The 56,983-nt window shown below is 70.0% G+C and carries 57 protein-coding genes (2 of these 57 cut by a window edge); 46 read left to right on the plus strand and 11 right to left on the minus strand.

Annotation, left to right across the window (positions count from 1 at the left end):
* A protein-coding gene (locus GFD30_RS14740) for a TetR/AcrR family transcriptional regulator (protein ID WP_322633256.1) crosses the window boundary here: on the minus strand, positions 1-488 show its 5' portion. 85 nt of this gene lie to the left of the window's left edge; only the first 488 of its 573 coding nucleotides appear in the window; the start codon lies at positions 486-488; its stop codon lies beyond the left edge, outside the window.
* 91 nt (positions 489-579) lie between these two features.
* On the opposite strand from GFD30_RS14740, the gene GFD30_RS14745 reads away from it, so the two are divergent.
* From GFD30_RS14745 to GFD30_RS14780, 8 genes are all read left to right on the plus strand, one after another.
* Positions 580-783 (plus strand): DUF3046 domain-containing protein, encoded by a 204-nt coding sequence (locus tag GFD30_RS14745; protein ID WP_153025962.1) that lies wholly within the window; start codon positions 580-582, stop codon positions 781-783.
* A 121-nt stretch (positions 784-904) separates the two neighbouring features.
* Positions 905-1,963 carry a recombinase RecA gene (gene recA, locus GFD30_RS14750; RefSeq protein ID WP_153026018.1) on the plus strand — a complete coding sequence of 353 codons (1,059 nt, stop codon included), beginning with the start codon at positions 905-907 and terminating at the stop codon, positions 1,961-1,963.
* Positions 1,938-2,474, plus strand: a complete 537-nt coding sequence (locus GFD30_RS14755; RefSeq protein ID WP_322633258.1) for a regulatory protein RecX — start codon at positions 1,938-1,940, stop codon at positions 2,472-2,474. Before recA ends, GFD30_RS14755 begins: the two co-directional genes overlap by 26 nt.
* Before the next feature lie 217 nt (positions 2,475-2,691).
* On the plus strand, positions 2,692-4,290 hold the full coding sequence (gene serA / locus GFD30_RS14760) for a phosphoglycerate dehydrogenase (protein WP_153025963.1): 1,599 nt from the start codon (positions 2,692-2,694) through the stop codon (positions 4,288-4,290).
* A 191-nt stretch (positions 4,291-4,481) separates the two neighbouring features.
* A complete protein-coding gene (locus GFD30_RS14765) occupies positions 4,482-5,519 on the plus strand; it encodes a 3-isopropylmalate dehydrogenase (protein WP_153025964.1) in 1,038 nt (345 codons plus the stop codon).
* Positions 5,520-5,696: 177 nt separating this feature from the next.
* Positions 5,697-6,794, plus strand: a complete 1,098-nt coding sequence (locus GFD30_RS14770) for a branched-chain amino acid aminotransferase (RefSeq protein ID WP_153025965.1) — start codon at positions 5,697-5,699, stop codon at positions 6,792-6,794.
* A 124-nt stretch (positions 6,795-6,918) separates the two neighbouring features.
* A complete protein-coding gene (locus tag GFD30_RS14775; protein WP_153025966.1) occupies positions 6,919-7,512 on the plus strand; it encodes a hypothetical protein in 594 nt (197 codons plus the stop codon).
* Entirely contained in the window at positions 7,509-8,699 is a 1,191-nt protein-coding gene (locus GFD30_RS14780; protein WP_153025967.1) for a PrsW family intramembrane metalloprotease, read from the plus strand. Before GFD30_RS14775 ends, GFD30_RS14780 begins: the two co-directional genes overlap by 4 nt.
* Before the next feature lie 13 nt (positions 8,700-8,712).
* On the opposite strand, the gene GFD30_RS14785 is transcribed toward GFD30_RS14780, so the two are convergent.
* Both GFD30_RS14785 and GFD30_RS14790 read right to left on the minus strand, forming a co-directional pair.
* Entirely contained in the window at positions 8,713-9,351 is a 639-nt protein-coding gene (locus GFD30_RS14785) for a hypothetical protein (protein ID WP_153025968.1), read from the minus strand.
* 104 nt (positions 9,352-9,455) lie between these two features.
* Positions 9,456-10,508 (minus strand): polyprenyl synthetase family protein, encoded by a 1,053-nt coding sequence (locus GFD30_RS14790; protein ID WP_322633259.1) that lies wholly within the window; start codon positions 10,506-10,508, stop codon positions 9,456-9,458.
* A gap of 95 nt (positions 10,509-10,603) precedes the next feature.
* Between GFD30_RS14790 and metF the strand changes: the two genes are divergently transcribed.
* The 6 genes from metF to GFD30_RS14820 all read left to right on the plus strand — a co-directional run bounded on the left by metF (position 10,604) and on the right by GFD30_RS14820 (position 17,114).
* Positions 10,604-11,509: a methylenetetrahydrofolate reductase [NAD(P)H] gene (metF, locus tag GFD30_RS14795; protein ID WP_153025970.1), complete on the plus strand. Its 906-nt coding sequence runs from the start codon at positions 10,604-10,606 to the stop codon at positions 11,507-11,509.
* Between the two features lie 121 nt (positions 11,510-11,630).
* Positions 11,631-12,239, plus strand: a complete 609-nt coding sequence (locus tag GFD30_RS14800; RefSeq protein WP_153025971.1) for a hypothetical protein — start codon at positions 11,631-11,633, stop codon at positions 12,237-12,239.
* A gap of 41 nt (positions 12,240-12,280) precedes the next feature.
* Positions 12,281-12,661, plus strand: coding sequence for a tetratricopeptide repeat protein (locus GFD30_RS14805; RefSeq protein WP_153025972.1), 381 nt, complete (start codon positions 12,281-12,283; stop codon positions 12,659-12,661).
* A gap of 253 nt (positions 12,662-12,914) precedes the next feature.
* The gene (locus GFD30_RS14810; RefSeq protein ID WP_194201977.1) at positions 12,915-13,433 is read left to right on the plus strand and encodes an SAV_6107 family HEPN domain-containing protein; all 519 of its coding nucleotides are present in this window, start codon (positions 12,915-12,917) and stop codon (positions 13,431-13,433) included.
* Between the two features lie 343 nt (positions 13,434-13,776).
* Positions 13,777-15,564, plus strand: coding sequence for an aspartate--tRNA ligase (gene aspS, locus GFD30_RS14815; RefSeq protein ID WP_322633260.1), 1,788 nt, complete (start codon positions 13,777-13,779; stop codon positions 15,562-15,564).
* A gap of 194 nt (positions 15,565-15,758) precedes the next feature.
* Positions 15,759-17,114, plus strand: a complete 1,356-nt coding sequence (locus GFD30_RS14820) for a serine/threonine-protein kinase (RefSeq protein ID WP_322633266.1) — start codon at positions 15,759-15,761, stop codon at positions 17,112-17,114.
* Positions 17,115-17,167: 53 nt separating this feature from the next.
* Here GFD30_RS14820 and GFD30_RS14825 read toward each other — a convergent pair whose 3' ends face one another.
* Complete coding sequence (locus tag GFD30_RS14825) at positions 17,168-18,232, minus strand: PQQ-dependent sugar dehydrogenase (RefSeq protein ID WP_153025974.1); 1,065 nt, start codon at positions 18,230-18,232, stop codon at positions 17,168-17,170.
* 255 nt (positions 18,233-18,487) lie between these two features.
* On the opposite strand from GFD30_RS14825, the gene GFD30_RS14830 reads away from it, so the two are divergent.
* Both GFD30_RS14830 and GFD30_RS14835 read left to right on the plus strand, forming a co-directional pair.
* Positions 18,488-20,692, plus strand: a complete 2,205-nt coding sequence (locus GFD30_RS14830; RefSeq protein ID WP_153025975.1) for an immunoglobulin-like domain-containing protein — start codon at positions 18,488-18,490, stop codon at positions 20,690-20,692.
* Positions 20,693-20,789: 97 nt separating this feature from the next.
* Positions 20,790-21,647, plus strand: a complete 858-nt coding sequence (locus tag GFD30_RS14835) for a hypothetical protein (protein ID WP_153025976.1) — start codon at positions 20,790-20,792, stop codon at positions 21,645-21,647.
* A 53-nt stretch (positions 21,648-21,700) separates the two neighbouring features.
* Here GFD30_RS14835 and GFD30_RS14840 read toward each other — a convergent pair whose 3' ends face one another.
* Complete coding sequence (locus tag GFD30_RS14840) at positions 21,701-23,434, minus strand: carbon starvation CstA family protein (protein ID WP_153025977.1); 1,734 nt, start codon at positions 23,432-23,434, stop codon at positions 21,701-21,703.
* Between the two features lie 164 nt (positions 23,435-23,598).
* Here GFD30_RS14840 and GFD30_RS14845 point away from each other — a divergent pair, with 164 nt between their 5' ends.
* From GFD30_RS14845 to secG, 27 genes are all read left to right on the plus strand, one after another.
* Positions 23,599-24,984, plus strand: a complete 1,386-nt coding sequence (locus GFD30_RS14845; RefSeq protein WP_153025978.1) for a replication-associated recombination protein A — start codon at positions 23,599-23,601, stop codon at positions 24,982-24,984.
* Entirely contained in the window at positions 24,974-25,564 is a 591-nt protein-coding gene (locus GFD30_RS26305; protein WP_194201978.1) for a hypothetical protein, read from the plus strand. The genes GFD30_RS14845 and GFD30_RS26305 overlap by 11 nt, the downstream gene beginning before the upstream one ends.
* Before the next feature lie 134 nt (positions 25,565-25,698).
* A complete protein-coding gene (locus GFD30_RS26310) occupies positions 25,699-26,211 on the plus strand; it encodes a DUF948 domain-containing protein (RefSeq protein WP_194201979.1) in 513 nt (170 codons plus the stop codon).
* 28 nt (positions 26,212-26,239) lie between these two features.
* Positions 26,240-26,527: a hypothetical protein gene (locus GFD30_RS14855; RefSeq protein ID WP_153025980.1), complete on the plus strand. Its 288-nt coding sequence runs from the start codon at positions 26,240-26,242 to the stop codon at positions 26,525-26,527.
* 27 nt (positions 26,528-26,554) lie between these two features.
* A complete protein-coding gene (alaS, locus tag GFD30_RS14860) occupies positions 26,555-29,236 on the plus strand; it encodes an alanine--tRNA ligase (protein ID WP_153025981.1) in 2,682 nt (893 codons plus the stop codon).
* Positions 29,236-29,730: a Holliday junction resolvase RuvX gene (ruvX, locus tag GFD30_RS14865; protein ID WP_153025982.1), complete on the plus strand. Its 495-nt coding sequence runs from the start codon at positions 29,236-29,238 to the stop codon at positions 29,728-29,730. Before alaS ends, ruvX begins: the two co-directional genes overlap by 1 nt.
* A gap of 8 nt (positions 29,731-29,738) precedes the next feature.
* On the plus strand, positions 29,739-31,007 hold the full coding sequence (locus GFD30_RS14870; protein ID WP_153025983.1) for an endolytic transglycosylase MltG: 1,269 nt from the start codon (positions 29,739-29,741) through the stop codon (positions 31,005-31,007).
* Positions 31,004-31,822, plus strand: a complete 819-nt coding sequence (locus GFD30_RS14875) for a shikimate dehydrogenase (protein WP_153025984.1) — start codon at positions 31,004-31,006, stop codon at positions 31,820-31,822. The genes GFD30_RS14870 and GFD30_RS14875 overlap by 4 nt, the downstream gene beginning before the upstream one ends.
* 9 nt (positions 31,823-31,831) lie before the next feature.
* Entirely contained in the window at positions 31,832-32,230 is a 399-nt protein-coding gene (locus tag GFD30_RS14880) for a thiol-disulfide oxidoreductase DCC family protein (protein ID WP_153025985.1), read from the plus strand.
* 30 nt (positions 32,231-32,260) lie between these two features.
* The gene (locus GFD30_RS14885; protein ID WP_153025986.1) at positions 32,261-32,725 is read left to right on the plus strand and encodes a hypothetical protein; all 465 of its coding nucleotides are present in this window, start codon (positions 32,261-32,263) and stop codon (positions 32,723-32,725) included.
* A complete protein-coding gene (locus GFD30_RS14890; protein WP_153025987.1) occupies positions 32,722-33,639 on the plus strand; it encodes an MFS transporter permease in 918 nt (305 codons plus the stop codon). Before GFD30_RS14885 ends, GFD30_RS14890 begins: the two co-directional genes overlap by 4 nt.
* A gap of 43 nt (positions 33,640-33,682) precedes the next feature.
* Positions 33,683-34,150, plus strand: a complete 468-nt coding sequence (locus GFD30_RS14895) for a hypothetical protein (RefSeq protein WP_153025988.1) — start codon at positions 33,683-33,685, stop codon at positions 34,148-34,150.
* Positions 34,147-35,100 (plus strand): MFS transporter permease, encoded by a 954-nt coding sequence (locus GFD30_RS14900; RefSeq protein ID WP_153025989.1) that lies wholly within the window; start codon positions 34,147-34,149, stop codon positions 35,098-35,100. Before GFD30_RS14895 ends, GFD30_RS14900 begins: the two co-directional genes overlap by 4 nt.
* 51 nt (positions 35,101-35,151) lie before the next feature.
* Positions 35,152-36,150, plus strand: coding sequence for an ABC transporter ATP-binding protein (locus GFD30_RS14905; RefSeq protein WP_153025990.1), 999 nt, complete (start codon positions 35,152-35,154; stop codon positions 36,148-36,150).
* Positions 36,151-36,199: 49 nt separating this feature from the next.
* Entirely contained in the window at positions 36,200-36,997 is a 798-nt protein-coding gene (locus tag GFD30_RS14910; protein ID WP_153025991.1) for an ABC transporter permease, read from the plus strand.
* Positions 36,990-37,811 carry an ABC transporter permease gene (locus GFD30_RS14915; RefSeq protein WP_153025992.1) on the plus strand — a complete coding sequence of 274 codons (822 nt, stop codon included), beginning with the start codon at positions 36,990-36,992 and terminating at the stop codon, positions 37,809-37,811. The genes GFD30_RS14910 and GFD30_RS14915 overlap by 8 nt, the downstream gene beginning before the upstream one ends.
* Positions 37,811-38,599: an ABC transporter permease gene (locus tag GFD30_RS14920; RefSeq protein WP_153025993.1), complete on the plus strand. Its 789-nt coding sequence runs from the start codon at positions 37,811-37,813 to the stop codon at positions 38,597-38,599. The genes GFD30_RS14915 and GFD30_RS14920 overlap by 1 nt, the downstream gene beginning before the upstream one ends.
* Positions 38,589-39,410, plus strand: coding sequence for an ABC transporter permease (locus tag GFD30_RS14925; RefSeq protein ID WP_153025994.1), 822 nt, complete (start codon positions 38,589-38,591; stop codon positions 39,408-39,410). The genes GFD30_RS14920 and GFD30_RS14925 overlap by 11 nt, the downstream gene beginning before the upstream one ends.
* Before the next feature lie 209 nt (positions 39,411-39,619).
* Complete coding sequence (locus GFD30_RS14930) at positions 39,620-40,549, plus strand: serine protein kinase RIO (protein WP_153025995.1); 930 nt, start codon at positions 39,620-39,622, stop codon at positions 40,547-40,549.
* Between the two features lie 426 nt (positions 40,550-40,975).
* A complete protein-coding gene (gene uvrC, locus GFD30_RS14935) occupies positions 40,976-42,859 on the plus strand; it encodes an excinuclease ABC subunit UvrC (protein WP_322633261.1) in 1,884 nt (627 codons plus the stop codon).
* An 87-nt stretch (positions 42,860-42,946) separates the two neighbouring features.
* Positions 42,947-43,846: an RNase adapter RapZ gene (rapZ, locus tag GFD30_RS14940; protein ID WP_153025996.1), complete on the plus strand. Its 900-nt coding sequence runs from the start codon at positions 42,947-42,949 to the stop codon at positions 43,844-43,846.
* 42 nt (positions 43,847-43,888) lie between these two features.
* Positions 43,889-44,806, plus strand: a complete 918-nt coding sequence (locus GFD30_RS14945) for a gluconeogenesis factor YvcK family protein (protein ID WP_153025997.1) — start codon at positions 43,889-43,891, stop codon at positions 44,804-44,806.
* 3 nt (positions 44,807-44,809) lie between these two features.
* Complete coding sequence (whiA, locus tag GFD30_RS14950) at positions 44,810-45,796, plus strand: DNA-binding protein WhiA (RefSeq protein ID WP_153025998.1); 987 nt, start codon at positions 44,810-44,812, stop codon at positions 45,794-45,796.
* 281 nt (positions 45,797-46,077) lie between these two features.
* On the plus strand, positions 46,078-47,073 hold the full coding sequence (gene gap / locus GFD30_RS14955) for a type I glyceraldehyde-3-phosphate dehydrogenase (RefSeq protein ID WP_322633262.1): 996 nt from the start codon (positions 46,078-46,080) through the stop codon (positions 47,071-47,073).
* 7 nt (positions 47,074-47,080) lie between these two features.
* Positions 47,081-48,277, plus strand: coding sequence for a phosphoglycerate kinase (locus GFD30_RS14960; protein WP_153025999.1), 1,197 nt, complete (start codon positions 47,081-47,083; stop codon positions 48,275-48,277).
* Positions 48,278-48,279: 2 nt separating this feature from the next.
* A complete protein-coding gene (gene tpiA, locus GFD30_RS14965; protein WP_153026000.1) occupies positions 48,280-49,065 on the plus strand; it encodes a triose-phosphate isomerase in 786 nt (261 codons plus the stop codon).
* Positions 49,066-49,442: 377 nt separating this feature from the next.
* Entirely contained in the window at positions 49,443-49,688 is a 246-nt protein-coding gene (gene secG, locus GFD30_RS14970; RefSeq protein WP_227996341.1) for a preprotein translocase subunit SecG, read from the plus strand.
* A 66-nt stretch (positions 49,689-49,754) separates the two neighbouring features.
* Here secG and GFD30_RS14975 read toward each other — a convergent pair whose 3' ends face one another.
* A complete protein-coding gene (locus tag GFD30_RS14975; RefSeq protein ID WP_153026022.1) occupies positions 49,755-50,006 on the minus strand; it encodes a MerR family transcriptional regulator in 252 nt (83 codons plus the stop codon).
* Between the two features lie 209 nt (positions 50,007-50,215).
* On the opposite strand from GFD30_RS14975, the gene GFD30_RS14980 reads away from it, so the two are divergent.
* From GFD30_RS14980 to GFD30_RS14990, 3 genes are all read left to right on the plus strand, one after another.
* Positions 50,216-50,632 (plus strand): Hsp20/alpha crystallin family protein, encoded by a 417-nt coding sequence (locus GFD30_RS14980; protein WP_153026002.1) that lies wholly within the window; start codon positions 50,216-50,218, stop codon positions 50,630-50,632.
* A gap of 112 nt (positions 50,633-50,744) precedes the next feature.
* A complete protein-coding gene (locus GFD30_RS14985; protein WP_153026003.1) occupies positions 50,745-50,984 on the plus strand; it encodes a hypothetical protein in 240 nt (79 codons plus the stop codon).
* Positions 50,985-51,319: 335 nt separating this feature from the next.
* Positions 51,320-51,673 (plus strand): RNA polymerase-binding protein RbpA, encoded by a 354-nt coding sequence (locus GFD30_RS14990; RefSeq protein WP_153026004.1) that lies wholly within the window; start codon positions 51,320-51,322, stop codon positions 51,671-51,673.
* 170 nt (positions 51,674-51,843) lie between these two features.
* On the opposite strand, the gene pgl is transcribed toward GFD30_RS14990, so the two are convergent.
* The 5 genes in view from pgl to tal are tightly spaced (at most 15 nt apart) and all read right to left on the minus strand, a layout consistent with a single transcriptional unit that may run on beyond the window.
* Complete coding sequence (gene pgl, locus GFD30_RS14995; RefSeq protein ID WP_153026005.1) at positions 51,844-52,587, minus strand: 6-phosphogluconolactonase; 744 nt, start codon at positions 52,585-52,587, stop codon at positions 51,844-51,846.
* A complete protein-coding gene (locus GFD30_RS15000) occupies positions 52,584-53,525 on the minus strand; it encodes a glucose-6-phosphate dehydrogenase assembly protein OpcA (RefSeq protein WP_153026006.1) in 942 nt (313 codons plus the stop codon). The genes pgl and GFD30_RS15000 overlap by 4 nt, the downstream gene beginning before the upstream one ends.
* Positions 53,526-53,540: 15 nt before the next feature.
* Positions 53,541-55,070: a glucose-6-phosphate dehydrogenase gene (zwf, locus tag GFD30_RS15005; RefSeq protein WP_153026007.1), complete on the minus strand. Its 1,530-nt coding sequence runs from the start codon at positions 55,068-55,070 to the stop codon at positions 53,541-53,543.
* Positions 55,071-56,687, minus strand: a complete 1,617-nt coding sequence (locus GFD30_RS15010; protein ID WP_322633264.1) for a glucose-6-phosphate isomerase — start codon at positions 56,685-56,687, stop codon at positions 55,071-55,073.
* A protein-coding gene (gene tal, locus GFD30_RS15015; RefSeq protein ID WP_153026008.1) for a transaldolase crosses the window boundary here: on the minus strand, positions 56,684-56,983 show its end. The gene runs 822 nt beyond the window's last position; 300 of the gene's 1,122 nt are visible here — the last part of the coding sequence; its start codon lies off the right edge, out of view; it ends in the stop codon at positions 56,684-56,686. The genes GFD30_RS15010 and tal overlap by 4 nt, the downstream gene beginning before the upstream one ends.

Below are 56,983 nucleotides of genomic sequence, written 5' to 3' on the forward strand. Positions count from 1 at the left end.
AGGCCGTCGTACATGAGCTGGAGGAACCCGGCGAGCACGTCGATGTCGAGGTCGGTGCGGAGCACGCCGATCTCGCGCTGGTGCTCGAGCCGCTCGCGGCTGGCCTCGGCGATGGCCTCCCGGCGCCGGCCCCACGCGTCGGCGAACTCGGGGTCGGTGCGCAGGCGCCGGGCCACTTCGAGCTGCGTGCCGAGCCAGCCGGAGATCTCGGGCTTGTCCGCGCCGGCCGTCAGGTCCTGCATGACGCCGACGAGCCCGCGCTCGGCCACGGTCGCGGCCATCTCCGCGGCGTCGACCGAGGCGACCGCCAGGAACAGGGCGTCCTTGTCCCTGAAGTGGTGGAAGATCGCGCCGCGGGAGAGCCCGGTTGCCTCCTCGAGCCGCCGGACCGTCGCGCCCTCGTAGCCGAATCTCGCAAAGCACGAGCGGGCGCCGTCCAGGATCTGCTGGCGGCGCGAGTCGAGGTGTTCTTGGCTGACGCGAGGCACTCGGCAATCTTGCCACCTGGGATTGGCCGCGGCCCCGGCAGTCGCCTACCGTTGTCCCCATGGACAGGCGGGGACGGCGGAGGAGCGGCGCATGAAGCTCAGCGATTTCTGGGACCGGATGAACGAGACCTTCGGGCAGGCGTACGCCAGGTCCGTCGCCGCCGACCACTCCCTGGGGCAGCTCGGCGGGCGCACCATCGACCAGGCGCTCGCCGACGGCGAGAACGCCAAGGCCGTCTGGATGGCGGTGTGCCGGGCCTGGCCCGAGCGGGTCCCCTCCCGGCTGGTGCGCTGATCGGCGGTTCCCTCACCTTGCGGTTTTCGGCCCTGTTCGAACAAGCCGTGGTCCTAGGTTGTCGGATGGGGCGACTACCGTAATCGGCATGGCTAAGCAGACAGGATCAAGGGGAGGCGGGATGAACTCCGCTCAGGACAAGGCCAAGGCGCTGGATCTCGCGCTGGCCCAGATCGACAAGCAGTTCGGCAAGGGTTCGGTCATGCGGCTGGGCGAGAAGCCGAAGCAGAACGTCAAGACCATCTCGACCGGCTCGATCGCGCTCGACGTGGCGCTCGGCGTCGGCGGCCTCCCGCAGGGCCGCATCATCGAGATCTACGGTCCGGAGTCGAGCGGTAAGACCACGATCGCGCTCCACGCGATGGCGAACGTGCAGGCCGAAGGCGGTGTCGCGGCCATGATCGACGCCGAGCACGCGCTCGACCCGATCTACGCCGAGAAGCTGGGCGTGAACGTCGACGACCTCCTGGTCAGCCAGCCGGACACCGGCGAGCAGGCGCTGGAGATCGCCGACATGCTGGTCCGCTCCGGTGCCGTCGACCTCATCGTCATCGACTCGGTGGCCGCGCTCGTGCCGCGCGCCGAGATCGAGGGCGAGATGGGCGACTCGCACGTGGGCCTCCAGGCCCGGCTCATGAGCCAGGCGCTGCGGAAGATCACGGGCGGTCTGAACACCACCGGCACCACGATGATCTTCATCAACCAGCTGCGCGAGAAGATCGGCGTCATGTTCGGCTCGCCCGAGACCACCGCGGGCGGCAAGGCGCTGAAGTTCTACGCCTCGGTGCGCCTGGACATCCGCCGGATCGAGACGCTCAAGGACGGCGGCGAGGCCGTCGGCAACCGCACCCGCGTCAAGGTCGTCAAGAACAAGGTCGGGTCGCCGTTCCGGCAGGCCGAGTTCGACATCCTCTACGGCATCGGCGTGTCCAAGGAGGGCTCGCTGATCGACATGGGCGTCGAGCACGGCATCGTCAAGAAGTCGGGCGCCTGGTACACCTACGAGGGCGACCAGCTCGGCCAGGGCAAGGAGAAGGCCCGGGCCAACCTCAAGGAGAACCCGGACCTGGCCCTGGAGATCGAGAAGAAGATCAAGGAGAAGCTCGGCGTCGACGCCGCAGCCGCCGACGCGCCGGCCTCGATCGAGGACGAGAGTGAAGAAGCCCCGGTCGACTTCTAAGCCGAACGACCCGGAAGCGGCCCGGCAGTACTGTCTCCAACTGCTGTCGGGCCGGCCCCGCACGCGCACCGAACTCGGCGATTCGATGCGCCGCAAGGGCTTCGAGGAGCACATCGTCGCCGAGATCCTCGAACGCTACTCCGAGGTCGGGCTCATCGACGACGCGCTCTTCGCCCGCGCCTGGGTCGAATCGCGCCACCGCTCCCGCGGCCTGTCCAAGCGCGCCCTCGTGGGGGAGCTGCGCCGCAAGGGCGTCGACCCCGACTTCGTCGACGCCGCCGTCGAGCAGGTCAGCGACGACGACGAACGCGAGGCCGCCCTCGACCTGGCCCGCCGCCGCTACCGCTCCCTCGCCGGGCAGAGCGACGACGCCGTGCTGCGCAAGCTCGTCGGCATGCTCGCCCGCAAGGGCTACGGGTCCGGAGTCGCCATCCCGGTCGTCAAGCAGGTCCTCGCGGAAGCGGAGAGCGACGCCGCCGAACTCCTGGACGAGGACGCCCACTACGAGTGAGGTCACCTGTGACGGCGCACACCTCGCGAATCGCCCCGCGGCCCGCGGGCCACGCCCGCCAGGGCTGTGACCTGTGGGGCGCGACGTGCGAGGGGAGTTCCAGGATTCGGAATCTGCGAGGTCGGTAAGGAGTCGTTAACGCGATGGACATACCATTGCCGCGACGACGCAGCGCCGCGCCCGGTCCTCCGTCTCTCCTTACCTTTGCGAGGTATCCATGACCGAACCGAAACCCGTCGTGGTCATTGCCGACCCGCTCGCGCCCGCCGCGGTCGAGGTCCTCTCCGGGGACTTCGACGTCCGGGAGATCGACGGTACGAACGTGGACTCCCTCCACGCCGCACTGGTCGAGGCCGACGCCGTCATCGTCCGCTCCGCGACCACCATCGACGCCGCCGCGCTCGAACACGCGCCGAAGCTCAAGGTCGTCGCCCGCGCGGGCGTGGGCCTCGACAACGTCGACCTGCCCGCCGCCACCGAGCGCGGCGTCATGGTCGTCAACGCGCCCACCTCGAACATCGTCTCCGCCGCCGAGCAGGCCATCACGCTGCTGCTCGCCAGCGCCCGCCACATCGCGCGCGCCGACGCGTCGCTGCGCGCCGGCCGGTGGGACCGCAAGAAGTTCACCGGCGTCGAGATCCAGGGCAAGACCCTCGGCGTGATCGGCTTCGGCAAGATCGGCCAGCTCGTCACCACCCGCATGCAGTCGTTCGACATGGACGTGGTCGCGTACGACCCGTACGCCCAGCCCGCGCTCGCCGCGAAGCTCGGCGTCCGCCTCGTCGACCTCGACACGCTCCTGTCGGTCGCCGACTTCATCACCATCCACCTGCCGAAGACCCCCGAGACCGTCGGGATCATCGGCGAGGACGCCCTGAACAAGGTCAAGCCCGGGGTGCGGATCGTCAACGCCGCCCGCGGCGGCCTGATCGACGAGGACGCGCTCGCCGCGGCGCTCCAGGACGGCCGCGTCGCCGCCGCCGGCCTCGACGTGTTCGCGAAGGAGCCGTGCACCGACTCGCCGCTGTTCGCGCTCGACAACGTCGTCGCCGCCCCGCACCTGGGCGCCTCCACCCGCGAGGCCCAGGACAACGCCGGGCTCGCGGTCGCCAAGAGCGTCAAGCTCGCCCTGTCGGGCGAGTTCGTGCCGGACGCGGCGAACGTGCAGGCCGGCGGGGTCGTCCACGAAGAGGTCCGTCCGCTGCTGCCGCTCGCCGAGCGCCTGGGCCGCACCTTCAACGCGCTGGCCGGCTCGGCCGTCCAGTCGGTGACGGTGGAGGTCCGCGGCGACGTGGTCGCGCACGACGTGACGGTGCTCCAGCTCGCCGCCTCGAAGGGCCTGTTCGTCGACGTGGCCGACTCGGTCACGTACGTGAACGCGCCGCTCGTCGCCGAGCAGCGCGGGGTCGAGGTCGGGCTGTTCACCTCGCAGGAGTCGCCGGAGTACCAGACGCTCCTGACGCTGCGCGGCGCGATGGTCGACGGCCGGGGCCTGACGGTCTCGGGCACGATCAGCCCCGGTCCGCACGGCGGCCCGCGGCTGACCGACATCGACGGCTTCGAGCTCGACATCGACCTGGACGGGTCGCTGCTGTTCCTGCGCTACACCGACCGGCCCGGCGTGGTCGGCCTCATCGGCGGCGCGATCGGCGACCTGAACATCAACATCGCCGCGATGCAGGTGGCCCGCAAGGCCGCCGGCGGCGAGGCCGTCATGGCGATGGCCCTCGATGCGCCGGTGCCCGCCGAGGTGCTGGGCCGCGTCAAGGACTCGGTCGGCGCGACCGGCGCCAAGGCCGTGACCCTGAAGGACTGAGCCGCCTCGCAGCGGATTCGGGCCGGTTCCATCTGCTGAGAGTCGTTCGTCGGAATGCGGGACGGGTGCGTTATGGTGAACGCACCCGCCCGCATTCCCCGTTTCCGGCGGCGCCCCGGAGGCATCCGAGCGCCACTGCCGGACGGGTCCGAGTGCGCGGGGCAGCGAGGAAACGAAACCAGAGAGGCACCATGAGCAGGATCGCGGTCATCGCAGGCGACGGCATCGGGCAAGAGGTCATCGCCGAGGCGCAGAAGGCGCTCTCCGTGGCCCTCCCCGGCTACGAGTCCACCGAGTACGACCTCGGTGCGCGCCTGTACAACCGCACCGGCGAGGTCCTCCCCGAGTCCGTGCTGTCCGAGCTGGACGGCCACGACGCGATCCTCCTGGGCGCCATCGGCGACCCGTCGGTCCCGCCGGGCGTCCTGGAGCGCGGCCTGCTGCTGAGGCTCCGCTTCGAGTTCGACCAGTACGTGAACCTGCGGCCGAGCCGCCTGTACCCGGGCGCGACCTCGCCGCTGGCCGACGTCAAGCCCGGCGACATCGACTTCGTGGTGGTCCGCGAGGGCACCGAGGGCCTGTACACCGGCGCCGGCGGGAACCTCCACACCGGATCCCCGGCCGAGATCGCCACCGAGGAGTCCCTGAACACGCGCTACGGCACCGAGCGGGTCATCCGCGACGCGTTCGAGCGCGCCCGCCGCCGCCGCGGCCACCTCACGCTCGTCCACAAGACGAACGTGCTCGTGCACGCCGGCGGCCTGTGGAAGCGGACCTTCGACGACGTCGCCGCCGAGTACCAGGACGTGACCACGGAGTACCAGCACGTGGACGCCGCCGCCATGTTCCTGGTGAACCGGCCCCACACGTTCGACGTGATCGTCACCGACAACCTGTTCGGCGACATCCTCACCGACATCGCCGCGGCCGTGACCGGCGGCATCGGCCTGGCCGCGACGGGTTCGATCAACCCCGACCACACGCACCCGTCGACGTTCGAGCCCGTGCACGGCTCGGCCCCGGACATCGCCGGGCAGGGGATCGCCGACCCGGTCGCCGCGATCTCCTCCACCGCGCTCCTGCTCGAGCACCTCGGCCGCGCCGACGCGGCCGCCGCGGTGAACGCCGCCGTGGAGCGCGAGCTCGCCTCCCGCGACAGCGGGACCACGATCCGCACCGGCGAGGTAGGCGACCGAGTAGCCGCCGACGTCGCCGGACAGCTCAGCTAGACCAGCACCAGTCTCAGCGCCCGGCGGGCCCGCGCTCAACAGAGCGTCTCGCCGGGCGCTTTTCACATGCCGTCCACGTGATGCAAGCCTGCTGCCCGACCACCTGAACGAGCGGTAAGTTAAGCATCAGGACCAGACGCCCAAGCACACGATCTTGTGAACCCGAAGGACAGATCCATGACCACCGACGGTCTTCCCGACCTCCGGCGCGAGCCGCACCCGAGCCCGACCCCGCCCGAGACGCGCGAACGCATCCTCGCCGACCCCGTCTTCGGCACCGTGTTCACCGACCACATGTTCCAGATGACCTGGACCGAGGGCCGCGGCTGGCACGACGCCGTGGTCAAGCCCTACGGCCCGCTGACCCTCTCCCCGGCGGCGGCGGTCCTGCACTACGCCCAGGAGATCTTCGAGGGCCTCAAGGCGTACCGGCACCAGGACGGCGGCATCGGCCTGTTCCGCGCCGAGGCCAACGCGCACCGCCTCAACCTGTCGGCGGACCGCATGGCCATGCCGCACCTCCCCGAGGAGTGGTTCCTCGAGTCGATCCGCGAACTCCTCGCCGCGGACGGCGACTGGGTCCCGAGCCAGGACGAGGCCACCCTGTACCTGCGGCCCTACATGATCGCCTCCGAGGCGTTCCTGGGCGTGCGCCCCGCCAAGGAGTACACGTACCTGCTCATCGCCTCCCCGGCCGCCGCCTACTTCAAGGGCGGTCCCAAGCCCCTGACCCTGTGGGTCTCGGAGGAGTACAACCGGGCCGGACCGGGCGGCACCGGCGCCGCCAAGGCCGGCGGCAACTACGCCGCGAGCCTCCTGCCCCAGTCCGAGGCCATCGAGCACGGCTGCGACCAGGTGATCTTCCTCGACGCCGTGGAGTACAAGTACGTCGACGAACTCGGCGGCATGAACCTGTTCTTCGTCTACGAGAACGAGCAGGTCCTCTACACCCCCGAGCTGGGCACCATCCTGGCCGGGATCACCCGCGACGCCATCATGACGCTCGCCGCCGAGGCCGGCTGGGAGGTCCGCGAGACCAAGTACTCGATCGACCGGTGGCGCGACGACGCCGAGGCCGGCGTCCTCACCGAGGCGTTCGCGTGCGGCACCGCCGCCGTCATCACCCCGGTCGGCACCGTGAAGCGCCGCGACGGCGCGTTCACCATCGGCGGCGGTGAAGCCGGCAAGTTCACCATGCAGCTGCGCCAGACCCTCCTCGACCTCCAGTACGGCCGCACCGAGGACACCCACGGCTGGGTCACCAAGCTCGCCTGACCGGCCCGAACGCGGCCGTCGCCCACCCGACGGCAGCCGCGCCTCGGCAGAAAAACCGGACAAACGATGGTCCCCTTCCCGTACCTTTGAACCACGTGTGTGGCGGGCTCGGGAAGGGGACGCGTTGAGCGAGGTCACCATTCGGTTGAACCGGCTGGGGCTGGAACAGGGCCGCATGTGGCAGGCCGTCGTCGCAGCCCTCGCCATCGCACTCCCGGTCGGGCTGTGGCTCGGCCTCGAACGCGCCCTCGGCGACTCGGTCCTCAGCATCGGCGACGGCGACACCCTCTACCTGCAGTCCTACCCCGTCCCCGGCGCCCGCCTCGAGTACGAGCTGCCGGGCAGCGGCTGGACCAGCCCCGGCGTCCACTTCGCCGACCAGCGCCAGAACTTCGTGCTCGACCACCTGCGCGCCTCCGTCGAGGTCGACTCCGGCGTCGACAGCCTCGAGCGGCTCCTCGACCGCCGCGTCCAGCCCGTCATCGGCCAGAACGGCTACGTGTACAACAACGTCCGCGAATACGCCCACGACGGCGCCGGGCTCTCCGGCTACCGCGCCGACATCATCGGCATCGACAGCGCCGGCTCGATCACCGTCGTCGGCAACGGCAAGGGCGCCGCCGCCATCCTCATCCTCATCGCCCCCGGCTCCGACCCCGCCGCCCCCGAAGTCGACCCCGACCCGTACGTGGCCGCGTTCGTCCTGGAGGGCAAGTGACCGTCCGCACCGAGCGCATCGTGGTCGAGAGCCAGGGCGCGTTCATCCGCATCCGCCGGCCCGCCTACTGGCTGTTCGTCGCCTGCCTCGTCTTCGGCCTGCTCGAACTCGGCTCGGTCCTCGCGCCCGACCGCGCCGACATCGCCACCGCCCTGTGGGCCTCCATCGCCGTCAACGCGGTCCTCGCGATCGTCTTCCTCCAGATCCTGTCCCGCCTGGACCTGTTCGAGCGCGAACCGCCCACCGTCCGCGCCGCCGCGATGGCCTGGGGCGGCATCGTCTGCGTCGCCCTCGCCATGGTCGCCAACAACGCCGCGCTCGTCGTCCTCGCCGAACTGACCGACACCAAATGGGCCCGCACCTGGGGCCCGGCCCTCGTCGGCCCCATCAACGAGGAATGGCTCAAAGCCCTCGGCGTGATCATGCTCGTCCTCATCGTCCGCGAGCACTTCGACCGCTCCATCGACGGCCTCATCTACGGCGCGCTGGTCGGCCTCGGCTTCCAAGTCGTCGAGAACCTCACCTATGCGGTCCACTTCGCGGCGCTGAACCCCAACTCCGACATGACCGGGGCCCTCACCGTCACGTTCACGCGGGTCCTCGTCGCCGGGCCGTTCTCGCACCCGCTCTACACCGGCGCCGCCGGGCTCGGCATCGCGTTCTTCGTGACCCAGACCCGCCGCCGCTTCTCCACCCGCCTCGGCGTCATGATCGGCCTGTTCGCGCTCGCACTGGGCATGCACGGCCTGTGGAACCTGCCGATGCCCGACGCCTTCCCGAACGGGCTCGCGATCCCGCTCACCTACGGCAAGGGCCTGATCATCCTCGGCCTGTTCTTCATGCTCTACCACTTCGCGGCCCGCGCCGAATGGCGCTGGTTCGTCACCACCATGTCCGATGAGGACGAATCGGTGATCACGACCGAGGACCTCACCGAGATGCGGTCGCTGCGCTCGCGCCGCAAGGCCCGCCAGCGGGCCGCCAGACGCTGGGGCAAGGACGCCTCCTCGCTCCTGGGGCAGCTTCAGCGCGAACTGGTCAACCTCGCCACCCTCGTCGCCCGCGACCAGCGCCGCGGCGACGAGAACCCCGACAGCCCCGACGTCGCCGCCGTCAAGCGCAACATCTCCGCGATCAGAACCGAACTGGCCCAGACCAAAGGCGAACCCCCGCCCGAGCAGGACTGAGGCGCCCCGCCCCCTATCCGCCGATCGGGCTCTTCCGCGGCACCGGCACTGACGAGGACCGCGGCATCTGCTCGGCGACCGGCCCGCTCGGCGAACCGCTCGGGCTCGCCGACTCGCTCGGCTCCTGCGTCGTGGGCGCCTCGGTGGTCGGCTCCTCCGTCGGCCCGGTCGACGTCGGCTCCTCCGCGGGCTCGGTGGTCGGCTCGGCCGTCGGCGAGCTCTCCTCGCCGCCCGGCCCCGTCGGCTCGTCGCCGCCGATCGGCACCAGGTCCGGCGAATGCCCGCCCGTGCCCGACCCCGTTCCGCGCTCCTGCGAGTTCGACCCCGCGGGCGACTCGCTCGCGCTCGGCTCGCCGCTCGGCGAGGCCGACTCGGCCTGGGACGACTCCGCGTCCTGACCGGTCGTGTCCGCGCCGCCGAACCAGCCCTTGACGATGTCCGAGTCGTCCGCGTCGCCCATGCCCGGCAGCCCCGGGACCGGTTCCCCGCGCACCAGCGCCCCCGTCGCGATGACCCCGCCCGCGACCGTGGCCACCGCGATCACCCCGATCCGCCGGAACCGCTTCGAGCGGCGCAGATCGTAGCCGAGCGAGCGGATCGCCCCCCTGGTCTCGCGCCCGATGGCGCCGAAGAGTCCCACCTGTGCTCCCACCGTCCTTCCTGTCCGTCACCCGGATTAACGAAGGACGACACGCCGGGTTACCGTCAGGTCACCCGTGCGTGGGTCATGCGAACGAACGAAAAAACGCGGGTCCCTCAGAAATCGCGCTTCACGGCCTTCACCAGCAGCCCCGCGAAGACCTCCAGCGCCGCCGGGTCCACGTCCGCGCGCGAGGACTCCAGCGCCGCCTCCGCCTCGGACGCCAGCGCCTCGATCCGCTGCTCCGTGTCGGCCAGCGCGCCGGTGTCCATCAGGATCGCCCGCAGCCGCGCCACGCCGGCGGCGTCCAGGTCCGGGTCGCCGAGGCTCGCGTCGAGCACCGCGCGCTGGCCCGGGTCGGCGGCCGCCGAGGCCCGGGCGACGAGGAACGTGTGCTTGCCTTCACGCAGGTCGTCGCCGGCGGGCTTGCCGGTCTGGGCCGGGTCGCCGAACACGCCGAGGACGTCGTCGCGAAGCTGGAACGCCTCCCCGAGCGGCAGCCCGATCGCCGAGTAGTGGCCGCGGACGCGGTCGTCCGCACCCGCGAGCGACGCGCCGATGAGCAGCGGCCGCTCGATCGTGTACTTCGCGGACTTGTACCGGGCGACCTTCGCGGCCGTCGCCTCGGACACGTCCCGGCGCACTTCGGAGAGCACGTCCAGGTACTGGCCGGCGCTCACTTCGGTGCGCATGAGGTCGAAGTCGCTCCGGGCGGCCGCGACCTTCGCGAACGGCATCCCGGCCGAGCAGAACAGCTCGTCCGACCAGGCCAGGCACAGGTCGCCGAGGAGGATCGCGGCCGCGGCCCCGAACTCCTCGGGCCGACCCGACCAGCCCTCGGACTCGTGGAGGGCCGCGAACCGGCGGTGCACCGAGGGCGCGCCGCGGCGGGTGTCCGAGCCGTCGATGAGGTCGTCGTGCATGAGCGCGGACGCCTGGAGCAGCTCCAGCGACGACACGCAAGCCACCAGGGCGTCGGAGTCCTCGAGGCCCGCGCCGCGGGCGCCCCAGTACGCGAACGCGGGGCGGAGCCGCTTCCCGCCGCCGAGCACGAAGTCCCGGACCGCGTCCGCGTAGACGCCGAGCCGTTCGTCGATGCCGCAGATGACCGCGGCCTGCCGGTCCAGGAAGGCCGCGAGGGCCGCGTCGATGCGCTCGTTGAGCTCCACGGTTCGAACGCTAGACGAGCTCGGGCGCGTCTCACCTGTTGGGTGGCCTGGAATGCAGGTCAGGACACGTGTATCAGAGCCGTTACCGTTGGGTCATGACTCTCGGAACGCCCAGTGTGATGCCGCAGCAGGTCGCGAAGGTCGGCGACCTGCTCCGTTCCGGCACGCCCCGGTTCTCCTTCGAGATGTTCCCGCCCCGCTCCGAGAAGGACGAGGGGATCCTCTGGCGCACGCTCCGCAACCTGGAGCAGCTCGGCCCCGACTTCGTGTCGGTGACGTACGGCCAGGGCGGCAAGACACGCGACAAGACGATCGAGACGACCGACCGGATCATCTCCGACACGACGCTGCTGACGATGGCGCACCTCACCGCGGTCGGCCACACGGTCGCCGAGCTGCGCAACCTCATCGGCCACTTCGCGAACGTCGGGGTGCGCAGCATCCTGGCCCTGCGCGGCGACCCGCCGGGCGACCCGCGCGGCGAGTGGGTCAAGCACCCCGGTGGCATCGAGTACGCCCGCGAGCTCGTCGAGCTCATCAAGGAGTCCGGCGACTTCAGCGTCGGGGTCGCGGCGTTCCCGGAGGGCCACCCGCGCGACGTCGACTGGGAGACGGGGGTGCGCCACTTCGTGGACAAGTGCCGCGCCGGCGCCGACTTCGCGATCACGCAGATCTTCTTCGCCGTCGAGGACTACCTGCGGCTGCGCGACGCGGTCGCCGCCGCCGGGTGCGACGTCCCGATCGTCCCGGGGATCATGCCGATCACGAACATCAAGCAGATCGAGCGGTTCGCCGTCCTCACCGGGATGGCGTTCCCCGAGGACCTGGCCGAGCGGCTGCGCGCGGTCGAGGACGACCGCGACGCGATCCGCGACATCGGCGTGGAGACCGCCACCGTGATGGGCGACCGGCTCCTCGCCGAGGGCGCGCCGGGGCTGCACTTCACCACCTTGAACCACTCCCGCTCCACGCGCCGCGTGTGGAGGAACCTCCGCGGCTAGCGCCGGTCCCGCTGTCGGTTACCCGATCGAGGGATTGCGGTCACCGGGTCAACACGTAGAGTCCTCTTCTATGCTCGATGCTGCGAATGCGCGCGTGACACCGTCTGCTAGAACAACACTCATGGTCTCCCGCGTGCCCGCCGACTCCCTTGTAGGCAGGGTCATCCTCTCCACCCGGCTCAAGCCCGGCGCGGTCGTCGGCGTCGGCCTCGCCGCCAGCCTCGTCATCCCCTTCTGCGTGGTCGTCGGCGGCCCGGTCGTCCTCGTCGCGCTGCCGCTGATCGCGGTCACCGCGCTGTGCGACGCCTCCTACACCCTCATCGCCGCCCGCTCGACGAGCCTCTCCCGGCGCGTCCTCGTGCTCGAACCGCTCGCGGCCCGCCTCTCGGAGGCGTGCTGGCTCCTGGCCCTGTGGTTCCTCGGCGCCCCGGGCTGGGCCGTCGCGGTCACCGGCGCCCTGTGCTGGATGTACGTCCTCACCCGGCTGCGCGCCCGCCAGGTCGGCCTGAACGAGCTTGGCATGGTCACGTTCGGGGAGCGCTCGGTCCGCGAGGTGGTCGTGGCCCTCGGCCTGGGCGCGTGCGGTGTCATCGCCGTCGCCGGCGGCGGCCAGTACTCGGAGTGGACCGAAGGGGTCGTGACGATCACCATCACCGGCTGGATGCTCCTGGCAGCCCTGGGCCTGCTCCAGCTCGTCATCGTCGTGTCGGCGGCGCTGCGCAACGACTGAATCCGGGGAATGTTCCGGTTTCGGGGTGCGTTGAGGATCCAATGCGCTCCGACGACATCACCGACGACCAGATCGCCGCCTTCATCGACTCCGCCTCCCGCGAGCGCCGGGTCCCCGAGGAGACCCAGCGCCTGCGCGACGCCGAGGAGATGCTCGCCAGGAAGGACCCGCACGCGGCCCTCCAGTTCCTGGAGCCGCTGCTGCGGGACCACCCCGAGCACCCCGGCGTCATGCTCGCGGCCGCCCGCGCCTATTTCAAGTCGGCGCAGCTCAACAAGGCCCTGGCGCTGAGCGAGAAGATGGTCGAGGCCAACCCGGCGGACTTCTACGCCCGCCTGCTCCTGGGCCGCACCCTCCAGCGCCTGGGGCGCGTCGACGAGGCCCGCGGACACCTGCGCCTGATCGACGAGGTCGCAGAGTAAGCGAAGGCACAGGGCGCAGGAGCGGGGTGCCGCGGGGCTCTTTCGAACACCCGGTGTCCGAGGAACGAATTCGAAGGGTCGCGAACCGTGAGGTTCGCGACGCTTTCTCATTGCCGCGCAAGGCTTTCCCTGTCGGATGGGCGACAATGCGTAGCCGATCGCTGATTTTGTGCGAAGTTGGGGGTTGGAAATGTCGTACCCCTGTGGTTCCATATTTCTCGAACGCAAGTTCGAACAGGTTTAGGAGGCCACCATGGCTGCTTCCCGACCCGGAGCCACCCGATCCGCTTCGACCGTGTCGACCGCCGGCACCGGCTCGCCCCGACTCGTGCAGGCCGGCACCGTCTCGAACTCACGCCTGCGCATCCCCGCCGACCAGCTCCCCAACCGATCACCGCTGCAGCTCCTCGCCACCGCCCGCACCGATCTCGACGACGCCGCCGAGCGCGTCAGGCCCGGCGAGCGCTACGCCGAGGCCCACATGGCGGCCCTGCGCGTCGCGGTCGCGGTGCTCGCCGTCCGCGCCGGCGACGCCACCGGCAGGCGCCGCCCCGGCCGCCCGTCCAGCACCTGGGAGCTCCTGCGCAACGTCGCGCCGGAACTGGAGGAGTGGGCCTCCCACTTCGCCCGCACGGCCCGCAAGCGGGTGCTCGCCCAAGCGGGCATCCCCGACATCGTCACGCCGGAAGAGGCCGACGCGATCGTCTCCGACGCCCGACGCTTCCTCGACGTGGTGGTCCGGCTGCTCGGCTTCAGCACGCTCGCGCGCTGAAGTAGGAGTTCAGTAGCACGCTCGCGCGCTGAAGAGGAAGCTCAGTAGCACGCCCGCGCGCTGAAGAAGGGGCTCAGATGCACGCGTCGCGCTGAAGAGGGAGTTCAGCAGCACGGCTCGCGCTGCAACGGGGAGCCCGGCAGCACGCTCGCGCGCCGAAGCGGCCACCCGACCGGGAACGGGCCCGCTGACGGCCCGGTCCCCGGGTGACTCCGGCCGTGCCCGGCGGCACGCATGCTCAGCGCGAACTCCAGCGGTTATACGATTGCTGGCGGGCGCCGTCCGCTGCGAGAATCGGACGAGCAGCCAGCCGATCCAAACACACCCGAGGAGTATTGAGCCCGTGTATCGGACACACCTCGCCGGCACGCTGAGTGCCGCGGACGTCGACCAGCAAGTCACCCTCGCCGGATGGGTGGCGCGTCGCCGCGATCACGGTGGGGTGGAGTTCGTGGATCTGCGCGACGCCTCGGGCGTCGTCCAGGTCGTCTTCCGCGACTCGGAGGCCGCCAAGGCCGCCCACGAGCTGCGCAACGAGTTCTGCGTCGCCGTCACCGGCACCGTCACGCGTCGGCCCGAGGGCAACGAGAACCCCGACCTGCCGACCGGCGAGATCGAGGTCAACGCGACCGCGCTCGAGGTCCTCTCCGAGGCCGCGCCGCTGCCGTTCCAGATCGACGAGCACGTCGACGTCTCCGAGGACGTGCGCCTGCGCCACCGCTACCTCGACCTGCGCCGCTCCGGCCCCAGCCACGCGATCCGGTTGCGCTCCAAGGCCAACCACATCGCCCGCAACCTCCTCGTCGAGGACGGCTACGTCGAGATCGAGACCCCGACGCTGACGCGCTCGACCCCCGAGGGCGCCCGCGACTTCCTCGTGCCCGTGCGCCTGCAGCCCGGCACCTGGTACGCGCTGCCGCAGTCCCCGCAGCTGTTCAAGCAGCTCCTCATGGTCGGCGGCTTCGAGAAGTACTTCCAGATCGCCCGCTGCTACCGCGACGAGGACTTCCGCGCCGACCGCCAGCCCGAGTTCACCCAGCTCGACATCGAGGCCTCGTTCGTCGACCAGGACGACATCATCGACCTCGGCGAGCGCATCGTCGCCGCCTTGTGGGCCGAGCTCGCCGACTACGAGGTTCCGCTGCCGATTCCGCGCCTGCAGTGGCACGACGCCATGGACCGCTACGGCTCCGACAAGCCCGACCTGCGCTTCGGCCAGGAGCTCGTCGAACTCACCGACTACCTGCGCGGCACCGAGTTCCGCGTCTTCGCCGGCGCGATCGAGGCCGGCGGCTACGTCGGCGCGGTCGTCATGCCCGGCGGCGCCGCCCAGACCCGCAAGGAGCTCGACGGCTGGCAGGACTGGGCCAAGGCGCGCGGCGCCAAGGGCCTCGCCTACATCACCTTCAACGCCGAGACCGGCGAGCCGAAGGGCCCGGTCGCGAAGAACCTGTCCGAGGAGCACCTCGCCGGGCTCGCCGACGCCGTCGGGGCCAAGGCCGGCGACGCGGTCTTCTTCGCCGCCGGCGCCGACCGGCGCGACGCCCAGGAGCTGCTCGGCGCGGCCCGCCTCGAGATCGGCAAGCGTGTGGGCCTCATCGACCCCGACGCGTGGGCGTTCTGCTGGGTCGTCGACGCCCCGATGTTCGAGCCCACCGACGACGGCGGCTGGACCGCGATCCACCACCCGTTCACCTCCCCGAACCCGGAGTGGGTCGACAAGTTCGAGACCGACCCCGCCAACGCGCTCACCTACGCGTACGACATCGTCCTCAACGGCAACGAGCTCGGCGGCGGGTCGATCCGTATCCACGACGCCAAGGTCCAGAGCCGCGTCTTCGACGTGCTCGGCCTCACCCACGAGGACGCCCAGGAGAAGTTCGGCTTCCTCCTCGAGGGCCTCAAGTACGGCGCCCCGCCGCACGGCGGCATCGCGCTCGGCTGGGACCGCGTCTGCATGCTGCTCGCCAAGACCGACTCGATCCGCGACGTGATCGCGTTCCCGAAGGCCGGCGGCGGCGTCGACCCGCTGACCTCGGCACCGACGCCGATCACGCCTGAGCAGCGCGCCGAGGCCGGGATCGACTTCGTGCCCGAGGTGGAAGCGGGTACCGACCCGGTTGCCCCTTAGCCCTACGATGACGTAGTGCGCGGCCCGAGCCAGCGGCTCGGGCCGTCACTCGTTCGAGTGCCCGGTTGCCCCTCAGCATCTTCGACGGCAGGAGTTCGCGGGCGGTGGCCGCAGCCCGGCAGGGGCTGATATATGTAGCATCCGGCCGATGCAGGAGTAAGAGGAGCGGGTTCGACGTGCAGAGCGGGACCTCGGTGGCGGGTCGCTATCGATTGGACGAACGGCTGGCCGCTGGCGGCATGGGGGAGGTCTGGAAGGGCACCGACACCCGCCTCGGCCGCACGGTGGCGATCAAGATCCTGCACGCCGGCCTCTCGAACAGCGACAAGTTCCGCGCCCGCTTCCAGCTCGAGGCCCGCGCCGTGGCCGCACTCCAGTCGCCCGGCATCGTCGCGCTCTACGACTACGGCGAAGAGGACGGCGAGGACGGCCTCATCTCCTACCTGGTCATGGAACTCGTGCGGGGCCGCTCCCTCGCCGAGATCCTCAAGGACCGCGGCACGCTCCCGCCCGCCGAAGTCATGCAGATCGTCGCGGCCGCCGCCGACGCGCTCGAGACGGCCCACCGCCACGACATCATCCACCGCGACATCAAGCCCGCGAACCTCCTCGTCGACGAGGAGACCGGCGCGGCCAAGATCGTCGACTTCGGCATCTCCGCCGCTCGCGGCGCCTCCGGCCTCACCGAGACCGGCACGGTCATGGGAACGCTCGCCTACGCCTCGCCCGAGCAGCTCAACGGCGCCGAGCTGACCGGCGCGAGCGACCTCTACTCGCTCGGCATCGTCGCGTACGAAGCCCTCATGGGCCGCCCGCCGTTCGTCTCCGACACGCCCGTCGCGGTCATGAACGGCCATATGACCCAGGCCCCGCCGCCGCTGTCCCGCGACATCCCGCCCGGCGTCGCCCAGGTCGTGCTCCAGTCGCTCCAGAAGGACCCGCGCGCCCGCTACGCCTCGGCCGCCGACATGGCCCGCTCCGCCCGGGAAGGCCGCGTCGTCACCGGCAGCATCCCCCTCGCCTCGACCCCGCCCGACGGCCAGTCCACTCAGCTCCTCGGCGCCGACCAGACCGCCCTCATCGGCGGCATGGCCGCCGGCGCGGGCGCTGGCGGCAACACGGCCGCGCACCCCACCGGCCAGATGCCGCAGGAGCACGAGAAGAGCCGCACGGCACTGTGGCTCACCATCGGGGCGATCGTCCTGGCACTGTTGCTCCTCGGCGGCCTGATCTGGTGGATCAACGAGAACCAGAACCGCGGCAACATCGAGGACAGTGAGACCTCGAGTCCTACAGAGAAGGTCACCGAGACCGAGGAGACGTCGGAAGAAGAGGCACCGACAACTGAAGAGGAAACCGACGAGGATTGGGACCGAACCACCGAGGAGGAGACTTCCGAGTCTCCGAGCGAGTCGCCTTCGGAGACCGCTTCCGAGACGCCGAGCGAGACTCAGTCGGAAACCGAGTCCCCGTCCCCGTCTGACGGCGAGCCTTCCAGCCCGGCCTCCGAGTCGCCCAGCGAGGAGAACTCTGATCAAGCTCAGGGGTAGTCCCTTATGGCAAACGGCCCGCGGAGCGAAATCCGCGGGCCGCTTTTCATTTCCTAGCCTTCGACCGGCGGGTACCGCATGACCCGGTCCTGCCCGTTGCCGTTCGATGTGGCCACCCACAGCCAGCCGTCCGGGCCGAGTTCGACGGTCCGGATACGACCGAGTTCGGAGACGAGCACGGCGACCGGGTCGCCCGCTTCGCCGTCCGCGACCGGGACCGTCCACAGGCGCTGGCCGCGCAGGGCCGCGACGTACGCGGTGTCGCCCACGACCTCGGCCCCCGAAGGCGACGCCTCCGAGGTCCTCCAGGTGACGAGCGGGTCGACGTACTCCGGCCCGCCGCCGGCGCCTTCGACGACCGGCCAGCCGTAGTTGCCGCCGGCCTGGCCGTAGTTCAGCTCGTCCCAGGTGTTCTGGCCGAGTTCCGAGAAGTACATGTCGCCGTCGGCGTCCCAGGACAGGCCCTGCACGTTGCGGTTGCCCCAGGTGTAGACCAGCGAGCCTTCGAAGGGGTTGTCCTCGGGCACGCTGCCGTCGGGGTTCGCCCGCAGGATCTTCCCGCCGAGGCTGTCGAGGTCCTGGGCGTTCGCGGTGTCGTTCGCGTCGCCGGTGGTGATGTACAGCTTGCCGTCGGGCCCGAAGGCGATGCGGCCGCCGTTGTGGTTGAGCGCGGAGGGGATGCCGGTGACGATCGGCTCGGGCTCGAACCTGTCGAGCGTGAACCGGACGACCCGGTTGTCCTCCGCCGTGGAGATGTAGGCGTAGACCCAGCCGTCGGTGGCGAAGGTGGGGGAGACGGCGAGGCCGAGGAGCCCGCGCTCGTCGAACGAGCCGGTCCCGCCGACGACGTCGAGGGTCCCGAGGACCACCGGGTCGGCGTCGGTGCCGATGCGCAGGACGTCGCCGGAGTTGCGCTCGGCGACGATCCCCGAGATCCCGTCGGGGAGGAACGTCAGGCCCCACGGGATCGTCAGGCCGGTGGCGACGGTGTCGCCGTTCGCGAAGTCGAAGGCGGGCGTCTGCTCGGGCGAGACGTCCTGCGCCGAGGCGGTGGCCGTGCCCGCGGCCAGGACGATCCCGGCGATCGCCGCGCCGATGGCGGGCAGTCTGCGTCGCATGGATGCTCCTTGTCTCTCGTGGTGCCGGTACGGAAGCGGAGAAATCATGACATAGATGTATTTCAATGGAATTGCCATCGTAGTCACGATTCGGGTCCGATGTCCACCTGCGACGATCCTCCGATATCGATCGGAATTCGTGATATTCGAATGTTCATCGATGTCGATTCTTGAGGTACGCTTTCCCGACCCGAATGGTTACCGATCACTCAGCGCCTCACCTGTGTGATCGGCCGAGCGAAGATAGGTTGGACAGTGACGTCTAAGCGCCTCTTGGGAACTCTCGCCGCCGCGCTCGCGGTCGCGGCTCCCGCCGTCCCGGCGGTCGCCGCCGACGCGGCCGCCCCGCTCCTCTGGTACGAATTCGACGAGACCTCCGGTTCGGTCGTCGCCGATTCCTCCGGCAACGGCCACGACGGCACCCTCACCGGAGGCACCTGGGACGAGGGCCTCCGCCTCGACGGCGTCGACGACTACGTCGACCTGCCCGACGACCTCCTCGCCGGCCTCGACGCGATCACCGTCACCGCCGAGGTCTACATCGAGCCCGACCAGGCCAGCCCCTACTTCATCTACGGACTCGGCAACTCCAGCGGCTCCTGGGGGAACGGCTACCTCTTCACCACCGGCAACGGCTACCGCACCGCGATCTCCACCTGCCACTGGACCTGCGAGCAGAACACCGGCTCCGGCGCCGACCTCGCCCGCGGCACCTGGAACCACCTCGCCTACACCCTCGCCGACGGCACCGCGGTCCTCTACCTCAACGGCCAGGAGGTCGCCCGCAACGAAGCCGTCACCACCGTCCCCGGCGACATCGGCTCCGGCGCGACCGCCGCCAACTACCTCGGCCGGTCGCTCTACTCCGGCGACCGGTACCTCCACGGCCGCTTCGCCGACTTCCGCATCTACGACGGCGCGCTGGCCGCCGCCGACATCGGCGGCCTCGCCGCCCACCTCAGCGCCGAGAAGGCCGCCGAGGACGCCGCCGCGATCGACCTCGGCGACACCGGCGCCGTCACCGCCGACCTCGACCTCCCCGACCAGGGCGCGAACGGCTCCCAGATCACCTGGGCGTCAAGCGATCCCGCGGTCATCGCGCCCGACGGCACCGTCACCCGCCCGGCGATGGAGGAATCCGATGCCGAGGTCACCCTCACGGCCACGGTCGTGCTCGGGACCGTGCAGCGGCAGCGCGACTTCACCGCCACGGTCCTCGCCGAATACGACGACGAAGAGGCGGTCGCCCTCGACGCCGGCGCCGTCGCCATCCCCAACCTCGACGACGTGCGCTCCTCGATCCACCTGCCCACCGAGGGCGCCAACGGCTCCACCATCACCTGGAAGTCGAACAAGCCCGGCGTCATCGGCACCGACGGCATCGTGCACCGCGACGAACCCGGCGGCCGCACCTACAAGGTCAAGCTCACTGCCACGGTCGAGCGCAGCGGCGAGAAGCGGAAGCTCCACTTCACCGCGACCGTGCCGCCGCTGCCGGCCGAAGCCGACTACACCGGCTACTTCTTCACCTACTTCACCGGCGAGGGCACCCCCACCGGCGAGCAGGTCTACGGCGCCCTGAGCGATGGCGACGACCCGCTCAGCTTCACCGAGCTCAACCGCGACGCCGACGGCACCGCCCGGCCGATCCTCACCTCCGACCAGGGCGAGCAAGGAGTCCGCGACCCGTTCCTCATCCGCTCGCCCGAAGGCGACCGCTTCTTCCTCATCGCCACCGACCTCAAGATCAACGGCAACGGCGACTGGAACCGCGCGCAGCGCCACGGCAGCCTCTCGATCATGGTCTGGGAGTCCGACGACCTCGTGAACTGGTCCGAGGGCCGGCTCGTCCAGGTCTCGCCCGAGAACGCCGGCGCCACCTGGGCCCCCGAGGCGTACTGGGATCCCGAACAGGACGCCTACGTCGTCTTCTGGGCCTCGCCGCTGTTCGCCACCGACGACCACTCCGACGGCTTCTACCACCGCATGATGTACGCGACCACGCGCGACTTCGTCCACTTCTCCGAGGCGCAGGTCTGGGTCGACCAGGGCTACTCCACGATCGACTCCACCATGATCGAGGACGACGGCACCTACTACCGGTTCACCAAGGACGAGCGCTCGAACTCGGCCTCCACGCCCTGCGGCAAGTTCATCCTCGCCGAGACCGCGACCTCGCTCGCGCCCGACGCGGAGTGGGAGTTCCTCGCCGACTGCATCGGCTCCGGCGCCATCAGCGCCGGCGAGGGCCCGCTCGTGTTCAAGTCGAACACCGAGGACAAGTGGTACCTGTTCATCGACGAGTTCGGCGGACGCGGCTACGTGCCGTTCGCCACCACCGACCTCGCCTCCGGCGAGTGGACCCCGGTGGCCGAGTACGACCTCCCGGCGAGTCCGCGCCACGGCACCGTAGTCCCGATCACTGCCGCCGAATACGAACGGCTGCAAACAGCCTGGTAACGAACTCCTCAAGGGGCGGCCGCCGTACCCCACGGTGTGGAGGCCGTCCCTTAAGCTCGGACTCGGAACACCATCCCCGATTCCCAGGAGCACATCCATGCACACCCGTACCTCCCTGCGCGTCACCGGCGCGGTGGCCGTGGCCGCCTTCGGTCTCGGCCTCGCCGCCTGCGGCGACGGCGCGAACGACACCGCCGGCGGCTCCGGCGACGGCGACAACGCGAACGTCGCGCTCTCCCCGCAGGAGGCCGTCGCGGCCGCCTTCCAGGGCCTCTCGGACGACTCGTACAAGATGGAGTCGACCATGACGGTCAACGGCGCGGAGTTCGTCTCCATGACCACCACCGTCGACGGCGAGAACGCCCAGTCCACCGGCGACATCCTCATGAGCGCCATGGCCGAGGCCTCCGGCGAGGAGATGGACCCGGCCATGGCCGCCCTCTTCGGCGACATGCACACCGAGACGATCGTCATCGGCGAGACCGCCTACATGCAGATCACCGGCGGCATGTTCGACGGCATGACCGAGCAGTACGGCGAGGACGTCTGGTTCACCGCCGACATCACCGAAGGCGACATGGGCGAGGTCTACTCCCAGTTCGGCGGCATGGACCTCGCGTCCCAGACCGAGATGATGCTCTCGAGCCTCGAGAACGTCGAGGAGACCGCCGACAACACCTACACCGGCACCCTCGCCGCCGACTCCGAGGCGCTCGCCGCGTTCACCGAAGGCGCCTCGGCCGCCGACACGGCCGCGCTCGAGTCCATCGAGGTCACCGTCGCGCTCGACGACGACGGCCTGCTGAAGTCGATGTCCATGGAGCTGCCCGAGATGGACGGCATGACCATGTCGATGACCAGCGAGGTCGTCGAGATCGGCGGCTCGTACGACATCGCCGCCCCCGAGACCGACAACCTCGTCCCGTTCGAGGAGTTCATGGGCTCGGCCTCCTAGCCCGAACCCGACAGGGCCGCCGCACCGACCGGTGCGGCGGCCCTGCCGCCTTTTCAGTCCCGGGCCTCCTCCAGGTCCTCGGACGGCGCGGTCCGCGCCGGGCCGTCGCGGTCGCCCCAGGCCGCGACCAGGCCCCTGGCGGCCTCCACGATCATCCAGACGGCGAGCGCGAAGATGATCGCGTCGAGCGGCGCGAGCACCCACTCGCCCTGCTCGATGAAGTTGCCGAGGTTCACGATCAGCGCCCAGACCGTCATCCCCACCAGGAACACGAGCGGGACGAGGATCGCGATCGGGTTCGAGCGCCGCTTGGTCACCCAGACCGCGATCACGGCCAGGGCGAGCCCGGCGAGGAGCTGGTTCGTGGTGCCGAAGAGCTGCCACAGGACGCCGAAGGCGTACCCGGCGTCCTCGCCGCCGGGCATCAGGGCCAGTGCGAGCGGGATGGCGACGGCGATCGCGGTGGCGAGGGTGAGGTGGTCCGCCACCCGGCGCCATCCGGCGAGTTCGGCGATCTCCTGGACCACGTAGCGCTGCAACCGGACGCCGGTGTCCATGGTGGTGGCGGCGAAGGAGATCACGACGACCGCCGCGAAGATCGCGGCGACGTCGAGGGGGATGCCGAGGTTGTTCGCGAAGACGGCGATGCCGCCCACGAAGTTCGACGTGGCGCCGCCCGAGGCGGTCGCGAAATCGGGGTAGAGGGCGTCCCAGTCGGCGCGGGAGGCCGCGACGCCGGCGCTGACGGCCAGGATCGAGCAGAGCGCGAGCGTGCCTTCGCCGAGGGCGCCGCCGTAGCCGACGTACTTGGCGTCGGTCTCCTTGTCGAGCTGCTTCGAGGTGGTGCCCGACGAGACGAGGCAGTGGAAGCCGGAGATCGCGCCGCAGGCGACGGTGATGAACAGGAACGGCCACATGCTCGGGCTGTCCTCGGGCACGGTGTTCAGCGCGGGCGCGACGACGGTGTTCCAGCCGACCCCGACGCCGAGGAGCACGAGGGCGAGGGCGACGAAGAGCTGGTGGGAGTTGATGTAGTCGCGTGGCTGGAGCAGCATCCACACCGGGATGCGCGCGGCGATGAACGTGTAGACGAACAGGATCACGATCCACACGTTGCGCGGGTTGTCGACGCCGATGGCGTCGGCGAGCGGCGTGATGTCGACCGGGATCTCGTTGCCGATCCAGATGAGCACGTAGAGTGCGGCGACGCCGAGCAGGCTCGGGACCAGGGCCGCGCCGCGGCGCTTGTAGACGTAGAAGCCGATGGCGACGGCGATGGGGATCTCGGCGAAGATCGGGATGACCGATCCGGGATAGGCCACCAGCAGGTTGCCGATGACGACCGCGAACACGGCGTTCACGAGGGTGAGCAGGAAGAAGATGATGACGAGGAACAGCGTCCCGGCGCGCGGGCCGACGACGTCCTTGGTGAGGGTGCCGATGCCCTTGGCCTTGTGGCGGACGGAGAGGACGAGGGCGCCCATGTCGTGGACGCCGGCGGCGACGATGGTGCCGACGACGATCCAGATGAGGGCGGGGAGCCAGCCCCAGTAGACGGCGATGGCGGGCCCGACGATGGGCGCGGCGCCGGCGACGGACGTGAAGTGGTGGCCGAAGAGGACGTGCCGGTTGGTGGGGACGAAGTCGACGCCGTCGTTGAAGCGGTGCGCGGGCGTGACGTAGGCGGGGTCGAGCCGGTAGACCTTCGAGGCGAGATAGCGGGCGTAGAAGAGGAATCCGCAGGCGAAGAGCGCGAGGACGGATATCGCCAGGACCATTGCGGGCATCATTGCCTCCCAATGTGATTGTGAGGTGGGCAACATCTCGGTTCCTTCACCGTAGGGGCATCGATTGACCCCTGTCAATGCATTCCGGATGGTCCGCGGCGATTCCGCCGGTTCGACCGCGGATCTGCGGTTCGCTCATGCAGATGGCTTAGGCTGGTGGCGAGATGGACGCACCAGGACTGTTCGAAATCGCCCAGCCGCCCGAGCCGCAGGGCTCGGGGATCCTCGGCACCGGCGCGGCCACCGGCGACGAGCCGCTGGCCGTGCGGATGCGCCCGCGCACCCTCGACGAGCTCGTCGGCCAGGACCACCTGCTGGGCCCCGGTTCGCCGCTGCGGCAGGTCGTGGAGGGCCGCCAGCCGCTCTCGGTGATCCTGTGGGGGCCGCCCGGCTCCGGCAAGACCACCATCGCGCACCTGGTCGCCCAGTCGGGGGACCGGCGCTTCCGTGCGATGTCGGCACTCAACTCCGGCGTCAAGGACGTGCGCGCCGCCATCGACGAGGCCCGGCGCGTGCGCCGCACCGGCGGCCCGCAGACGATCCTGTTCATCGACGAGGTCCACCGCTTCACCAAGACCCAGCAGGACTCCCTGCTCGGCGCGGTCGAGGACCGCACGATCACGCTCCTGGCGGCCACCACCGAGAACCCCTACTTCTCCGTGGTCGCCCCGCTCGTGAGCCGCTGCGTGCTCCTGACGCTGCGGGAGCTCGACGCCACCGACGTCGGGGAGCTCGTCGACCGGGCCGTCGCCGACGAGCGCGGTCTGGGCGGCGAGGTCGTCCTCGAACCCGAGGCCCGCGAGCACCTCGTCCGCACCGCCGCCGGCGACGCCCGCAAGGCGCTCACCGCGCTCGAGGCCGCCGCGCTCTCGGTCGACGAGGGCGGCGTCATCACCGTCGCGGTCGTCGAGGCCGCCATCGACACGGCCGCGGTCCGCTACGACCGGGACGGCGACGGGCACTACGACGTCGCCAGCGCCTTCATCAAGAGCCTCCGAGGGTCCGATGTGGACGCCGCCATGCACTACCTGGCGCGGATGGTCGTCGCCGGGGAGGACCCGCGGTTCATCGCCCGCCGCCTGGTGATCTTCGCGTCCGAGGACATCGGCATGGCCGACCCGACCGCGCTCCAGACCGCCACCGCCGCCGCGACCGCGGTGGAGCGCATCGGGATGCCCGAGGCCCGCATCAACCTGGCCCAGGCCGTCGCCCACCTGGCGACCGCGCCGAAGTCGAACGCGGTCATCACCGCGATCGACGAGGCGATCGCCGACGTGCGCCGAGGCAAGATCGGCCCGGTGCCCCCGGACCTGCGCGACGCCCACTACAAGGGCGCCGGCGCGCTCGGCCACGGCACCGGGTACGTCTACCCGCACGGCGACCCGCGCGGGGTGGTCCCGCAGCGGTACGCGCCCGACGTCGTGGCCGGCCGCGACTACTACCGGCCGACCCGGCACGGCCTGGAGGCGGAGATCGGCCCGCGCCTGGAGAAGCTCCGCCGGATCGTCCGCAAGGGCGAGGAGGCGCGAAGGCCGGCCGATGGCGACTGACGGCCCGCCGCACCGGGCCCCGAGCCGCGCCGCGAACCGCACCTCGAGCCGGGTCGCGTCGGCGCTCGAGGACACCGGGGCCCGGATCGAGCGGCTGCGCATGGGCGTGGTCGCGATCGCGGCCTCGGCGGTGCTGCTCGTGGCCGCGGTCCTGTTCGTCGGCCGCGCGGTCACGGTCGATCCGACGCGCCGGGCCGTGGACGAGCTGGCGGTGCCGGCGTGGGCCGCGGTGAGCGTCGCCGACGAGACCTACGGGAGCCGCTGGTGCGTGGGGGAGTGCCGGGTGCGGATGCGCACCTGGGAGTCCGAGGGCACGGTCGAGGACACCTCGGAGGTGTACTGGAAGGCGGTGCTGGACGCGGGCTGGACCCCGGCCGACCCGGCCCTGTGCGTCGGCGGCGTCGGCGAGGAGGGCTGCTACGTGCGCGACGAGCTCTACCTCGAACTGTGGGTGGTCCCGGTCGAGTGCGGGGACCGGTACGAGCTGTGCGTCGGCGCCGAGGTCACCGCGGTGGTCGCCGCCCAGGCGGCCCTGCCGAGGCTCGCCGAGGACCGGGCGACGCTCGCCGAAGCGGGTTAGTGCCGGGCGCGCCCCGTTGCGTGGGATGTCCGATCCCGCAAGGTAAGGTCGGGGCTGCGTCGCTCTCATGCGAGTACCGGGATGAATCGTCAGCCGTACCGGTCGGCCAATACTTCAGCGAAGGGGGAAGAGCTGTGCCAGGCGAGACGTTGGCAGTGGAGTTCACGAACGTGGGGCTTTGGGAGGTCGCGCTGCTGATCGTCGCGGTCGCCATCTTCATCGTTTCCCTCATCCTCGCAGTCGGTCTGTTGCGCAAACTCACCGGCACGGTGAACCGGGTGAACCGCGTGCTCGACAAGGTCGATCACGAGATCGGCCCGATCCTGAGGAACGCCAACGCGACCCTCGACAATGTGAACGCCTCCCTCGTGCAGGTCGAAGGCGAGCTGGAGAAGGTCGGTTCGATCACGACCAACGCCGCGCATGTGTCGTCGAACGTCGCCAACATCACGAGCCTGGTCGTCTCGGCGGTCGGCTCGCCCCTCGTCAAGGCCGCCGCGTTCGGGTTCGGCCTGCGCACGGCCGTGAAGAAGCGCAACCAGGGCTACGACGAGGACCAGGTCCGCCGCATGGTCGAGGCGTCCCGTCAGAACAAGCGCGAGGCCAAGCGGGCGGCGAAGGCGTCCCGCAAGCGCGCCGCGAAGTGACAGTCGGAAAACGGATTGAGGGGTCCCCGTGCTCAAGCGGATGATCTGGGTAGGCATCGGCGTCGTGGTCGGCGTCGTGGTGGTCCGCAAGCTCACCAAGGCGGCCGAGTCGGTCACTCCGGGCGGGGTCGCGGAGCGGATCGGCGGTGCCGGTGCTGAAATGAGGGAATCGCTCAAGTCGTTCTGGGCCGACGTCTCCGAGGCGCGGCAGGCCAAGGAGGCCGAGCTGTACGACGCGATCGAGCGCGGCGAGGACATCTCGCCGCTCCTGAGCGAGGAAGAAGTCGACGACCAGGCCGCCGGCCGGTCGTTCTAGCAGTGCGAGACCTTGAAGGAGGTGCCCATGGAGACCGCTGAAATCCAACGCCGATTTCTGAAGTTCTTCGAGTCAAACGGCCATACGGTGGTCCCCAGCGCACCGCTGCCGGCGATCGAGGACCCGAACCTGCTGTTCGTCCCCGCGGGCATGGTCCCGTTCGTGCCCTACTTCCTGGGCCAGGCGACCCCCGACTGGAACCGGGCGACCTCGGTGCAGAAGTGCATCCGCACGCCCGACATCGACGAGGTCGGCAAGACCTCGCGGCACGGCACGTTCTTCCAGATGAACGGCAACTTCTCCTTCGGGGACTACTTCAAGGAGCAGGCGATCCGGTTCGCCTGGGACCTGACCACCGGCTCGCTCGAGTCCGGCGGCCTGGGCCTGGACGGCGACCGCATCTGGGCCACGGTCTACCTCGACGACGACGAGGCGATCGACATCTGGCACAAGCAGATCGGTCTCCCGCTCGACCGCATCGTGCGCCGCGGCCAGGCCGACAACATGTGGTCGATGGGCATCCCCGGTCCGTGCGGCCCCTGCTCGGAGCTGTACTACGACCGCGGTCCCGACTACGGTCCCGAAGGCGGCCCCGAGGTCGACGAGGACCGCTACCTCGAGTTCTGGAACCTCGTGTTCATGCAGAACATCCGCGGCGGCGGCCCCGCCAAGGAGGGGTACGAGATCACCGGCGACCTGCCGAAGAAGAACATCGACACCGGCATGGGCATGGAGCGCATGGCCGCCCTGCTCCAGGGCGTCGACAACATGTACGAGATCGACCAGGTCCGCCCGCTCATCGACAAGGCGTCCGAGCTGACGGGGAAGCGCTACGGCGTCTCGTCGTCGCGCACGGCCTCCGAGTCGCACCCGGACGACGTGCGGTTCCGCGTCATCGCCGACCACGTGCGCTCGGCGCTCATGCTCATCGGCGACGGCGTCGTGCCCTCGAACGAGGGCCGCGGCTACGTGCTGCGCCGCATCATGCGCCGCGCGATCCGCGCCGTGCGCCTGCTCGGCTACGACAAGCCCGCGCTGCCCGAGCTCCTGCCGGTCGCGCGCGACTGCATGAGCCCGTCCTACCCCGAGCTCGCGAAGGACTTCGAGCGGATCTCCTCCTACGCGTACGGCGAGGAGGAGGCGTTCCTGAAGACCCTCAAGCACGGCACGACCATCCTCGACACCGCGGTCACCGAGACCAAGTCCGAGGGCGGGAAGACCCTGTCCGGGTCCAAGGCGTTCGAGCTGCACGACACGTACGGCTTCCCGATCGACCTGACCCTGGAGATGGCCGAGGAGCAGGGCCTCTCGGTCGACCAGGAGGGCTTCCGCCAGCTCATGGCGGAGCAGCGGCGGCGTGCGAAGGCCGACGCGGCCGCGCGCAAGACCGGCCACGCGGACCTGTCCGCGTACTGGCAGCTCCTCCAGGAGCAGGGCCCGACGGACTGGAAGGCGTACGAGACCCTCGAGACCGAGTCCCGCGTGATCGGGCTCCTCTCCGAGGGCCGGCCGATCCCGGTCGCGAAGGCGGGGATGATCTGCGAGGTCGTGCTCGACCGGACCCCGTTCTACGCCGAGTCCGGCGGCCAGCACGCCGACGCGGGCAAGATCGTCGGCCCGAGCCTCTTCGCCGAGGTCGTCGACGTGCAGCGCCCGGTCAAGAAGCTGGTGGTCCACAAGGTCCGCGTCCTGGAGGGCGAACTGGTCCTCGACGACAAGGTCGAGGCCACCGTCGACGCGGAGTGGCGCCTCGGCGCCCGCCAGGCGCACTCGGGCACCCACGTGGTGCACGCGGCGCTGCGCGAGGTGCTCGGCCCGACCGCGCTCCAGTCCGGTTCGTTCAACCGGCCCGGCTACCTGCGCCTGGACTTCTCGTGGCGCTCGAAGCTCTCGGACGAGACCAAGAGCGAAATCGAGGAGGTCTCGAACAAGGCCGTCCGCGACGACCTCCCGGTCGCCGTCAGGTACATGACGCTCCCGGAGGCCAAGGAGTTCGGGGCGGTCGCGCTGTTCGGCGAGACCTACGACGAGACCGTCCGCGTCGTCGAGATCGGCGGCCCCTGGTCGCGCGAGCTCTGCGGTGGCACGCACGTGTCGCACTCGGCCCAGATCGGCCCGCTCGTCCTCACCGGCGAGTCCTCGGTCGGCTCGGGCCAGCGCCGCGTCGAGGCCGCCACGGGCATGGAGGCGTACCGCTACCTCGCCCGCGAACGCGACCTCGTCTCGCAGATCGCCGAGGAGATCGGCGCGCAGCGGGGCGACGTCCTCGAGCGGGTCCGCGCGATCCTCCAGCGCTCCAAGGACGCCGAGCGCGAGCTCGCCGGCCTCCAGGCGAAGCTGGTCTCCGGCCGCGCGGCCGAGTTCGCGGCCGCCGCGAAGCAGGTCGGGGCCGTCAAGGTCGCCGCGATCCAGGCGCCCGAGGGCACCAAGGGCGGCGACGTCCGCAACCTCGCGCTCCAGATCCGCGGGCACCTGCCCGAGGACCAGCCGGGCGTGGCCGCGGTCGTCGCGGCCGCGGGCGGCAAGGCCAGCATCGTCGTCGCGGCGAACGCGGCGGCGAAGGCGCAGCACGTCTCGGCGGCGGCCCTCGTCAAGGCCGCGCTGTCGGGCAAGGGCGGCGGCAACGACGACATCGCGCAGGGCGGCGGCGTTCCCGCCGACCAGGCCCCGCAGCTCCTCGACGCGGTCGTCCGCGCCATCGCCGCGTAATGGAAGACGCCACGAACGGCCCCGCACCCGCGGACGGTCCGCAAGGACCGTGGGTGCGGGGCCGCCGTCTCGGCATCGATCTCGGCAAAGCACGCATCGGCGTCGCCGTGTGCGACCCCGACGGATTGATCGCCACCCCGGTCGCCACCGTTCGTCGCGACCTCAAAACCGCTGGTGAGGACATTCCCGCCGATATAAAAGAAATCGCCGAAACGGCTCGGGAATTCGACGTGGTCGAAATCGTCGTCGGCCTACCCGTTACTCTTTCGGGTGAGGAGGGGCCGGCAGCCGCCCACACCCGAGCCTGGGTGGAGCGTTTCGCCGACCACGTCTCACCAACGCCGGTGACCCTGACCGACGAGCGCATGACCACCGCCGTCGCCACTCGCCGCCTCAACGAAGGCGGCGTGCGCGGCAAGCGGAAGCGCTCCATCGTCGACCAGGCGGCCGCGGTGGAGATCCTTCAGCATTGGTTGGACCGGCGGCGGAGGTAGGCAACAGGATGCTCGGCGACTTCAGGACCGAGGACGAACGTTCGGCGGCGCCCAGGAGCCACCGGCGCAAGGACTCCGGCAAATCGCTGATCGCCATGACCCTGGTCGTCGCCCTCTTCGGCGTCATCGGTGTCGGCGGCTGGTGGGCGTACAACAACATCGTCAAGGACTACTTCGTCGCCGAGGACTACACCGGCGACGGCAACGGCAACCAGGTCATGATCACCGTCGAGACGGGTTGGACCGTCGCCGACATCGCCGCCGAACTCGAAGCCCAGGGCGTGGTCGCCTCCGCGAAGGCGTTCCTCAACGCCTCCGAGGACGACGGCGACTCCGGCACCAGCATCCAGGCGGGCTCCTACGCCATGGAGGAGGAGATGTCGGCCGCCGCGGCGCTGGCGTTCATGACCGACCCGGACAACCTCACGTTCGACCACGTCGTCGTCCCCGAAGGCAAGCGGTCCTTCGAAATCTACGAGATCCTCTCCTCCTACACCGGCGTCCCCATCGAGGACTTCGAGGCCGCCGCCCAGGACCCGGAGGCGCTCGGCGTCGACCCGCTCTGGTTCGAAGGCTTCTCGGACCGGCAGGTCAAGTCCGTCGAGGGCTTCCTGTTCCCGGCCGCGTACGAGTTCGACGAGACCTGGACCGCCGCCGAGATGCTCACCGAGATGGTCAGCCGCTTCAACCAGACCATCGAGGAGATCGGCTTCCTCGACAAGGTCACCCAGATCCAGGACCCCGACCCCGAGTACGACCCGAGCGCCATGGAGAACCAGACGTTCTACCCGCCGACGAACGGCGAGTTCAAGGTCTACCCGTGGATGGCCCTCCAGGTCGCCTCGATCGTCCAGTCCGAGTCCGGCATCGCCACCGACGACCCGAAGATCGCCCAGGTCATGTACAACAAGCTGTACGTCAACCCGTACTCGCACAACCAGACCAACTGCAACTGCTTCGAGTCCGAGGCGATCTGGAACTACGGCCGCCTGCTCAACGGCGAGGAGGCCATCACCTCCGGCGAGGACATCGACTGGGGCGCGGTCATGCGCGACCCCGACAACCCGTGGTCCCCGAGCGCCCCCCAGCACGCCGGCTATCTGCCCAGCGCCATCTCGAACCCGGGCGCGGCCGCACTCGAGGCGTCCGTGTCCCCCGAGACGGGCGACTGGCTGTTCTTCGTGACCGCGTACGACGACGGCTCGGCCCTGTTCGCCGAGACCTACGAGGAGCACCAGGAGAACATCGAGGTCGCGGAGGAAAACGGCATCCAATGATGCAGGCAGCAGTCCTCGGCAAGCCCATCGGGCACTCGCTCTCCCCGGTCATCCACAACGCCGGCTACGCCGCCGCCGGCCTCGCCGACTGGACGTACACGCGACACGAGTGCGACGAGTCCGGGCTCGCCGCGTTCGTCGACGGACTCGACGCGACCTGGGCCGGGCTCTCGCTCACCATGCCGCTCAAGGAGGTCGCCCTCGACGTCGCCGAGGAGGCCACCCCGGTCGCCGAGGCGATCGGCGCGGCCAACACGCTCGTCCTGCGCGGCGGCCGCCGCCTCGCCGACAACACCGACGCGCCCGGGATCGTCGACGCGCTCGCCGAGACCGGCATGAAGGAGGCCGAGCACGTCGCTGTCCTCGGCGCCGGCGGCTCGGCGCGCGCCGCGCTCGCCGCCGCCCGGCAGCTCGGCGCCGCCGAGGTCACCGTGTACGCCCGCCGCCGCGAGGCGATCCGGGAACTCGAACCGGTCGCCGCCCGCCTCGGTCTGAGGCTCACCGCCGCGGACTGGGCCGACGCCGCCCGGGCCGGCCGCGCCGACCTCGTCGTCGCCACCGTCCCCAAAGGTGTCACCGACGACCTGCGCCTGGACTGGTCCGCCGACGCGGTCCTGTTCGACATCCTCTACGACCCGTGGCCGACCCCGCTCGCCGCGTCCGCCGCCGACCGGGGCGTGCGCGTCCTCGACGGCCTCGCGCTCCTGCTCGCCCAGGCCGTGCGCCAGTGGACCCAGTTCACCGGTGTCGCCGACGCCCCGGTCGCGGCGATGCGCCGCGCCCTCTACGACGCGGTCCCGCCCCGGACCGAGTGAAGGACCCCCATGAGCGACGAGCACTACTTCATCTACGACGGCGACTGCGCGTTCTGCACCACCTGCGCGGACTTCATCGAGAAGCACATCCGCACCACCGCGAAGGTCGTCCCGTGGCAGTGGGCCGACATCGACGCGATCGGCGTCACCCAGAAGGAGGCCGAGGAGGCCGTCCAGTGGGTCGAGATGAGCTTCCAGCGCTCGGGTCCCGACGCGATCGCGGTGCTCCTGCGCCGCGCCCAGTGGTACTGGCGGCCCTTCGGCTGGGTCCTGTCGCTGCGGCCCGTCTCGTGGATCGCGTGGCCGCTGTACCGGCTCATCGCCCGCAACCGCCACCGCCTCCCGGGCGGCACCGCCGCGTGCTCGCTGCCGCAGGCCGAGCGGGACCGGCTCCGCGGCCAGCAGTGAGCGGGATTCCCGATATGCCATACTCTGGCGATGCCCGCTGAGCGCACCGAACGCCCCCTGAGCCGCACCGGCAAGGCCGTCCGCGTCGCCGCCGCCGTCGCCATGGTCCTCGCGCTCATGGCGACCTCCGTCTGGGGCGAGGACGACTACTTCCCCTTCGCGCCCTTCAAGATGTACTCGCGCGCCACCGACCCGGACGGCTGGGTCAAGAGCACCGGCGTCATCCTCATCGACGCCGAAGGCGAGCGGATCGCCATCAGCGACTACGACACGGGGTTCCGCCGCGCCGAACTCGAAGGCCAGCTTCCCCGCTTCCGCGAGGACCCCGGCCTGCTCGCGTACATCGCCGAGGCGTACGAGGCCGCCCACCCCGGCGAGCCCGAGATCGTCGCGGCCGAGATCATCGTCAAGCGGTACGAGCTGGTCGACGGCGCGCGCACCGGCGAGGAGACCGAGGAGACCGTCGCCGTCTGGACCGAGGAGGGCGCCTCGTGAGCGTCCGCACCGCCGTGAACGGCTTCTTCTTCGAACCCGTGCCGCTGGGCCGGGTCGCCGCCATGCGCTTCCTCGCCGGGCTCTACGTCTGGATCGAGTGGTGGGCGTACATGCCCTTCATCTTCCGGCACCGGTTCGTGCCCGAGGAGCTCTACCAGCCGCTGTTCATCGGCCGGGTCCTGCCGATCCCGGCGCCGGACTACTGGACCGTCACCGGCACCCTCGTCGTCATGCTCGCCGCGGCGACCCCGATGATGTTCGGCTACCGGCCCAAGCTGTTCGGCTGGATCCTGTTCGTCGCCTACTTCGAGTGGATGATCATCGCCAACTCGTACGGCAAGGTCGACCACGCCAGCTTCGGGTTCATGACCCTCCTGCTGGTCCTGTGCATGATGCCCTCCGGCGCGAGGTGGGGCGACCGCGAGACCCCTTCCGAGCGGGCCGGCTGGGGCTTCAAGCTGGTCCAGCTCGGCGTCGTCTGCACGTACTTCCTGTCCGCGTGGGCGAAGTTCCGCTACGGCGGTTTCGACTGGGCCGACTCCGGGGTCTTCACCTGGGCGATCATCCGCCGCGGCACGGTCTTCTCGGAGTGGATGCTCGACTTCCCGCGGCTCCTCCACGCCGCCCAGTGGGGCATGATCGCGTTCGAGCTCCTGACCCCGGTCGTCCTGCTCGTGTACCGCTGGAAGAAGGTCCAGTACGCGATCGTCGCGTTCCTGTACTGCTTCCATGTGACGGTCTTCGCCGCGCTCGGCATCAGCTTCCTGCCGCACCTGGTCGCCATGGCCTGCTTCCTGCCGCTCGAACGCATCGACCCCCGCGACATGTACCGCAACGCCAAGGCGCGCTTCACGACACCGAAGGACGAACCGGCCGCGCGCGAACCCGAACCCCAGTTCGAGTCGAGCCCCTGACGCGGGGCGGCCCGCGCGGGCGGGCCCGTGCCATACTCTTGCCGTGTCAGTGGACGAACCCCGCCTCTCCGAAGTCCGGCCCGCGGGACGCGCCGTGCGCGTCTCGATCACGATGACCGTGCTCGCACTCGTCACCGCCACCACCTTCTGGGGCGCCGACGACTTCTTCCCCTTCGCGCCCTTCAAGATGTACTCGTTCTCGAAGGAGCTCGACGGCTGGGCCGGATCGACCCGCGTCGAAGCCGTGAACGAAGAGGGCGAGCGGTTCTCGCTCACCGAGCGGATCACCGGCTTCCGCCGCGCCGAACTCGAAGGCCAGAAGGGCCGCTTCATCGACGACCCCTCGCTGCTCCAGTACATCGCCGAGGCGTACGAGAACACGAACCCCGACAAGCCCGAGATCGTCACCGTCGAGATCATCGAGCGCCGCTACCGGCTCGAGGACGGCTACCAGACCGGCGAAGTCGTCGAGGTCGTCGAGGCGACCTGGACCCGGCAGGAGGACGCGTGACCCAGCTCCCCTTGGCGCAGAAGGCCACCGGCTGGTTCTTCCAGCCCGTCGCACTCGGCCGCGTCGCCGCCATGCGGTTCCTCGCCGGCGCGTTCATCTGGGTCGACTGGTGGTGGTACATGCCGTGGATCCTCGGCCACCGCCACGTCCCCGGCGAGCTGTACCAGCCGCTGTTCATCGCCCGCGTCCTGCCGATCTTCCCGACCCCGGACTACTGGATCGTCGTCGGCACCCTGATCGTCCTGCTCGCCGCCTCGGTCCCGATGATGTTCGGCAAGGCGCCGCGCCTGTTCGGCTGGATCGTCGCCGCCGCGTACTTCGAGTGGATGATCATCGCGATGTCCTATGGGAAGGTCGACCACGGCAAGTTCGGGTTCCTCCTGCTCCTGTTCCTGCTGCCCACCATGCCGAAGGCGAAGTGGGGCGACCGCGCGAACCTCTCCGAGCACGTCGGCTGGGGCTTCAACCTGGTCCAGATCGGCGTCGTCTGCACCTACTTCTTCGCGGCCTGGGCCAAGTTCCGCTACGGCGGCTTCGAATGGGTGAACTCCGCCACCATGACGTGGGCGATCCTGCGCCGCGGCACCGAGTTCTCGACCTGGATGCTCGACTACCCGTGGATGCTGCGCATGTCCCAGTGGGGCATCGTCGGCTTCGAACTGCTCAGCCCGATCGTCATGTTCGTCGCCGCCAAACGGCTCAAATACGCCATCGTGGCGTTCTTCTACTGCTTCCACCTCACGGTCTACCTCGCCGTCGAGATCAGCTTCCTGCCCCACATGGTCGCGATGGCCTGCTTCCTCCCGCTCGAGCGCATCCGCCCGCGTGACGTGCTTCGCAATCTGCCCCGCCTGCCCGGGCTCGTCCGCGCGAAACTCAAGGCCCGCAAGCGCATCCCGGCCCAGCGGCGGGCCCCCGAGCCCGTCCGGGAGGCCGAGCCGGCGTCCTAGGCCGCGGAAACGCGCTTGAGTATTCGGAGGGATTCTTCCTACGGTTGAGGAATGCCGATTCTCGAAGCCCGATCCCTCACGAAGACGTTCCGGCGGCCCGACAAGGCCCCGGGGTTCAAGGGCGCGCTCAAGCACCTCGCCCAGCGCCGATACAAGACCTACACCGCCGTCGACGCCATCGACCTGGCGATCGAACCGGGCGAATCGGTGGCCTACGTCGGACCCAACGGCGCGGGCAAGTCCACCACCGTCAAGCTCCTCACCGGGATCCTGCGCCCCTCCGAGGGCACCGTCCGCGTGATGGGCCGCGACCCGCACACCGAGCGCATCGCCAACGCCCACGACATCGGCGTGCTCTTCGGCCAGCGCACCCAGCTGTGGTGGGACCTGCCCGTCGAGGAGTCCCTCAAGCTCCTCAAGCACATGTACGGCGTCTCGGACGCCGACTACAAGGCCCGCATCGCGAAGTTCGACGAGCTCCTCGACCTCGGCGAGTTCATGCCCTCGCTCGCCCGGACCCTCTCCCTGGGCCAGCGCATGCGCGCCGACCTGGCCTGCGCGCTCATCCACGCGCCCAAGATGGTGTACCTCGACGAGCCGACCATCGGCCTGGACATCTCCGTCAAGGATCGCCTCCGCGCGTTCCTGCGCGAGCTCGTCGACGAGGGCACCACGCTCCTGCTCACCAGCCACGACCTCGCCGACATCGAGGAGGTCTGCGAGCGGATCGTCGTCATCGACAAGGGCACCGTCGCCTACGACGGCCCGATCCAGCAGCTCAAGGCCCACTACATCACCACCAAGGCCGTGAACCTCATCCTCGAGGGCCCCGCCGACGTGCCCGCGCTCGCCGAGAAGTTCCCCGAGTACGGCTGGGCCGCGGGCGAAGCGCCCAGCGAGGTGGTCGTCACCTACGAATCGAATCGCTTCACCACCGCTGAAGTGCTCGGCGGCCTCACCGCGCAGCTCGCCCCCCGCGACCTGTCGCTGTCCGAACCGTCCATCGAGGACGTCATCCGCCGCCTCTACGCCGGAGAGCTCACCAGATGACCCGCCCGCACCCGACGCCCCGCCCCGCCCGATCCGGAGCCGACGCCCGATGAGCCACACGACGGCGGTCGACCGCGCGCTCATCGTCATCTCGTTCAAGCGCCGGCTCGCCTACAAGTCCGGCTGGGTGTTCGGCCTCGCCCTCGGCGGCGGCGCCATGCTCATCTCGATGGCCATGTGGCACAACCTCCTCGGCACCGGCTCCCTCTCGGGCTACGACTGGGAGTCGATGCGCGCCTACCTGATCATCGGCTTCATCGCCGCCACGATGGTCTTCGGCGCGTCGGACTTCACCATCGCCGACCGCATCCTCGACGGCCACATCGCGGTCGACATGACCAAACCGGTCGACTTCCAGCGCGCCCGCGGCGCCGAGTACATCGGCTCGATGATCTCCACCGCGCCGACCGCCGCGGTCGGCGTCCTCGGCGCCTGGCTGCTGTTCGACCCGCCCGGCCCCGCCACCCCGGTGGCCGGGGTGCTCACCGCCGTCAGCTTCCTGCTGCTGTTCCCGCTCGCCTTCGGGATCACGTACCTCTCGATCCTGGTGTGCTTCTGGACCAAGCGGTACCTGGGGATCATGTGGCTGCGCGAGGCGCTGCTGAGCTTCTTCTCGGGCATGATGATCCCGCTCGCGTTCATGCCCGGCTGGCTCCAGGCCGTCTCGTGGGCGCTGCCCTTCCCGCACTTCACGGCCACGCCGGCCGCGATCTACCTGGGCCAGGTCGACGTGCCGGGCGCACTCGGGCTCATCGCGGCCGAGGCCGCCTGGGTCGTGGGCCTGTGGTTCGCAGGCCGGCTCGTCTTCCGCTTCGCAGTCAGGAAAGTGACGGTTCACGGTGGCTGACACCTTGCCGCTCAAGCACTCGGTGCCGGTGCGGCACGCCCTCGCCATGTACTGGCGGGCGCTGGCCGCGCAGGTCCGCTCGATCATCGAGTACCCCGCCGACCTGTGGGTCATGGCCTCCGCCGGGGCGGTGTGGAACCTGCTCCAGTTCGCGTTCCTCGCGGTGCTGTTCTCGACCGTGCCCGACGTCGAAGGCTGGGGCTTCCACGAGATGCTGCTGCTCTCGGGCCTGCTGAGCATCGCGGGCGGCGCGAACGCGCTGCTCTTCGACGGCGCTTGGAGCACCGGCCAGATGGTGATCAAGGGCGACATCGACTACCGCCTCACCCGGCCCGCGCCGGTGGTGCTCCAGGTCGGCTCCTCGCACATCGGCCTCCAGTCGTTCGGCGAGCTGCTGCTCGGGTTCGCGATGTTCGTCTACGGGTGGATCGGCGCGGGACTCGGGCCCGCGTGGATCCCGGTGGGCCTGTTCGCGATCGCCTGCGCGGCGGTCATCCAGTGCGGCCTGGTCACCGCATTGTGCGCGGTGAACTTCTGGATCAAGAGCCCGATGTCGATGTTCGCGTTCCTCATGATCGACCTCCAAGGCGGTGCGATGAAGCTGCCGCTCGGGGTCTTCCCGGCGGCGGTCCGAGTGATCTCGCTGTTCATCGTCCCGGTGGCGTTCGTCAACGTCGTGCCGGTCGCCGTCATCGCCGGGCACATGTCCGCCTGGTGGCTGATCGGCACGCCGGTGACCGCGCTCTTCGCGGTGGTCCTCGCGGCCGGGGTGTACCGGCTCGGCCTGCGCGCCTACGACTCGGCGGGGCACTGATGGCGAAGGTCGACGTCGCGCTCGCGACGATCGCGTTCAAACGCAAGATCGCCTACAAGGGCACCTGGTTCTTCTCCATCCTCTTCGGCGGGTTCTCGCTCCTGGCCGGGCTCGCCGTGTGGAACCACCTCATCGGCGACGGCGAGATGGGCGGCTACGACTGGGACGCGATGAAGGCGTACCTCATCATCGGGTTCCTCACCTCGACCCTCGCGTGGGCCGGCTCGGACTGGGAGATGGCCAACCGCATCCTCGACGGGCTCATCGCGATCGACCTGACCAAACCGGTCGACTTCCAGCGCGCCCGCGCGGGGGAGTTCATCGGCGGGATGGTCGCCTCGGTGCCCTCCGCGATCCTCGGGACGGCGGCCGCGGTCCTCGTCTTCCGGCCCGCGCCCCCGGACTCGGTGCTCGCGGCGGCCCTCACCGTCGCGAGCATCCTGTTCATCTTCCCGCTCGCGTTCGGCATCAACTACCTGGCGGTCCTGACCTGCTTCGTGACCCAGCGCTACCTCGGCGTCCAGTGGGCCCGCGACTCGATGCTCGCGTTCTTCTCGGGCATGATGGTGCCGCTCGCGCTCATGCCGGCGTGGCTCCAGACCGTCTCGTGGTCGCTGCCGTTCGTCCACTTCACCACCACTCCCGCCTCGATCTACCTCGGCCGCGTCGACCTCCCCGCCGCGCTCGGCCTCCTCGCGGCCCAGGCCGCGTGGTCGGTCGGCCTGTGGGTCCTCGCGCGCCTCCTGTGGTCCCAGCTCGTGAAGAAGGTGACCGTCCATGGCGGCTGACACCGCCCCCGCCCGCACCGCCTCCGCCCGCCACACGTTCGGCGTCTACCGCCGCTCGATCGGCGCCTACGTCCGGTCCATCACCGAGTACCCGGCCGACTTCTGGGTCATGGCCGTCTCCGGGACCCTCTGGCAGGTCCAGCTCTTCGCGTTCCTCGGCATCCTGTTCGCGAACGTGACCTCCATCGACGGCTGGGGCTACCACGAGATGCTCGTCCTCGCGGGCTTCCTCGCCACCGGCTGGTCCTCGACCGCCCTGTTCTGGGACGGCATCTGGGAGGTCGGCAAGATGGTCGTCCAGGGCGACCTGGACTACCGCCTCACCCGGCCCGCGCCGGTCATCGTCCAGGTCGGCGCCAACCACGTCGGCATGCAGGTCTTCGGCGAGGCCGCGCTCGGCATCGCCATGATCGCGATCGGCTGGAGCGGCGCGGGCCTCGGCCTCGCCGAGATCCCGGTCGGCGTCTTCCTCCTTGCGTGCGCGATCGTGATCCAGGCCGCGCTCCTGACGGTCGGCAACGCCGTGAACTTCTGGATGCAGGGCCGCACCCCGATCATCGCGTTCATGATCACCGAGCTCCAGAACGAGTCGATGCGGTTCCCGCTGACGATCTTCCCCGCCGTGGTCCGCCTCGCCCTCACCTTCGCCCTCCCGCTGGCCTTCGCCAGCTTCGTCCCGGTCCAGATCCTCACCGGCCGCCTCGACCCGTGGTGGCTCGTCGCCCCGCCCGTCGCCGCCGCCGCGTCCGCCGCGTTCGCGGTCTGGCTGTTCCGTATGGGCCTGCGCGCCTACGACTCGGCCGGCCACTGAGGCGCCGGAAAAGAACTTGCGCCCCGACGGAGGGCTCCGTTAGAGTTGCGTCCGTTGCCCGGAGGCGTCGCGCCCCGGGACTCGTGCGAATGGAGGTGTTACTGATGGCTGTCGTCGTCCGCACCCATGCCTTGAAACCCAGTTCACCTCCCGCGCGCACGCTCTAACGCATCACGTGCCGCGGAATACTCCACAGGAGACCCGCCACCTTGGCACGCAAATCCGAATCCGATTCGTTCCAGCCCATCCGCCGCGGCCGCAAGCAGCGCAACCGGGGCGAGATCTTCTCGTCCGAAGACCACGAGCGCTACGCGTCCATGCGCACCGTCGAAGACGAGATGCCCAACGACGACCGTCCCCCCGCCGGGGACCGGTGGTCGATCTGGTGGGACTCCGAGCCGCTCCAGCGCGGCCCCGAGCCCCACCCCGAGTGGGTCATCACCGACCACGGGGCCGTCGACTACGAGCTCGGCGTCCTCAAGACCGGTAAAGAGGCCGACGTGTTCCTCATCGAACGCGCCGTCCCCGACACCGACCGGTCGGTGATCCTCGCCTCCAAGCGCTACCGCAGCGCCGAGCACACCCAGTTCAACCGGGCCGGCGACTACATCGCCGGGCGCGGCGCCAAGCGCTCGCGCGACGCCCGCGCCATGGCCAAGCGCACCACCTTCGGCCTCGAGCAGGCGGCGACCCGCTGGGCCGCCGCCGAGTTCGACGCGCTCAAGCGCCTCTACCAGGTCGGCGTCCCCGTGCCGTACCCCGTCCAGGTCCACGGCACCGAGGTCATCATGGAGTTCATCGGCGACGGCCGCACCGCCGCGCCCCGGCTCGCCGAGACCCGACCCGACCCGGACGAGGTCGAGAGCCTCTGGGAGCAGGCCGCCGAGGCACTGCGCCGCATGACCGAACTGGGCTTCGCCCACGGCGACCTCTCGCCGTACAACACGGTCGTCCACGAGGGCCGGCTCGTCGTCCTCGACCTCCCGCAGGTCGTCGACATCTACGCGAACCCGCTCGGGATGGACTTCCTGACCCGGGACGTGGAGAACCTCGGCTCGTGGTTCGCGACCCGAGGCATCGACCGCGAGGCCGTCGGCGACCTCCACGCGGAGGTCCTGGCCCTGGCGGCGAGGCCGTAACAAATGTGAGGGCCCCGACACGGCCGTGTCGGGGCCGTCTTCTCCTTCGTTACCCGGTCACCCGATGGAGACTGCGGAAACGGAGCCCCCCGATGGCCGGAGACTGGCACGAGACGTTGGCGGCGCTGATCGCCGACGATCCAGGGCTCGCCTGGGAGTTGCTCGCGCTCGGAGAGGAGAAGGCCCGGCCCGTCTGCACCGACCCGTGGCATCGCGCCTCCCCGCCAGATCGTCGTCTCGCTGATCGAGGAGTACAACGTCGTCACCTCACTGGAGCAGCTCACCCGGATCGCCACCTGCACGGACTCCGATCAGTTCAAGCGGTGGGCGGCGCGGCCAGCCGGGTGCGGACGTGTGAAGAGCTGTTCTCGGAGGACTGAGCCACTGTCGGAATGGGGTGTCGGGGGCGGCATATAGCCTTGTGTTGTGGCAGTTGACTACCGTCCCGCTCCCGGCACCATTCCCACCGCGCCGGGCGTCTACCGGTTCCGGGACCGCGACCGGCGCGTGATCTACGTCGGCAAGGCGAAGAACCTCCGGAACCGCCTGAACTCGTACTTCGCCGACGAGACCCGGCTCCACGAGCGCACCCGCCGCATGGTCACGACCGCGCGGAGCGTCGAGTGGACCGTCGTGGCCACCGAGGTCGAGGCCCTCCAGCTCGAGTGGACCTGGATCAAGGAGTTCGACCCGCGGTTCAACGTCATGTTCAAGGACGACAAGTCCTACCCGTGGCTCGCGGTCACCGTGGGGGAGGAGTTCCCGCGCGCCCAGGTCATGCGCGGCACCCGCCGCAAGGGGGTCCGCTACTTCGGGCCCTTCGGCTCGGCGTGGGCCATCCGCCAGACCCTCGACCTGCTCACCCGCGTCTTCCCGATCCGCACCTGCTCGGACACGGAGTTCAAGCGCTGCAACCGGATCAACCGCCCGAACCTCCTCGCCGACATCGGGAAGTGCTCGGCGCCGTGCGTCGGCCGCATCTCCGCCGAGGACTACCGGGAGCTCGTGAACGGCTTCTGCGCCTTCATGGCGGGCGAGACCGCGCCGGTCCGCCGGCGCCTCATCGCCGAGATGCAGGAGGCGTCCGAGGCCCTCGAGTTCGAGCGGGCCGCGCGGCTGCGCGACGACCTCGCCGCCCTCGACAAGGTCATCGAGCAGCAGGTCGTGGTGCTCGCCGAGGACGTCGACTGCGACGTCATGGCCGTGGCCGACGACGAGCTCGAAGCCGCGGTCCAGGTCTTCCACGTCCGCAAGGGCCGCATCCGCGGCCAGCGCGGCTGGGTCATCGACAAGGCCGAGCCGGTCGACCTGGCCGGGATCGTGGAGCGGTTCTGCCTCCAGTTCTACGGGGAGCAGAACGAGGTGGTCCCGAAGGAGGTCCTGGTCCCGGCGCTGCCGTCCGACCACGCGGCGCTGGCCGAGCTCCTGTCGGAGCGTCGCGGCGCCAAGGTCGACCTGCGGGTCCCGCGCCGCGGCGACAAGCGGGCCCTGGCCGAGACCGTGGAGAAGAACGCCGTCGAGAACCTCCAGCGGCACAAGCTCAAGCGCGCCGGGGACCTCACGTCGCGCTCGAAGGCCCTCGAGGAGCTCGCCGACGCGCTCGACCTGCCGGAGGCGCCGCTGCGGATCGAATGCTACGACGTGTCGCAATCCCAGGGGGAGGACGTCGTGGCGTCGATGGTCGTCTTCGAGGACGGCCTGCCGCGCAAGAGCGAGTACCGCCGCTTCGTCATCAAAGGCGAGCGCAAGGACGACCTGTCCTCGCTGCAGGAGACGCTGCGCCGCCGCCTCGCCAAGCTCGCCGACCAGCCCGCCGGGTCGCCGCTGGAGGAGGGCGACGAGCCCAGGCGCGGCTTCCACTACCCGCCGCAGCTCCTGGTCGTCGACGGCGGCCAGCCGCAGGTGGCGGCGGCCGAGCAGGTGTTCGCGGAGCTCGGGATCGACACGATCAACCTCGCCGGGCTCGCCAAGCGCCTCGAGGAGATCTGGCTCCCGGGCGAGGACTTCCCGGTGATCCTCTCGCGCACCTCCGAGGCCCTGTACCTGATGCAGCGCGTCCGCGACGAGGCCCACCGGTTCGCGATCTCCCTGCACCGGAGCCGCCGCCGCAAGAAGATGACGGCCTCGGCCCTCGACCCCGTGCCGGGCCTGGGGGAGTCGAAGAAGAAGGCCCTCCTGCGCGAGTTCGGCTCGGTCAAGCGCATCCGCGAAGCCGAACTGTCCGATTTGGAGGCTGTGCCCGGTATCGGACCGAAACTCGCGGAGGCTTTGCAGACACATCTGCGTAATCCCGATGACAACGGCGCTTGAGACAGGACTGGTACCTATACGCTTGTCAATTCGGCGCACGGGCCGTGTCACCACGGCGGCAGGAACGAATTCGGGGATACTGGACTTATGGGTGTGGCAGCAGTGGGTGCGGGTTCGAGCGACCGCAGTGAATTGGACCTCGTCATCGTCACCGGCATCTCGGGCGGCGGGCGGTCGACGGTGGCGCGCGCTCTGGAGAACGTCGGCTACTACGTCATCGACAACCTGCCCGAGTCGCTCGTCGGCCAGGCCGCGGAGCTGGCCGCCGCCGGCGGCGAGGAGGTCCGCCGGACCGCGATGGTTCTCGACGTGCGCTCGCGCGCGTTCATGACCGACCTCGTGGGCGTCATCGAGGACCTCCGCAAGGGCGGCTTCAAGCCGCACCTGGTGTTCGTCGACGCCGACGACGACGTGATCATCCGCCGCTTCGAGAAGGTCCGCCGCGCCCACCCGCTCCAGGGGGACGGCACGCTCGCGGACGGGATCGCCGCCGAGCGCATCCTGCTCGAGCCGGCGCGCGGTTCGGCCGACACGCTGTTCGACACGACGCACCTGAACGAGAACCAGCTCCGCGCCCGGGTCGAGGAGGCGTTCCTGGCGCCGTCCTCGCCGCGGCTCCAGTTCACCTGCATGTCGTTCGGGTTCAAGTACGGCATCCCGCGCGATGCCGACTTCGTCGCTGACGTACGATTCCTTCCCAACCCGTACTGGGTTCCGGCCCTGCGCGAGTACACCGGCACCGACCGGGACGTCTCGGACTACGTCCTCGGGCAGGACGGCGCCGAGGAGTTCGTCGAGAGCTACGTGGCGCTGCTGCTGGGCACGACCCAGGGCTTCGAGCGGGAAGGCAAGCGCTACATGACGATCGCCATCGGCTGCACCGGCGGCAAGCACCGCAGCGTCGCCATCTCCGAGGAGCTCGCGAAGCGCCTGAACGCGGCCGGGTTCCCCGCGAACACCCACCACCGGGACCGCGGCAACGAGTAGCTCGCTCCCTCCACCGACACCCCCGATCCGAGGTAACCGCTGATGCAGAAAGTGGTCGCGTTCGGCGGCGGGCGGGGCCTGTCGGCCTCGCTGCGCGCGCTCTCGACGCTCGAGGTCGACCTGACGGCCGTCGTCACCGTCGCCGACGACGGCGGCTCGTCCGGGGACATCCGCGCCACGCGCCCGGTCCTGCCGCCGGGCGACCTGCGCAAGGCCCTCGTCGCGACGGCCGACCCGTCCCGCTCCGAGGCCGCCGAGCTGTTCTCGCACCGCTTCGGCGGGGACGACTTCCTCGCCGGCCACCCGGTCGGCAACATCGTCCTGCTCTCGCTGCTGGAGCGCCACGAGAACCCGGTCGAGGCCGTCGCCGCGGCCGGCCGCATCGTCGGCTCCCGCGCCCGCGTCCTGCCCATGTCGTGCACGCCGCTCGTCATCGAAGCGGACCTCGCCGAAGGCTCGGGGACCCGCACGATCACCGGCCAGCACGACGTCGCCGTGGCCGACGGCCAGGTCAGGGATGTGCGGCTGCTGCCGGCCGACGCCCCGGCCTGCCCCGAGACCCTCGAAGCGGTCGCCGAGGCCGACTGGCACGTCTTCGGTCCCGGCTCCTGGTACACCTCGGTCATCCCGCACCTGCTGCTGCCCTCGCTCCGCGAGGCCATCGGCGCGTCCAAGGCCCGCCGGATCGTGGTGCTCAACCTCTCCGAAGAGAAGGAGACCGACGGTCTGACCCTCGCCGGTCACCTCGACACGCTGCGCCGATACGCCGAAGGTGTTCGGTTTCACTACGTCGTTTCAGGCGATGCCCGAACCCTTGCAGATCCCCACTCGTTGAACAGTGCGGCACAATCGTTGGAGGCCCGGTTGGTCGCGGCGGACCTCGCCGCCGACGGCGTCACGCACGACGTCGCGTCCCTGGCCGCCGTATTGGGAAAGCTGCTGGTCGAAGATGGTGGTTAACGAATGGCGATGACCTCTGAGGTCAAGGACGAGCTCAGCCGGATCGAGGTCACGAAGTCCTGCTGCCAGCGCGCCGAGCTCGGCGCGCTCTTCCGGTTCGCCGGCGGCCTCCACCTGGTCGGCCAGGGCAACGTGGTCGTCGAAGCCGAGGTCGACGCCGGGAACGTCGCCCGCCGCGCCAAGCGCATGATCAACGACCTCTACCACTACGAGTCCGAGATCCACGTCCTCGTGGCCGCCGGGCTGCGCCGCAACAACCACTACCTGCTGCGCGTCATGGCCGACGGCCAGGCGTTCTCGAAGCAGATCGGCCTCACCGACCAGCGCGGCTACCCCGTCCGGGGCCTGCCGAACCACGTCGTCGGCGCCTACCCGTGCTGCGCCGAGGCCGCCTGGCGCGGGGCGTTCCTCGCCCGCGGCTCGCTCACCGAGCCCGGCCGCTCGTCCGCCCTCGAGGTCACCTGCCCGGGCCCCGAGTCCGCGCTCGCCCTCGTCGGCGCCGCCCGCCGCCTCGGCATCGCCGCGAAGTCCCGCGACGTCCGCGGCGTCGACCGCGTCGTCATCCGCGACGGCGACGCCATCGGCGAGCTGCTCACCCGCCTCGGCGCCCACTCCTCCGTGCTCACCTGGGAGGAGCGCCGCGTCCGCCGCGAGGTGCGCGCCACCGCGAACCGCCTCGCGAACTTCGACGACGCGAACCTGCGCCGCTCGGCGCGCGCCGCCGTCGCCGCGGCCGCGAAGGTCACCCGCGCCCTCGAAGTCCTCGCCGACGACGTCCCCGAGCACCTCGCCTCCGCCGGGCGCCTGCGCCTGGAGCACCGCCAGGCGTCGCTCGAGGAACTCGGCGCGCTCGCCGATCCGCCGCTTACCAAGGACGCGATCGCGGGTCGCATCCGGCGCCTCATCAACATGGCGACGAAACGCGCCCAGGAGACCGGTGTCCCCGGGCCCGACGATGTGGTCGCCGAAGAAGATGCGCTGGTCGCATAGGGCGTCTTCGCCCCGATTCGCCACGCCGCCCTTCCTCGCCGGCCCGCGCACCAAGGGTTAGGCTTAACCGCGATGTCACACCCGCGTCCCGGGTGTGACATGATCGGGGGAACCCGCCGCGGAAGGTCCGAGAACCGGAGCGGTTAGGGTCATGGAGTGCTCGGCGACGAGGCCGAACAGCGATCTGTTCCACCGTCGCTCTTCGGCTGAACGGATCGCGTGCGAGACCGCCTCCGGTCTCATTCAGATATCCGATCCTGTTCTAGCGAGGAGATGGCCAAGTGACCATCCGCGTTGGCGTCAACGGCTTCGGCCGCATTGGGCGCAACTTCTTCCGGGCGGTTCTCGCCTCCGGTGCCGATGTCGAAATCGTCGCCTTCAACGACCTTGGCGACGCCGAGACCATCGCGAACCTGCTGAAGTACGACTCCATCCTGGGTCGCCTCCCCTACGAGGTCAAGGTCGGCGCCGGTGAGATCACCGTCAACGGCAAGACCATCAAGGCGTTCGCCGAGCGCGACCCCGCGAACATCCCGTGGGCCGAGGTCGGGGCCGAGGTCGTCATCGAGTCGACCGGCTTCTTCACCGACGGCACCAAGGCCGCCGCGCACCTGGGCGAGACCGTCAAGAAGGTCATCATCTCCGCTCCGGCGAAGAACGAGGACCTCACGGTCGTCATGGGTGTCAACCACGACAAGTACGACGCCGAGAACCACCACATCATCTCGAACGCGTCCTGCACCACCAACTGCCTGGCCCCGATGGCCAAGGTCCTGCACGAGGCCGTCGGCATCGAAAAGGGCCTCATGACCACCATCCACGCCTACACGCAGGACCAGAACCTGCAGGACGGCCCGCACAAGGACCCGCGTCGCGCCCGCGCCGCGGCCCTGAACGTGGTGCCCACCACGACCGGCGCCGCCAAGGCCGTCGGCGTGGTCCTGCCCGAGCTGAACGGCAAGCTCGACGGCTACTCGCTGCGCGTCCCGATCGCAACCGGCTCGATCACCGACCTGACCTTCGAGGCGTCCCGCGAGGTCACCGCCGAAGAGGTCAACGCCGCGCTCAAGGCCGCCGCCGAGGGCCCGCTCAAGGGCATCCTGGCCTACACCGAGGACCCGATCGTCTCCAAGGACATCGAGACCGACCCGCACTCGTGCATCATCGACGGCCTGCTCACCAAGGTCATCGGCAACCAGGTCAAGGTCTTCGGCTGGTACGACAACGAGTGGGGCTTCTCGAACCGCCTCGTCAGCCTCGTCGAACTCGTCGGCTAACGCAGCGATGAAGACGCTCGACGAACTCCTGCAGGAGGGCGTCAACGGTCGGCGCGTACTCGTACGCGCCGACCTCAACGTGCCTCTGGACGGGAAGACCATCACCGACGACGGCCGCATCCGCGCCGTCGCCCCCACGATCAAGGCGCTCGCCGAGGCCGGCGCCCGCGTCGTGGTCTGCTCGCACCTGGGCCGCCCGAAGGGCGCGCCCGACCCCGCCTTCTCGCTGGCCCCGGTGGCCAAGCGCCTCGGCGAGGTCCTGGGGCGCGAGGTCGCCTTCGCGACCGACACCGTCGGCTCCGACGCCGAGGCCAAGGCCGTCGCCCAGGGCGACGGCGACGTCCTCCTGCTGGAGAACCTGCGCTTCAACAAGGGCGAGACCAGCAAGGACGACACCGAGCGGGCCGAGTTCGCCGGCCAGCTCTCCGCGTTCGGCGACCTGTACGTGGACGACGCCTTCGGCGCGGTCCACCGCAAGCACGCCTCCGTGTACGACGTCGCGAAGCTGCTGCCGCACTACGCCGGCTGGCTCATCGCCAAAGAGGTCGAGGTCCTCTCGAAGCTCACCGGCAAGCCGGAGCAGCCGTACGTCGTCATCCTGGGCGGCGCGAAGGTCTCCGACAAGCTCGCGGTCATCGACAACCTGCTCGACAAGGTCGACACGCTCATCGTCGGCGGCGGCATGATGTTCACGTTCCTCGCGGCCCAGGGCTTCGAGGTCGGTTCGTCGCTGCTCGAGAAGGACCAGATCGAGACCTGCAAGACCTACCTCGAGCGTGCCGCCGAACTCGGCGTCGAACTGCTGCTGCCGGTGGACACGACCACGGCCGCCGAGTTCGCCGCCGACGCCGAGCCGCTCACGGTGGCCGTCGACGCGATCCCGGCCGAGCGCATGGGCCTGGACATCGGCCCCGAGTCCGCGAAGCTCTTCGCCGACCGGATCGCCGGTGCCAAGACCGTGTTCTGGAACGGCCCGATGGGCGTCTTCGAGTTCCCCGACTACGCCGCGGGCACCAGGACGGTGGCCCAGGCGCTCGTGGACTCCGAGGCGTTCAGCGTGGTCGGCGGCGGCGACTCCGCCGCGGCGGTCCGCACCCTCGGCCTGCCCGAGGACGGCTTCGGCCACATCTCGACCGGCGGCGGCGCGAGCCTCGAATACCTCGAGGGCAAGACGCTCCCCGGCCTGGACGCACTGGAGAAGTGAACATGACTGAGACCCGCAAGCCGCTCATCGCCGGCAACTGGAAGATGAACCTCAACCACCTCGAAGCGATCGCGCTGGTGCAGAAGCTGGCCTTCAGCCTCACCCGCGAGCAGCTCGAAGCGGTCGAGACCGTCGTCCTCCCGCCGTTCGTCGACATCCGCAGCGTGCAGACGCTGGTCGACGGCGACAAGCTGACCATCGGCTTCGGCGCCCAGGACCTGTCGGCGCACCCGTCGGGCGCGTACACCGGCGAGATCGCCGGCTCGATGCTCGCGAAGCTGGGCTGCTCGTACGTGGCCGTGGGCCACTCCGAGCGCCGCCAGTACCACGAGGAGTCCGACGAGCTGGTGGCCGCCAAGGTCCGCCAGGCGCTCAACAACGGCATCAGCCCGATCCTCTGCGTCGGCGAGGCCCTGGACGTCCGCGAGGCGGGGAACCACATCCCGCACTCGGTCAGCCAGCTCATCGCCGCCGTCGACGGGCTCACCGAGGAAGAGCTCGCCAAGGTCGTCGTCGCCTACGAGCCGGTCTGGGCCATCGGGACGGGCCGCACGGCCACCCCCGAGGACGCCCAGGAGGTCATCGGCGCGCTCCGCTCGGCCCTGGCCGAGAAGTTCGGCGCCGTGTCCGAGCGGGTCCGCATCCTCTACGGCGGCTCCGTGAAGTCCTCCAACGTCGCCCAGATCATGGGCAAGCCCGACATCGACGGCGCGCTCGTCGGCGGTGCTTCGCTGGACGCCGAGGAGTTCGCCAAGATCGTGCGCTTCCCGGAGCACGCCAGTGCGTAGGGAACATGGGCTCAGCCCGGAGCACGCGAGTGCGTAGGGAACGTGTGCTCGGTCCCGAGCACGCGGGAGCGTAGCGAGTATCCGCCCGCAGCGCACGAGCTGAGCGCTGCGGGCCGCAGACAGGGCCGCCGTACAACGACGTACGGCGGCTCCTTGCGTGTCCGGAGCTGCATCTCTGCCGACCCGCCATGACACCTGTCCTGACAGGCATATTGGTCCGAGTGTCATTTGCACACGACAAGCTGCCAGCGTCGGGTGTCATCTACACATGACAAACCCAGAGGCGAGTGTCATCTACACATGACAAACCGCTAGACTCGTTCGTGGCCCACGCCCCATATGGGCCAGATTGCTGAGAGGACACCTGATCACTGATGATGACGGTTCTGAGTTGGGCCCTGCTGGTCATCCTGCTGCTCTCCAGCGCGATCCTGATCCTCATGGTGCTGCTGCACAAAGGTAAGGGCGGCGGTCTGTCGAGCATGTTCGGCGGCGGCATGTCCTCGGTTGCGTCGGGTTCGACGGTCGCGGAGAAGAACCTCACCAGGATCACGATCGCGGTGGGCATCATCTGGTTCGCCTGCATCATCGCCTTCGGCCTGATCATGCGAGCCATGGTCTAGCCGCCCAGAGACTTCACCGGAGGCCCCGGCCGCGCGAGCGGCCGGGGCCTCCGTCGTCCGACGCCCTCAGGAGTCCTCGTAGCGCTCCAGGCGCGTGCGAGCCTCGCCGAGTTCGGAGCGCAGGCGCTGGTTCTCGACCTCCATCTCCAGAACGAGCTTGATTCCGGCCAGGTTGAGCCCCGCCGCGAGCAGTTCGCCGATCCGCTGGATGCGGCCGAGGTCGTCGTCGCTGTACCGCCGGGTGCCGCCCGAGGTCCGGCTGGGCTCGATGAGGCCCCTGGCCTCGTAGACGCGCAGTGTCTGGGGCGCGAGATTCATCAGCTCGGCGGCCACCGAGATGCCGTATACGGCCTGATCGGACGCATGCCGGTTGAGGTGCTGCAACTCCGGCTCCACGGTTCCCTCCAGCAACGAAGACTACTGACGGAACCAGTTTATCTCTCCCCGTCGGCTTGACGAAATCTGCATCGCGCGCTATAAATTTTATGTCGATAAGTTCTTAGGTCTCGCACAGGAGGTGACCTTCGATGCTGATGCGCACGGACCCGTTCCGAGAGCTCGACCGTATCGCTCAGCAGTTCTTGTCCCGTACCGATTCGCAGCTCACCATGCCGATGGACGCGTGGAAAGAGGGCCACGCCTTCATCGTCGAGCTGGATCTGCCCGGCGTCCGGGAGAGCGACATCGACCTCGAGGTCGAACGGAACGTCCTCACCGTCCGCGCCGCTCGCCGCGCCACCGAGGACAGCGACCGCGAGGTGATCCACTCCGAGCGGCCCACCGGCGAGTTCATGCGGCAGATCTTCCTCAGCGACGCCCTCGACACCGAGAACGTCGGGGCGACCTTCCGGGACGGCGTGCTCACGCTTCGGATCCCGATGGCGGAGCAGGCCAAGCCGCGCAAGGTGCTCATCGGTGCGGGCAAGCCGGAGATCGAGCAGTAGCCGCACCGACTCGGAGATCGAGCAGTAGCCGCCCCACCGCGGCACTCGGAGATCGGCGGTGCCCGGCACTCCTCGGTACCGGGCACCCGATCTCGGACCCTATTGGAGCCATATGAGCGGAGCATGTTTCAGCCGCCCTGACGGCGGCATCGAGTACGAACTGCGCTGCGACGGATGCGGAGTGCTATTCCAGTGCGGCGACGACTCGTATTTCAGCTGGCCGGTGCTGTGCGCGGCCGCCGAGGCGGAGGGCTGGGGTGTCGCCCCCGACCTCGACGGCGAGCACGAATGCGGCGAGTGTGCCGCGACCGGACGGAGCCGGCGCGGTCTGCGCCGACTCGTCCCAGCCTGACCCGGCCGCAGCCGGCCCCCGCCCGGTATCCGGGGTCTTCCCGGGCGGAGGCCGGCGCTTTTCCCGCGAACGCCTTGGGATGCAAGGGTTGCCAAGAGCCGGACGTTCGGGCGTCCGGCTCTCCGCGATTGCGCAACCCCCATTCGTGACATCTTGCCAGGGTGTGCGTTACGTCATAGAATTGCTCAGTGCGGTGCCCCAGCCGCTCCGGTCGGTGACTCCCGGCCACGCCCTCGGGGAGTCTCGGCAATCCTCCCGCTGACGCTCCGGAACCGTGGTCGCGCCCCGGCCGACATCCACAGAAGATCCCCCGTCTGTGAGGAGCGATCACACATATGTCCAACGGACACGCCATCCGCGGTACCCGCATCGGCGCCATTCCGGGCCTCCACTCGGAACGCGGCGAGCCGGTGGCCCGGCAGAACGTCAAGTACTGGTGCGCCAACGGACACGAGACAGTACTGCCATTCGCACTGTATGTGGAAGTGCCGCAAGAATGGGACTGCACCTGCTGCGGCTGGCCCGCCGGCCCCGATCAGGACAATCCCCCGCAACGCCGAACCGTCAAACCGTACAAGACCCATCTGAACTACGTCCGCGAACGCCGCAGCGAGGAAGAGGCCGAAGACCTCCTCGCCGAAGCGCTCGCCGCCAGGGCCGCCGCCCGCGGCGAACGATCCCTCTTCTAGTCGACCACGAAGCCGCCCTTCACAAGGTTGGGTGAACGGAGCGCCGTCCCGCACGCTGACACGGGTCCCACCACCCGAGCGGGAAGCGCCCGCCCGGGCGGCACACCGAATACACATCGAGGGCCCGGATCGAACGATCCGGGCCCTCACGCGTCGTCTCGGGAACGCCTCTAGAACTCCAGGTGCTTCAGGTTCGCCGCCGCGTCCTTGTCGACGAGCCAGCGCGTGTGGCCCACCGCCTCGACGCGCCCGGCCGGGAGCTCGCCCTTCGACAGGGCCTCGTCGACCGCCTCGGCCTTGCCGGCTCCGGACGCGATGATCCATGCCGCCGTAGCGGAGTTGATCGCCTCCATCGTCAGCGAGACCCGCTCCGGCGGCGGCTTGGGGGAGTTGCGCACCCCCACCGCCGCGCCCGCGGCCTCGAGGGCCGGGTTCCCCGGGAAGAGCGAGGCGACGTGGCCGTCCTCGCCGATCCCCAGGAGCAGCAGGTCGAACGCCGGGACTCCGGAGCCTCCTGCCGCCGCCGCGAGTTCGGCCGCGTACCGCTCGGCCGCCTCCTCGGGCGTGTCGACCACGTCCGAGGCCGCCATCGGGTGCACCCGGGCCGGGTCGATCAGGATCCGGTCGAGGAACGCCGTGCGCGCCTGGGTCTCGTTCCGCTCGGGGTCGCCGGACGGCAGGAACCGCTCGTCGCCCCACCAGAAGTCGACCTTCGACCAGTCGACGACGCTGCGGATCGGCGACTCCAGCACGTACCCGTAGACCTTCGCCGCGATGCGGCCGCCGGTGAGCACGATCGACGCCTCACCGCGCTGCGCCTGGGCGTCCGCGAGCCGGTTGATCAGCCGGGACGCGACCGCCTCGGCCAGGACCTCGGCGCCCTCGTGGACGATGACGGCTCCCGAACGGCTCATGCGGCGCTCTCCAGCGCGTAGCGCTCCTGGAAGGTGTCCAGGACCCGCCGGTACGCGGTGTCGGGGTCGATGTGCCGCAGCTCCTCGGCGAGGAGCTGGCCGAGGGTCCGGCCCTGGAGCGTCTGGCGGCGCTTCGGCATCCCCGCCTGGCGCAGGATCGTGGTCCCGTCGGCGGTCCGCTCGACCTCCATCGTCTCGCCGCCGGCCATCGTGAACGCCACGGAGGCGATCGCGGGCAGGTGCTCGGAGTTGCGCTCGACCTCGGTGTCGACGATGGACGGCGCCACGCCGAGCCGTGTCTGGAGCCACGCGGCCATGAGCTGCGCCGACGGGTCGTCGTCGTCGGCCTTGATGGTGATCGTCTCGACCGCCTGCGTGACCCCGTCGAAGGCGCTGGCGATGAGCGAGCGCCACAGGCTGATGCGGGTCCAGCAGATGTCGGTGTCGCCGGCGGCGTACGTCTCGGCGCGCCGGTAGAGCGACTGCACCGGGTCGGCCGCGCGGGCCGAGTAGGTGATGCGCCGGTCGGCGAACGAGCGCAGCTCGTGCTCGAGCCCGTAGCGGACGGGGTCGAGCAGCCACCAGGTGACCACGGGCACGTCCGATGCGAGCATCGGGAGCACGATCGAGGTCAGGTGCGCGGCGGCCGGGCCGTCGAGCCGCAGGATGATCGCCTCGGCGGAGCCGAGCCGCTCGCCCACGGTCACTTCGGCGTCGATGCGCGGCTCGGTGGCGTCCAGGTCGCGCGGGATCGCCATGATGAGGCGGTACGGGTGCTCCTGGGCGGCGACCGAGGCGGCCCGCTCGACCTCTTCGCGCTCGTCCTCGGTGGTCAGCGCGACCAGGTTGAGGGCGAGGCCCGAGGTGCCGCCGACTTCGTGGAGGATCGCCGACAGCGCCTTCATGATGTCGCCGGTGGTGGTGTCCTTCAGATGCATGTCCGGACTCCCCTTCTATGCCCGGCGCCAGCGGCGGCCGGACGCTTGCAGCATCAGATCGGCCCCCGCGGGACCCCAGGTCCCGGACTCGTACGGCTCGGGCTTGGTGCCCTGCCAGAACTCCTCGAGCGGGTCGATGACCGCCCAGGACGCGTCGACTTCCTGCGCGTCCGGGAACAGCGTCTTGTCGCCCAGGAGCACGTCGAGGATGAGCCGCTCGTACGCCTCGGGGCTCGACTCGGTGAACGTCTCGCCGTAGCCGAAGCCCATCGAGATGTCCCGCAGCTCCATGCCCGTGCCCGGCACCTTGGAGCCGAACTTGACGGTGATGCCCTCGTCGGGCTGCACGCGGATCACGAGCTGGTTGTTGCCGAGCGTCTTGGTGTCGTAGTCGGCGAACGGCATGTGCGGGGCCTCCTTGAAGACCACCGCGATCTCGGTGACCCGCTTGGGGAGCCGCTTGCCGGTGCGCAGGTAGAACGGGACGCCGTTCCAGCGCCGGTTCTGGATCCCGAGCTGCACCGCCGCGTACGTCTCGGTGGTGGAGGTCGCCGGGATGTTCTCCTCGGACAGGTACCCCTTGACGGGGCGGCCCTGCACCCAGCCGTCGGTGTACTGGCCGCGGATCGCGGTCGACTCGAGGTCGTCGTGGAGCTTGATGGCCCGCAGGACCTTCAGCTTCTCGGTGCGGATCTCCTCGGCCTCGAACCCGTTGGGCTGCTCCATCGCGGCGATCGCGAGGAGCTGGAGCACGTGGTTCTGGAGGACGTCGCGGGCGGCGCCGTTGTCGTCGTAGAACCCGGCGCGGGAGCCGATGCCGACGTCCTCGGCCATCGTGATCTGCACGTGGTCGACGTAGTTGGAGTTCCAGATCGGCTCGAACATGGCGTTCGCGAAGCGCAGCGCGAAGATGTTCTGCACCGTCTCCTTGCCGAGGTAGTGGTCGATGCGGAACACGTCGGGCGCGGTGAACACGCGGTCGACGAGGCCGTTGAGCTCGTGCGCGGACGCGCGGTCCTCGCCGAAGGGCTTCTCGACCACGACGCGGCGCCAGCCGCCGCCGTCCTGGCGGTTGTCGGACATGCCGGTCCGCTGGAGCTGCTTGAGCACGGTCGGGAACGCGAGCGGCGGGATCGAGAAGTAGAACGCCGCGTTGCCGACGATGCCGTGCGTCTCGCGCAGTTCGTCGACGGTGGCGTCGAGGCGGTCGAACGCCTCGTCGTCGTCGAACGTGCCCGGCACGAACTTGAAGTTGCCGGCCAGGCGCGCCCAGACCTCTTCGCGCCACGGGGTGCGCGCGTGGGACTTGGCGGCCTCGCGGGCCATCTCCTCGAACGTCTCGTCGCCCCAGTCGCGGCGGGCGAAGCCGACGATCACGAACGACGCCGGGAGCAGGCCCCGGTTGGCGAGGTCGTAGATCGCCGGGATGAGCTTCTTCTTCGAGAGGTCGCCGGTGACGCCGAAGATCACCAGAGCGCAGGGCTCGGGGATGCGCGGCAGCCGCCGGTCGGCCGGGTCGCGGAGCGGGTTGGAGGGCAGCGCCATCTAGCTCAGCTCCCTCAAGGCGTGCACGAGCTGGTTGATCCCGCGCTTGCGGTCGGTCAGGTGGAGGCGCACGAGCGGGCGCTCGCGCGATTGGAGGGCCTGGCGGTCGCCGGCGGCCTGCGCGGCCTGGAGTCCCGCGAATGTGAACTCGCGGTCGGGGATGAGCAGGTCTTCGCCGACCTCGCCGGTGATCTGGAGGAACACGCCGGTCTGGCGGCCGCCCTTGTGGAACTGGCCGGTCGAGTGCAGGAACCGCGGTCCCCAGCCCCAGGTGACGGGTGCGCCGGTGCGTTCGGCCAGGCCGGCCCGGAGCGCCGCCACGTCGGCGTCGCCGATCCGGTCCAGGTAGGCCATGACGGCGATGTACGCGCCGTCGCTGTCGGCGTTGAGGAGCACCTCGCCGAGCGCGCCCGCGACGGTGTCGGCGTGCGAGCCGTAGATCTCCACGGCGCCGTCGACGGCGTGCGGACGCTCGTCCGGGAGGCCGTCGGCGAGGATGCGCTTGGTGTTCTCCTTGGACTCGGTCACGTTCGGCTGGTTGAACGGGTCGATGCCGATCAGGTAGCCGGCGTAGGCGGTCGCGAGCTCCCACGCGAGGAACTGCGCGCCGAGCGGGCCGTTGACCACGACGTCGGGCATCGCGAGCGCCGAGCCGGAGGCCGGCAGGCCGGTGGAGGAGCCGCCGACGGTGGCGTACACGCGGTCGGCGCCGCGGGCGCCGGGCGCGGCGGGTCCTTCGAGGACGACCGGGAGCGTGCCCTTGCCGTCCTTGCCGAGGGACTCGGCGATGAGCTGCTCGGCCCAGTCGCCCAGGCCCACGATGCCGGTGCCGTCGTCGGCGATGGTGATGGTCGGCTTGGCCGCGATGACCGCGCCGAGGACCACCGCGGGGTTGTCGTCTTCGCTGGTGATCGAGGTGGCGAACTCCTCGGCCTGGTCGAGCAGTTCGGTGATGTCGGCGCCGGCGAGCGCGGACGGGACGAGCCCGAACGCGGTCAGGGCCGAGTAGCGGCCGCCCACGGTGGCGTCGGCGAGGAACAGGTGCGAGCCCTGCGCGTTCGCGAGCTTCTCCAGTTCGGAGCCGGGGTCGGTGACGAACACGAAGCGCTTCGCGAAGTCGTCGATGCCGACGCCCTTGAACGCGGCCTCGAAGCCGCGCCGCTGCGAGTCGGTCTCCACAGTGGAACCGGACTTGGAGGAGACGACGACCACGGTGCGGCGCAGGGACGCCTCGCCGAGCTCGGCCAGGATCTGGCCGGGGTCGGTCGAGTCGAGCACCGAGATGCCCAGGTCGAGGGTGCGGGAGATGACCTCGGGGGCGAGCGAGGAGCCGCCCATGCCGCACAGGGCGACGTGGTCGATGCCCTGCTCGGCGAGGTCGGCGCGGAGCTTCGCGAGCGGCGCGACGAGCTCCCTGGACTTCACGAACGTGTCGACCCAGCCGAGGCGGATCGACGCCTCTTCCTCCGCCTCGGGACCCCACAGGGTCGCGTCCTTGGCGGCGACCTTGGCGGGGATGCCCTCGGCCTTGAGCCGGTCGACACCGGCGTTCACGTCGACGCCGGTCGTGACCGCGAGGCCACCGGCGGCTTCCATCTTGCCCATCGGCTCGCTCACTTCTGTGCTCCGCTCGTCTCGAGCTTGGACTCGATCTGCTCCAGCAGCTGGTTCCAGCTGACGATGAACTTCTCGACGCCCTCGTCCTCCAGGACCCTGACGACGTCGGCGTAGTCGATCCCGACGCGCTCGAGCTGGAGCATCACGGTGGCGGCGTCGGCGTAGTTCGGGCGGATCGTGTCCGCTTCGACCTCGCCGTGGTCGGCGAAGTCGTGGATCGTGCCCTCGGGCATCGTGTTGACCGTGCCGGGGGCGATGAGCTCCTCGACGTAGAGCACGTCGCGGTACTCGGGGTT

The organism is Glycomyces albidus (genome assembly GCF_009451885.1).
Classification (GTDB): domain Bacteria; phylum Actinomycetota; class Actinomycetes; order Mycobacteriales; family Micromonosporaceae; genus Glycomyces; species Glycomyces albidus.

Bases quoted from the DNA above. Each gene is read 5' to 3' on its own strand.
- GFD30_RS14745 (WP_153025962.1), top strand. From the start codon at position 580: ATGAAGCTCAGCGATTTCTGGGACCGGATGAACGAGACCTTCGGGCAG.
- recA (WP_153026018.1), top strand. From the start codon at position 905: ATGAACTCCGCTCAGGACAAGGCCAAGGCGCTGGATCTCGCGCTGGCC.
- serA (WP_153025963.1), top strand. From the start codon at position 2,692: ATGACCGAACCGAAACCCGTCGTGGTCATTGCCGACCCGCTCGCGCCC.
- GFD30_RS14765 (WP_153025964.1), top strand. From the start codon at position 4,482: ATGAGCAGGATCGCGGTCATCGCAGGCGACGGCATCGGGCAAGAGGTC.
- GFD30_RS14770 (WP_153025965.1), top strand. From the start codon at position 5,697: ATGACCACCGACGGTCTTCCCGACCTCCGGCGCGAGCCGCACCCGAGC.
- metF (WP_153025970.1), top strand. From the start codon at position 10,604: ATGACTCTCGGAACGCCCAGTGTGATGCCGCAGCAGGTCGCGAAGGTC.
- GFD30_RS14800 (WP_153025971.1), top strand. From the start codon at position 11,631: ATGGTCTCCCGCGTGCCCGCCGACTCCCTTGTAGGCAGGGTCATCCTC.
- GFD30_RS14805 (WP_153025972.1), top strand. From the start codon at position 12,281: ATGCGCTCCGACGACATCACCGACGACCAGATCGCCGCCTTCATCGAC.
- GFD30_RS14810 (WP_194201977.1), top strand. From the start codon at position 12,915: ATGGCTGCTTCCCGACCCGGAGCCACCCGATCCGCTTCGACCGTGTCG.
- GFD30_RS14825 (WP_153025974.1), bottom strand. From the start codon at position 18,232: ATGCGACGCAGACTGCCCGCCATCGGCGCGGCGATCGCCGGGATCGTC.
- GFD30_RS14835 (WP_153025976.1), top strand. From the start codon at position 20,790: ATGCACACCCGTACCTCCCTGCGCGTCACCGGCGCGGTGGCCGTGGCC.
- GFD30_RS14840 (WP_153025977.1), bottom strand. From the start codon at position 23,434: ATGCCCGCAATGGTCCTGGCGATATCCGTCCTCGCGCTCTTCGCCTGC.
- GFD30_RS14845 (WP_153025978.1), top strand. From the start codon at position 23,599: ATGGACGCACCAGGACTGTTCGAAATCGCCCAGCCGCCCGAGCCGCAG.
- GFD30_RS26305 (WP_194201978.1), top strand. From the start codon at position 24,974: ATGGCGACTGACGGCCCGCCGCACCGGGCCCCGAGCCGCGCCGCGAAC.
- alaS (WP_153025981.1), top strand. From the start codon at position 26,555: ATGGAGACCGCTGAAATCCAACGCCGATTTCTGAAGTTCTTCGAGTCA.
- ruvX (WP_153025982.1), top strand. From the start codon at position 29,236: ATGGAAGACGCCACGAACGGCCCCGCACCCGCGGACGGTCCGCAAGGA.
- GFD30_RS14870 (WP_153025983.1), top strand. From the start codon at position 29,739: ATGCTCGGCGACTTCAGGACCGAGGACGAACGTTCGGCGGCGCCCAGG.
- GFD30_RS14875 (WP_153025984.1), top strand. From the start codon at position 31,004: ATGATGCAGGCAGCAGTCCTCGGCAAGCCCATCGGGCACTCGCTCTCC.
- GFD30_RS14880 (WP_153025985.1), top strand. From the start codon at position 31,832: ATGAGCGACGAGCACTACTTCATCTACGACGGCGACTGCGCGTTCTGC.
- GFD30_RS14885 (WP_153025986.1), top strand. From the start codon at position 32,261: ATGCCCGCTGAGCGCACCGAACGCCCCCTGAGCCGCACCGGCAAGGCC.
- GFD30_RS14905 (WP_153025990.1), top strand. From the start codon at position 35,152: ATGCCGATTCTCGAAGCCCGATCCCTCACGAAGACGTTCCGGCGGCCC.
- GFD30_RS14910 (WP_153025991.1), top strand. From the start codon at position 36,200: ATGAGCCACACGACGGCGGTCGACCGCGCGCTCATCGTCATCTCGTTC.
- GFD30_RS14920 (WP_153025993.1), top strand. From the start codon at position 37,811: ATGGCGAAGGTCGACGTCGCGCTCGCGACGATCGCGTTCAAACGCAAG.
- GFD30_RS14925 (WP_153025994.1), top strand. From the start codon at position 38,589: ATGGCGGCTGACACCGCCCCCGCCCGCACCGCCTCCGCCCGCCACACG.
- rapZ (WP_153025996.1), top strand. From the start codon at position 42,947: ATGGGTGTGGCAGCAGTGGGTGCGGGTTCGAGCGACCGCAGTGAATTG.
- GFD30_RS14945 (WP_153025997.1), top strand. From the start codon at position 43,889: ATGCAGAAAGTGGTCGCGTTCGGCGGCGGGCGGGGCCTGTCGGCCTCG.
- whiA (WP_153025998.1), top strand. From the start codon at position 44,810: ATGGCGATGACCTCTGAGGTCAAGGACGAGCTCAGCCGGATCGAGGTC.
- GFD30_RS14960 (WP_153025999.1), top strand. From the start codon at position 47,081: ATGAAGACGCTCGACGAACTCCTGCAGGAGGGCGTCAACGGTCGGCGC.
- tpiA (WP_153026000.1), top strand. From the start codon at position 48,280: ATGACTGAGACCCGCAAGCCGCTCATCGCCGGCAACTGGAAGATGAAC.
- secG (WP_227996341.1), top strand. From the start codon at position 49,443: ATGACGGTTCTGAGTTGGGCCCTGCTGGTCATCCTGCTGCTCTCCAGC.
- GFD30_RS14975 (WP_153026022.1), bottom strand. From the start codon at position 50,006: ATGAATCTCGCGCCCCAGACACTGCGCGTCTACGAGGCCAGGGGCCTC.
- GFD30_RS14980 (WP_153026002.1), top strand. From the start codon at position 50,216: ATGCTGATGCGCACGGACCCGTTCCGAGAGCTCGACCGTATCGCTCAG.
- GFD30_RS14985 (WP_153026003.1), top strand. From the start codon at position 50,745: ATGAGCGGAGCATGTTTCAGCCGCCCTGACGGCGGCATCGAGTACGAA.
- GFD30_RS14990 (WP_153026004.1), top strand. From the start codon at position 51,320: ATGTCCAACGGACACGCCATCCGCGGTACCCGCATCGGCGCCATTCCG.
- pgl (WP_153026005.1), bottom strand. From the start codon at position 52,587: ATGAGCCGTTCGGGAGCCGTCATCGTCCACGAGGGCGCCGAGGTCCTG.
- GFD30_RS15000 (WP_153026006.1), bottom strand. From the start codon at position 53,525: ATGCATCTGAAGGACACCACCACCGGCGACATCATGAAGGCGCTGTCG.
- zwf (WP_153026007.1), bottom strand. From the start codon at position 55,070: ATGGCGCTGCCCTCCAACCCGCTCCGCGACCCGGCCGACCGGCGGCTG.